The 57671-nt window shown below is 61.4% G+C and carries 53 protein-coding genes (2 of these 53 cut by a window edge); 30 read left to right on the plus strand and 23 right to left on the minus strand.

From position 1 onward, the window contains the following. The 10 genes from AAEZ10_RS16585 to AAEZ10_RS16630 all read left to right on the plus strand — a co-directional run. On the plus strand, positions 1-643 hold the 3' portion of the coding sequence (locus AAEZ10_RS16585; RefSeq protein WP_016772981.1) for a riboflavin synthase. 20 nt of this gene lie to the left of the window's left edge; the window shows 643 of its 663 coding nt (coding positions 21-663); its start codon lies off the left edge, out of view; the stop codon is at positions 641-643. 21 nt (positions 644-664) lie between these two features. Continuing rightward, the gene (gene ribBA / locus AAEZ10_RS16590; RefSeq protein ID WP_039761895.1) at positions 665-1756 is read left to right on the plus strand and encodes a bifunctional 3,4-dihydroxy-2-butanone-4-phosphate synthase/GTP cyclohydrolase II; all 1092 of its coding nucleotides are present in this window, start codon (positions 665-667) and stop codon (positions 1754-1756) included. A 90-nt stretch (positions 1757-1846) separates the two neighbouring features. Continuing rightward, positions 1847-2323 carry a 6,7-dimethyl-8-ribityllumazine synthase gene (ribH, locus tag AAEZ10_RS16595; protein WP_003228649.1) on the plus strand — a complete coding sequence of 159 codons (477 nt, stop codon included), beginning with the start codon at positions 1847-1849 and terminating at the stop codon, positions 2321-2323. Continuing rightward, positions 2320-2820: a transcription antitermination factor NusB gene (gene nusB / locus AAEZ10_RS16600; RefSeq protein ID WP_024014489.1), complete on the plus strand. Its 501-nt coding sequence runs from the start codon at positions 2320-2322 to the stop codon at positions 2818-2820. Before ribH ends, nusB begins: the two co-directional genes overlap by 4 nt. A 27-nt stretch (positions 2821-2847) precedes the next feature. Further along, positions 2848-3813, plus strand: coding sequence for a thiamine-phosphate kinase (gene thiL / locus AAEZ10_RS16605; protein WP_339100985.1), 966 nt, complete (start codon positions 2848-2850; stop codon positions 3811-3813). Further along, on the plus strand, positions 3810-4313 hold the full coding sequence (locus AAEZ10_RS16610) for a phosphatidylglycerophosphatase A family protein (protein ID WP_039761886.1): 504 nt from the start codon (positions 3810-3812) through the stop codon (positions 4311-4313). The genes thiL and AAEZ10_RS16610 overlap by 4 nt, the downstream gene beginning before the upstream one ends. A gap of 25 nt (positions 4314-4338) precedes the next feature. Continuing rightward, positions 4339-5076 (plus strand): substrate-binding periplasmic protein, encoded by a 738-nt coding sequence (locus AAEZ10_RS16615; protein WP_350570127.1) that lies wholly within the window; start codon positions 4339-4341, stop codon positions 5074-5076. A gap of 144 nt (positions 5077-5220) precedes the next feature. Continuing rightward, complete coding sequence (gene ribA, locus AAEZ10_RS16620) at positions 5221-5838, plus strand: GTP cyclohydrolase II (protein WP_024014485.1); 618 nt, start codon at positions 5221-5223, stop codon at positions 5836-5838. Then, positions 5835-6254, plus strand: a complete 420-nt coding sequence (locus AAEZ10_RS16625) for an MFS transporter (RefSeq protein WP_350570129.1) — start codon at positions 5835-5837, stop codon at positions 6252-6254. Before ribA ends, AAEZ10_RS16625 begins: the two co-directional genes overlap by 4 nt. Further along, complete coding sequence (locus tag AAEZ10_RS16630; protein WP_130929117.1) at positions 6254-7054, plus strand: cobalamin-binding protein; 801 nt, start codon at positions 6254-6256, stop codon at positions 7052-7054. Before AAEZ10_RS16625 ends, AAEZ10_RS16630 begins: the two co-directional genes overlap by 1 nt. A 138-nt stretch (positions 7055-7192) precedes the next feature. On the opposite strand, the gene AAEZ10_RS16635 is transcribed toward AAEZ10_RS16630, so the two are convergent. The 5 genes from AAEZ10_RS16635 to AAEZ10_RS16655 all read right to left on the minus strand — a co-directional run bounded on the left by AAEZ10_RS16635 (position 7193) and on the right by AAEZ10_RS16655 (position 13572). After that, entirely contained in the window at positions 7193-9076 is a 1884-nt protein-coding gene (locus AAEZ10_RS16635; RefSeq protein WP_350570131.1) for a TonB-dependent receptor domain-containing protein, read from the minus strand. A gap of 140 nt (positions 9077-9216) precedes the next feature. Further along, positions 9217-11115, minus strand: coding sequence for a 1-deoxy-D-xylulose-5-phosphate synthase (gene dxs, locus AAEZ10_RS16640; RefSeq protein ID WP_073475710.1), 1899 nt, complete (start codon positions 11113-11115; stop codon positions 9217-9219). Between the two features lie 91 nt (positions 11116-11206). Next, positions 11207-12094: a (2E,6E)-farnesyl diphosphate synthase gene (gene ispA, locus AAEZ10_RS16645; protein ID WP_350570133.1), complete on the minus strand. Its 888-nt coding sequence runs from the start codon at positions 12092-12094 to the stop codon at positions 11207-11209. Further along, a complete protein-coding gene (locus tag AAEZ10_RS16650) occupies positions 12091-12333 on the minus strand; it encodes an exodeoxyribonuclease VII small subunit (protein WP_016772991.1) in 243 nt (80 codons plus the stop codon). The genes ispA and AAEZ10_RS16650 overlap by 4 nt, the downstream gene beginning before the upstream one ends. A 105-nt stretch (positions 12334-12438) precedes the next feature. Continuing rightward, positions 12439-13572 (minus strand): Fic family protein, encoded by a 1134-nt coding sequence (locus AAEZ10_RS16655; RefSeq protein ID WP_350570136.1) that lies wholly within the window; start codon positions 13570-13572, stop codon positions 12439-12441. A 277-nt stretch (positions 13573-13849) separates the two neighbouring features. On the opposite strand from AAEZ10_RS16655, the gene AAEZ10_RS16660 reads away from it, so the two are divergent. From AAEZ10_RS16660 to AAEZ10_RS16685, 6 genes are read left to right on the plus strand one after another with little or no spacing between them, the layout of a single operon-like run. After that, a complete protein-coding gene (locus tag AAEZ10_RS16660; protein ID WP_350570138.1) occupies positions 13850-14641 on the plus strand; it encodes a YfaP family protein in 792 nt (263 codons plus the stop codon). A gap of 35 nt (positions 14642-14676) precedes the next feature. Continuing rightward, positions 14677-16389 carry a DUF2138 domain-containing protein gene (locus AAEZ10_RS16665; RefSeq protein WP_350570140.1) on the plus strand — a complete coding sequence of 571 codons (1713 nt, stop codon included), beginning with the start codon at positions 14677-14679 and terminating at the stop codon, positions 16387-16389. Beyond that, complete coding sequence (locus tag AAEZ10_RS16670; protein WP_350570142.1) at positions 16374-17024, plus strand: DUF1175 domain-containing protein; 651 nt, start codon at positions 16374-16376, stop codon at positions 17022-17024. Before AAEZ10_RS16665 ends, AAEZ10_RS16670 begins: the two co-directional genes overlap by 16 nt. Next, complete coding sequence (locus tag AAEZ10_RS16675) at positions 17021-21595, plus strand: alpha-2-macroglobulin family protein (RefSeq protein WP_350570144.1); 4575 nt, start codon at positions 17021-17023, stop codon at positions 21593-21595. The genes AAEZ10_RS16670 and AAEZ10_RS16675 overlap by 4 nt, the downstream gene beginning before the upstream one ends. 1 nt (position 21596) lies before the next feature. After that, on the plus strand, positions 21597-23216 hold the full coding sequence (locus tag AAEZ10_RS16680; RefSeq protein ID WP_350570146.1) for a DUF2300 domain-containing protein: 1620 nt from the start codon (positions 21597-21599) through the stop codon (positions 23214-23216). 3 nt (positions 23217-23219) lie between these two features. Further along, entirely contained in the window at positions 23220-24032 is an 813-nt protein-coding gene (locus AAEZ10_RS16685) for a YfaP family protein (RefSeq protein ID WP_110646086.1), read from the plus strand. A 6-nt stretch (positions 24033-24038) separates the two neighbouring features. Here AAEZ10_RS16685 and AAEZ10_RS16690 read toward each other — a convergent pair whose 3' ends face one another. The 10 genes from AAEZ10_RS16690 to exaC form a co-directional block, all read right to left on the minus strand. Continuing rightward, positions 24039-24473 carry a hypothetical protein gene (locus AAEZ10_RS16690; protein WP_225914394.1) on the minus strand — a complete coding sequence of 145 codons (435 nt, stop codon included), beginning with the start codon at positions 24471-24473 and terminating at the stop codon, positions 24039-24041. Positions 24474-24881: 408 nt separating this feature from the next. After that, the gene (locus AAEZ10_RS16695) at positions 24882-25628 is read right to left on the minus strand and encodes a S24 family peptidase (protein WP_038860948.1); all 747 of its coding nucleotides are present in this window, start codon (positions 25626-25628) and stop codon (positions 24882-24884) included. Between the two features lie 320 nt (positions 25629-25948). Continuing rightward, on the minus strand, positions 25949-26476 hold the full coding sequence (ppa, locus tag AAEZ10_RS16700; RefSeq protein ID WP_003205933.1) for an inorganic diphosphatase: 528 nt from the start codon (positions 26474-26476) through the stop codon (positions 25949-25951). Between the two features lie 112 nt (positions 26477-26588). Continuing rightward, entirely contained in the window at positions 26589-27401 is an 813-nt protein-coding gene (locus AAEZ10_RS16705; protein ID WP_122750925.1) for a M90 family metallopeptidase, read from the minus strand. Between the two features lie 4 nt (positions 27402-27405). After that, positions 27406-28056 (minus strand): DedA family protein, encoded by a 651-nt coding sequence (locus AAEZ10_RS16710; protein WP_016773001.1) that lies wholly within the window; start codon positions 28054-28056, stop codon positions 27406-27408. Between the two features lie 228 nt (positions 28057-28284). Next, positions 28285-28746 carry a GNAT family N-acetyltransferase gene (locus AAEZ10_RS16715; protein ID WP_016773002.1) on the minus strand — a complete coding sequence of 154 codons (462 nt, stop codon included), beginning with the start codon at positions 28744-28746 and terminating at the stop codon, positions 28285-28287. 115 nt (positions 28747-28861) lie between these two features. After that, entirely contained in the window at positions 28862-29686 is an 825-nt protein-coding gene (gene eutC / locus AAEZ10_RS16720) for an ethanolamine ammonia-lyase subunit EutC (RefSeq protein ID WP_350570150.1), read from the minus strand. Between the two features lie 5 nt (positions 29687-29691). Continuing rightward, the gene (locus AAEZ10_RS16725) at positions 29692-31086 is read right to left on the minus strand and encodes an ethanolamine ammonia-lyase subunit EutB (protein WP_024014467.1); all 1395 of its coding nucleotides are present in this window, start codon (positions 31084-31086) and stop codon (positions 29692-29694) included. A gap of 51 nt (positions 31087-31137) precedes the next feature. Next, positions 31138-32589, minus strand: coding sequence for an ethanolamine permease (eat, locus tag AAEZ10_RS16730; RefSeq protein WP_016773005.1), 1452 nt, complete (start codon positions 32587-32589; stop codon positions 31138-31140). 193 nt (positions 32590-32782) lie between these two features. Next, on the minus strand, positions 32783-34303 hold the full coding sequence (gene exaC / locus AAEZ10_RS16735) for an acetaldehyde dehydrogenase ExaC (RefSeq protein ID WP_110646090.1): 1521 nt from the start codon (positions 34301-34303) through the stop codon (positions 32783-32785). Between the two features lie 302 nt (positions 34304-34605). On the opposite strand from exaC, the gene AAEZ10_RS16740 reads away from it, so the two are divergent. The 4 genes from AAEZ10_RS16740 (at position 34606) to AAEZ10_RS16755 (ending at position 39056) form a co-directional block, all read left to right on the plus strand. After that, complete coding sequence (locus AAEZ10_RS16740; RefSeq protein WP_350570153.1) at positions 34606-36519, plus strand: sigma-54-dependent Fis family transcriptional regulator; 1914 nt, start codon at positions 34606-34608, stop codon at positions 36517-36519. 266 nt (positions 36520-36785) lie between these two features. After that, positions 36786-38135 carry a UDP-N-acetylmuramate:L-alanyl-gamma-D-glutamyl-meso-diaminopimelate ligase gene (mpl, locus tag AAEZ10_RS16745; protein ID WP_016773007.1) on the plus strand — a complete coding sequence of 450 codons (1350 nt, stop codon included), beginning with the start codon at positions 36786-36788 and terminating at the stop codon, positions 38133-38135. Continuing rightward, positions 38132-38779, plus strand: a complete 648-nt coding sequence (ubiX, locus tag AAEZ10_RS16750) for a flavin prenyltransferase UbiX (RefSeq protein WP_071173708.1) — start codon at positions 38132-38134, stop codon at positions 38777-38779. Before mpl ends, ubiX begins: the two co-directional genes overlap by 4 nt. After that, complete coding sequence (locus tag AAEZ10_RS16755; protein WP_024014461.1) at positions 38772-39056, plus strand: YceK/YidQ family lipoprotein; 285 nt, start codon at positions 38772-38774, stop codon at positions 39054-39056. Before ubiX ends, AAEZ10_RS16755 begins: the two co-directional genes overlap by 8 nt. A gap of 130 nt (positions 39057-39186) precedes the next feature. Here AAEZ10_RS16755 and AAEZ10_RS16760 read toward each other — a convergent pair whose 3' ends face one another. The 3 genes from AAEZ10_RS16760 to AAEZ10_RS16770 all read right to left on the minus strand — a co-directional run bounded on the left by AAEZ10_RS16760 (position 39187) and on the right by AAEZ10_RS16770 (position 42141). After that, on the minus strand, positions 39187-39828 hold the full coding sequence (locus AAEZ10_RS16760) for an oxidoreductase (RefSeq protein WP_016773010.1): 642 nt from the start codon (positions 39826-39828) through the stop codon (positions 39187-39189). 27 nt (positions 39829-39855) lie between these two features. Then, positions 39856-41583 carry a C13 family peptidase gene (locus AAEZ10_RS16765; RefSeq protein WP_110646093.1) on the minus strand — a complete coding sequence of 576 codons (1728 nt, stop codon included), beginning with the start codon at positions 41581-41583 and terminating at the stop codon, positions 39856-39858. A 102-nt stretch (positions 41584-41685) separates the two neighbouring features. Beyond that, complete coding sequence (locus tag AAEZ10_RS16770) at positions 41686-42141, minus strand: MaoC family dehydratase (RefSeq protein ID WP_016773011.1); 456 nt, start codon at positions 42139-42141, stop codon at positions 41686-41688. Positions 42142-42335: 194 nt separating this feature from the next. Between AAEZ10_RS16770 and AAEZ10_RS16775 the strand changes: the two genes are divergently transcribed. From AAEZ10_RS16775 to AAEZ10_RS16795, 5 genes are all read left to right on the plus strand, one after another. Then, entirely contained in the window at positions 42336-42698 is a 363-nt protein-coding gene (locus tag AAEZ10_RS16775; RefSeq protein ID WP_016773012.1) for a CidA/LrgA family protein, read from the plus strand. Then, on the plus strand, positions 42698-43414 hold the full coding sequence (locus AAEZ10_RS16780) for an LrgB family protein (RefSeq protein ID WP_016773013.1): 717 nt from the start codon (positions 42698-42700) through the stop codon (positions 43412-43414). Before AAEZ10_RS16775 ends, AAEZ10_RS16780 begins: the two co-directional genes overlap by 1 nt. A 10-nt stretch (positions 43415-43424) precedes the next feature. Further along, the gene (locus AAEZ10_RS16785; protein ID WP_016773014.1) at positions 43425-44015 is read left to right on the plus strand and encodes an LON peptidase substrate-binding domain-containing protein; all 591 of its coding nucleotides are present in this window, start codon (positions 43425-43427) and stop codon (positions 44013-44015) included. Positions 44016-44127: 112 nt separating this feature from the next. After that, complete coding sequence (locus AAEZ10_RS16790) at positions 44128-44343, plus strand: hypothetical protein (protein ID WP_016773015.1); 216 nt, start codon at positions 44128-44130, stop codon at positions 44341-44343. A 72-nt stretch (positions 44344-44415) separates the two neighbouring features. Continuing rightward, on the plus strand, positions 44416-44976 hold the full coding sequence (locus tag AAEZ10_RS16795) for a hypothetical protein (RefSeq protein WP_125925932.1): 561 nt from the start codon (positions 44416-44418) through the stop codon (positions 44974-44976). Positions 44977-45031: 55 nt separating this feature from the next. Here AAEZ10_RS16795 and AAEZ10_RS16800 read toward each other — a convergent pair whose 3' ends face one another. The 5 genes from AAEZ10_RS16800 to AAEZ10_RS16820 form a co-directional block, all read right to left on the minus strand. Further along, positions 45032-45367: a hypothetical protein gene (locus AAEZ10_RS16800; RefSeq protein ID WP_258378349.1), complete on the minus strand. Its 336-nt coding sequence runs from the start codon at positions 45365-45367 to the stop codon at positions 45032-45034. Positions 45368-45443: 76 nt separating this feature from the next. Further along, entirely contained in the window at positions 45444-48926 is a 3483-nt protein-coding gene (locus AAEZ10_RS16805) for a calcium-binding protein (protein WP_350570159.1), read from the minus strand. Positions 48927-48975: 49 nt separating this feature from the next. Beyond that, the gene (locus tag AAEZ10_RS16810; RefSeq protein ID WP_350570161.1) at positions 48976-50868 is read right to left on the minus strand and encodes a hypothetical protein; all 1893 of its coding nucleotides are present in this window, start codon (positions 50866-50868) and stop codon (positions 48976-48978) included. 402 nt (positions 50869-51270) lie between these two features. Then, positions 51271-52587 carry a bifunctional DedA family/phosphatase PAP2 family protein gene (locus AAEZ10_RS16815; RefSeq protein WP_016773020.1) on the minus strand — a complete coding sequence of 439 codons (1317 nt, stop codon included), beginning with the start codon at positions 52585-52587 and terminating at the stop codon, positions 51271-51273. A 154-nt stretch (positions 52588-52741) separates the two neighbouring features. Next, on the minus strand, positions 52742-53467 hold the full coding sequence (locus AAEZ10_RS16820; RefSeq protein WP_016773021.1) for a DNA-3-methyladenine glycosylase: 726 nt from the start codon (positions 53465-53467) through the stop codon (positions 52742-52744). 177 nt (positions 53468-53644) lie between these two features. Here AAEZ10_RS16820 and AAEZ10_RS16825 point away from each other — a divergent pair, with 177 nt between their 5' ends. From AAEZ10_RS16825 to mrdA, 5 genes are all read left to right on the plus strand, one after another. Next, positions 53645-54916, plus strand: a complete 1272-nt coding sequence (locus tag AAEZ10_RS16825) for a glutamate-5-semialdehyde dehydrogenase (protein WP_350570164.1) — start codon at positions 53645-53647, stop codon at positions 54914-54916. After that, positions 54885-55607, plus strand: a complete 723-nt coding sequence (nadD, locus tag AAEZ10_RS16830; RefSeq protein ID WP_071173700.1) for a nicotinate-nucleotide adenylyltransferase — start codon at positions 54885-54887, stop codon at positions 55605-55607. Before AAEZ10_RS16825 ends, nadD begins: the two co-directional genes overlap by 32 nt. A 72-nt stretch (positions 55608-55679) precedes the next feature. Next, entirely contained in the window at positions 55680-56174 is a 495-nt protein-coding gene (gene rsfS, locus AAEZ10_RS16835) for a ribosome silencing factor (RefSeq protein WP_016773024.1), read from the plus strand. A 9-nt stretch (positions 56175-56183) separates the two neighbouring features. After that, positions 56184-56651, plus strand: a complete 468-nt coding sequence (gene rlmH, locus AAEZ10_RS16840) for a 23S rRNA (pseudouridine(1915)-N(3))-methyltransferase RlmH (protein WP_011063671.1) — start codon at positions 56184-56186, stop codon at positions 56649-56651. Positions 56652-56661: 10 nt separating this feature from the next. Then, positions 56662-57671, plus strand: the 5' portion of a protein-coding gene (gene mrdA, locus AAEZ10_RS16845; protein WP_071173699.1) for a penicillin-binding protein 2. The gene runs 886 nt beyond the window's last position; the window shows 1010 of its 1896 coding nt (coding positions 1-1010); its start codon is at positions 56662-56664; its stop codon lies beyond the right edge, outside the window.

Below are 57671 nucleotides of genomic sequence, written 5' to 3' on the forward strand. Positions count from 1 at the left end.
ATCCATCGGCAGTATCCGCGCACTGACCCCAAAGGGCGGTGATGTGCGGGTGCACGTCGCAACCGGCAAGCTCGATCTGAGTGACGTCAAACTCGGCGACAGCATCGCGGTCAACGGCGTTTGCCTGACCGCCGTCGAGTTGCCCGGCGACGGCTTTGCCGCCGACGTCAGCCGCGAAACCCTCGATTGCACCGCCATGAATGACTTGAAAAGCGGCAGCCCGGTCAATCTGGAAAAAGCCCTGACCCCGACCACTCGCCTTGGCGGGCATCTGGTCAGCGGTCACGTCGATGGTGTCGGCGAAGTGGTCTCGCGCAGCGACAATGCCCGCGCCGTGGAATTTCGCATCCGCGCGCCGAAAGAACTGGCCAAGTACATCGCCCATAAAGGCTCGATCACCGTCGACGGCACCAGCCTGACCGTGAACGAAGTCGATGGCGCCGAATTCATGCTGACGATCATTCCGCACACCCTCAGCGAAACCATCATGGCTTCTTACAAGCCGGGCCGCCGGGTGAATCTGGAAGTCGACCTGCTGGCGCGTTATCTGGAGCGTCTGCTGCTGGGCGACAAGGCCGCCGAGAAGACCGCCGGCAGCACCATCACCGAAAGCTTTCTGGCCCAAAACGGCTACCTCAAATAATTCAAAAGAAGGGGGTGCCTTGTGGCGCTCAATAGCATCGAAGAACTGGTTGAAGACATCCGCCAAGGCAAGATGGTCATCCTCATGGATGACGAAGACCGCGAGAACGAAGGCGACCTGATCATGGCCGCCGAATGCTGCCAGGCCGAACACATCAACTTCATGGCCAAGCACGCCCGTGGCCTGATCTGCATGCCGATGAGCCGCGAGCGCTGCGAACTGTTGAAGCTGCCGCTGATGGCGCCACGCAACGGTTCCGGTTTCGGCACCAAGTTCACCGTTTCGATCGAAGCTGCCGAAGGCGTGACTACCGGCATCTCCGCCGCTGACCGTGCGCGCACCGTGCAAGCGGCTGCGGCCAAGGACGCCAAGGCTGAAGATATCGTCAGTCCGGGCCACATCTTCCCGCTGATGGCGCAGGCCGGCGGCACCCTCGCTCGCGCCGGCCACACCGAAGCCGCCTGCGACCTGGCGCGCATGGCCGGTTTCGAGCCGAGCGGGGTGATCTGCGAAGTGATGAACGACGACGGCACCATGTCCCGTCGCGCTGAACTCGAAGCATTTGCCGCCGAACACAACATCAAGATCGGCACCATCGCCGACCTGATTCACTACCGGATGATCCACGAACGTACCGTTCAGCGGATTGCCGAGCAGCCGCTGGACAGCGAACTGGGCCAATTCAACCTGGTGACCTATCGTGATTCAGTGGAAGGCGACGTGCACATGGCCCTGACGCTGGGCACTGTCTGCGCTGAGGAGCCGACGCTGGTTCGCGTGCACAACATGGATCCGCTGCGCGATCTGCTGATGGTCAAGCAACCGGGCCGCTGGAGCCTGCGCGCCGCCATGGCTGCGGTCGCCGAGGCCGGCAGCGGTGTGGTGCTGCTGCTCGGTCACCCGCTTGATGGTGACGTGCTGCTGGCGCATATCCGTGAAACCGGTGAGCAGGCAGCGCCGAAAAAACCGACCACCTACAGCATTGTCGGTGCCGGTTCGCAGATCCTGCGTGACCTCGGCGTGCGCAAGATGCGCTTGATGTCAGCACCAATGAAGTTCAATGCGATATCCGGTTTCGATCTGGAAGTTGTAGAATACGTGCCCTCCGAATAATGACCGGCTGTTTCCGGACTCCGATTCGCGGCAAATAATCACTGAGGGGCGCGTAGCAGACGCGTCCCGGCTCTTTAAGAGAACTGACGAATGACCCTGAAGACCATCGAAGGTACCTTCATCGCCCCCAAAGGCCGCTACGCTCTGGTAGTGGGCCGCTTCAACAGCTTCGTGGTTGAAAGCCTGGTCAGCGGTGCCGTTGATGCCCTGGTTCGCCACGGCGTGAGCGAAAGCGACATCACCATCATCCGCGCACCGGGCGCCTTCGAAATCCCGCTGGTTGCGCAGAAAGTCGCCCAGAAAGGCGAGTTCGCAGCGATCATCGCCCTTGGCGCGGTCATTCGTGGCGGTACTCCGCACTTCGAATACGTGGCTGGCGAGTGCACCAAAGGCCTGGCCCAGGTCTCCATGGAATTCGGCGTACCGGTTGCGTTCGGCGTGCTGACCGTCGATTCCATCGAGCAAGCCATCGAACGTTCCGGCACCAAGGCCGGTAACAAAGGTGCCGAAGCTGCCCTGTCCGCTCTGGAAATGGTCAGCCTGCTGGCGCAGTTGGAGGCCAAGTGATTAGCGACGAAAGCGATCGTTTCAACCCGCGCGATCCGAAACCTGCGGATGCCGGCAAGCCGTCGAAGAGCGCCAAGCGTCGCGAAGCCCGTCAGCTCGCGACCCAGGCGCTGTACCAGTGGCACATGGCCCGGCAATCGCTGAACGAGATCGAAGCGCAGTTTCGCGTTGATAACGATTTCACCGATGTCGACGGCGCCTACTTCCGTGAAATCCTTCACGGTGTTCCGCAGTTCAAGACCGAAATCGACACTGCCCTGACGCCTTGCCTGGATCTGGCGATCGAAGAGCTCGACCCAGTTGAACTGGCGGTTCTGCGCCTGTCGACCTGGGAACTGCTCAAGCGCGTCGACGTGCCTTACCGCGTTGTGATCAACGAAGGTATCGAACTGGCCAAAGTGTTCGGTTCGACCGACGGCCACAAGTTCGTCAACGGCGTGCTCGACAAGCTGGCCCCGCGCCTGCGTGAAGCTGAAGTGAAGGCGTTCAAGCGCTGATCGGCGCTTGAATACTTTTTCTCAGCCATGGGCGAGTTTGAGCTGATCCGCAATTTCTTCGCCGCCGCGCCTTGTGCGCAGGGCGGCGAAGGCGTTGCTCTGGGGATCGGCGACGACTGCGCCTTGCTGGCGGTTCCCGCAGGGGAACAGCTGGCGGTTTCTACCGATACGCTGGTGGCCGGTGTGCATTTCGCCGACCCCTGCGATCCGTTTCTGCTCGGTCAGCGCTCGCTGGCCGTCGCGGTCAGTGACCTGGCCGCCATGGGCGCCGCGCCCGTTGCCTTCACCCTTGCCCTGACCTTACCGACGGTAACCGCCGATTGGCTGCAAGCCTATGCCCGTGGTCTGAACCGCATGGCGCAAAGCTGCGGCGTCGCGCTGGTCGGCGGCGACACCACGCGCGGACCGTTGAGCCTGACGGTCACCGTGTTCGGCCGCGTACCCGCTGGCCAGGCCTTGACCCGCAGCGGTGCGCAGGCCGGTGATCTGCTCTGCGTCGGCGGCGAACTGGGCAATGCCGCCGGCGCCTTGCAGCTGGTATTGGCTCAACGTGATGCCGAAGCGCATATCGCCCAGCCGCTGCTCGATCATTACTGGTCACCGCAGCCGCAACTGGCGCTCGGTCAGGCCCTGCGCGGCAAGGCCACGGCGGCACTGGACATCTCCGACGGCCTGCTCGCCGATTGCGGGCATATCGCGCTGGCGTCGAAGGTGCGACTTGAGATTGAACGCGAGCGTGTACCGTTGTCGGATGCTTTAGTCGCGTTTCTCGGCCAGCGCGGTGCCGAGCGCGCGGCATTGAGCGGTGGTGATGACTACGTACTGGCCTTCACCTTGCCGTCCGCCGAATTGCCGGCACTGCTGGCCGACGGCTGGCCGATCCATGTGATCGGCCGTGTGCTGCCGGGCCAGGGCGTACTTCTGCTGGACCGCGACGGGCGCGACATCACTCCGCAGATTCGCGGCTACCAACATTTTCAGGAGACACCGTGACAGATCACCCGAAACAGGTCCCTGCCGAATTCGTGCCTCCCTCGGTCTGGCGCAATCCGTGGCATTTCCTCGCGTTCGGCTTCGGCTCCGGCACCTTGCCAAAAGCGCCGGGCACGTGGGGCTCGCTGGTGGCGCTGCCGTTCATTCCGCTGTGGCAGATGCTGCCCGACTGGGGCTACTGGCTGATGCTTGGCATCACCATGCTGTTCGGCTTCTGGCTGTGCGGCAAAGTCGCTGACGATTTGCGCGTGCACGACCACGAAGGCATCGTCTGGGACGAAATGGTCGGCATGTGGATCACCCTGTGGCTGGTGCCGGAAGGCTGGTACTGGTTGCTCGCGGGTTTTCTGGTGTTCCGCTTCTTCGATATTCTCAAGCCGTGGCCGATCCGCTGGATCGACAAGCACGTGCATGGCGGCGTCGGCATCATGCTCGACGACGTGCTGGCCGGTGTGTTCGCCTGGCTGGCGATGCAAGGGCTGGTCTGGGTATTCGCCTGATTCGACTCACGTGAGGAAACACGCAATGCTGCGACGCGGGTTGGCGCTGCTGCTTCTGGCTCTGCTGGGTACGTTCGCCCACGCGCAGGCCGCCGCGCCTTTGCCTGCGGTGATCCATCTGGCCAGCGAAGACTGGGAGGATTACACCGCCGCTGACGGCCATGGTCTGGCCTGGGACGTGTTGCGCAAAGTGTTCGAGCCGGCCGGGGTCAAGCTGGATATTCGCACGGTGCCGTACACCCGTTCGATCGGGCTGGTGCAGTTGAAGGAGGTCGACGCACTGGTCGGCTCCTACCGCGACGAAGCCGAGCACGTGCTGTACCCGCAATCGAAGTTCGATTCTGATCACATCTACGCGCTGGGCCTGGCGAGCAGCCCGCCGCCGACCCAGGCGACCCTGGGCAAATATCGTCTGGCCTGGGTGCGCGGCTATCGCTACGAGAACTACTTGCCGAACATCCAGCGTTTCAACCAGATCGAACGACGTACCGGCATTCTGCTGATGCTCAAGCAGGGCCGGGCGGATTACTACATCGATGCGCTGACCGAGATTGAAGCGGTCGTGCGCGATGCCGCGGATCCAGCGCAGTATCGCTATTCGCATCTGGCTGAGTTGCCGCTGTTTCTCGGTTTCGCCGATACCCCACAGGCTCGCGCGTTGATGGCGCTGTATGACCGGCGCATGGCGGAGCTGGTCAAGAGCGGAGAGTTGAAGCCGGTCTTCGAGAAGTGGCAGCAGCCGTATCCGTTTGATCCAAAATGATCACAATGTCCTGTGGGAGCGCATGGCAGCTGTCATCAAACTTTTTGATGGTTATGCCCGATAATTCAGCCTAAGCGTCCACAGGAACCTGCTGTTACAATGCCCGCCTGCGAATTCTCAGTCTTCTAGATCAGGAGCACATCGGTGCCTGTCGTCTTCGTCGCCGCTTCCAAGCTGCCAACGCCTTTTGCGCAATTCACCATGCACGGCTTTCTCGATGAGAGCACCGGGCGTGAGCACGTCGTGCTGAGCCTCGGTGAAATTGCCGATGGCGCCCCGGTACTCGGTCGCCTGCATTCCGAATGCCTGACCGGCGATGCCTTGTTCAGCCAGCGTTGCGACTGCGGCTCGCAACTGGAAGCCGCGTTGCAGGCGATTGCGCGCGAAGGCCGTGGCGTGTTGCTGTATCTGCGTCAGGAAGGGCGCGGCATCGGGCTGCTGAACAAGATCCGCGCCTACGAATTGCAGGACGGCGGCGCCGACACCGTGGAAGCCAACGAGCGTCTGGGCTTTGCTGCCGATCAGCGCGACTACGCCATGTGCCTGCCGATGCTCGAACACCTGGGTGTGAAATCCCTGCGCTTGATGACCAACAACCCGCGCAAGGTCAAAGCGCTGACCGACATGGGCATCGTCGTCGCCGAACGCGTGCCGCTGCACACCGGGCACAATCCGCACAACAAACTCTACCTGGCGACCAAGGCCAGCAAGCTCGACCACATGATGGGCAACGAGCATCAGGGCGAGGTCGACCGCGCGTGACCCGCGGCCAGGTGCGGCGGCGGTTGTCGGTGGCCTGGTGGCAATACCTGGCGCTGGCGCTGTTGCCGCTGTTCGTGCTCAACGCGCTGTTCGGTGAAGGGCAGGGCCTGTTGCCAGTGCTGGCAATGCCTTTGTTCATCGCCGGCGTCGCCTCGATGTTTGTCAGCCTGAAGTATTTCGCCCGCTACAAACACGTGTTGATCGCCACGCAAAAAGCCCTCGATACCGCCGAAGAACCCGCCGCCTGGATTGCCCTTGCGTCGCGTCGGCGTGCGGCGTTGCTGGTAGCGTCTTTGCCGGCGTGGATTGGCGCACTGGCGGTATTCGTCGGCCTCGAAGCCGTGCCGTTGATGTTGCTGGCGCTGTCCACCGCCGTGCTGTTCTACCTCTATCGTATTCCGCGTCAACTCGGCTGATGCATCGCCTGTGGCTGGCGGTTCTGCTGCTCGCCCTGAGCAGCCCGGCGCTGGCCGCACTGCGTGTGGTCAGCCTCGCCCCCTCACTGTCTGAAATCGTCGTTGAACTGGATTCTGCTGACCTGCTGGTCGGCGTGCTGGATGCGGGCGAGCGGCCGGCGGCGATAGCGGATGTTCCATCAGTGGGCCGCTACGGCCAGCTCGACATGGAGCGCTTGCTCAGCCTGAAACCGGATTTGCTGCTGCTCTGGCCCGGCAGTGTTGGCGCGGGGCAGCGTGATCAGCTCAAGCACCTGCACATTCCGACCTTCGTCGCCGAACCGCACACGTTGGCGCAACTGGCGACGCAAATTGAAGCGATCAGCAAACAGCTCGGGCGTCCAGAACGTGGGGCGAAACGAGCGGCCGAATTGCGAGAGCAACTGAATGATCTGCGCCAGCGTTATAGCCGTGACGAACCGCTGCGGGTTTTCTATCAAGTCTGGGACAAACCGCTATACACCGTGGGTGGCGGGCAGATCATCAGCGATGCGCTTGAGGTGTGCGGCGCGCGCAATGTCTTCGCCGAGCTGAATCTGCCGGCACCGCAGGTGAGTATCGAGGCGGTATTGCAGCGTGATCCGGAAGTGATTGTCGCCGGTGATCAGCCCCAGCTAGGGGCGTGGAAGGCCTGGCCGCAGGTGGCGGCGGTCAGGCAGGGGAGACTGCTATTGGTCACTGACAAAGGCCTTGAGCGACCGAGCGGGCAGATGATCAGCGCCACCGCCAAGCTTTGCCAATCGATCGCGCCCGACCGTTGAAACCGTGGTGCTTGTATTCGCGAGCAAGCTCGCTCCCACACTGGATTTGCGTTGAAAACAAACTGTGTGGCCGCACTCAGTCTACTGTGGGAGCGAGCCTGCTCGCGAAGAGGCCTGCCAACCAACACAAATCTCAGTTCAGAGTTCAGGGGTCCATGTCACCCCAAACATCCACGCCCGACCTTCCTCACGATAGCCATACTGCGTGCCTTCATAGCTGTAGTTCGCCCGGCTGTAGCCCTTGTCCAGCAGGTTATCCACCTTCAGATCCAGCTTGATCTCACGGTTCAGCGCCCAACTGCTGCGCAGCCCGAGCGTGCCGTAGCCACCCAGCGACTGGGTGTTGTTCAAGTCGTCGTAGCTGCCGCTGACCAATTGCCAACTGGCGCCGAGTCCCAAGCGATCTAACTGCCGATCCACATCCCAACTGGCCGTGCGCCGCGCCCGTCGCGCCAGCGTATGCCCGGTATCGCGATCTCGCGGATCAATGATCGCCACGCCGAGATTGCTCTGCCAGCCAAACAGCTCCTGCTTCAACGCTGCTTCAAAACCGTTGATGCGCGCTGACGCAACGTTCTGCGGGCGTGAGTTGCTGCCGAAGATGATCGCGTCTTCCAGGTCGGTACGGTAAATCGAGGCTTCCAGCCGCGCGCTGTCGCTCAACTGACTGCGCCATTGCAGTTCGTAGCTTTTCGAAGTTTCCGGTTTCAGGTCGGGATTGCTGAAATCCGGGTAGTACAGGTCGTTGAAGGTCGGCGCGCGGAAACCTTCGCTGTAGCTCAGCAGCACGTCGTTGTCCGGGTTCAGCGGCAGGGTGAAAGTGCCGCTCCACGTGTTCTGGTTGCCGAACTGCTGGTTGTCGTCGTGGCGCAGGCCGATCTCGGTGGAGAAACTGTCGGCCTGATAGCGATGCTGGATGAACGCTGCGCGATTCCAGCGGCTGTCCTCGTCAAACGCAGTGCTGCTGTTGACCCGGTCTTCGTACCAGTCGCCGCCCAGAACCAGGCTGTTGCGCGCGTCCAGCGTCAGGTCGTTCTGCCAGTTCACCGAGTCGCGATAAGTGTTGAACACCGTGCGCTCGTCGCTGAGCTTGTCGAAGGTCTTTTCGCGGTTTTCGCTGTGGCCGAATTCAATGCGGGTTTTCCAGGTTTCGTTGACCCGCGCATCGACATAACTGCTGAGGCTGCTGACATTGAAATCACTGTATGGCTGCTGTTGCACCGACTCGAACGTGTCCATGTCGAAGCGGCCGAACGGGTTGTCGAATTCGCTCCTGCCACGGTTATCCAGCAGATTGGCGCCGACTTCGACGTCATCGGTCAGCGCGTGGCTGAGGCTCAGGCTCAGGGATTTGTTGCGGTAGGCGTCATGGTCGCTGTCGCTTGGATACGACTCGTGCGTACGGTCGATCCCGGCCGTTTCGTCGAGGCTGGCGCCGAGATTGAAGCGGGTTTTTTCGTCGCCGCCGGACAAGCCGAGGCTGCGTTCCCAGGTCTGCTGACTGCCGAAGCCCAGATGCAGGCGTGGCTGCAAGTCTTGCTCGGTGCCGCGCCGGGTGAAGATCTGGATCACCCCGCCAATCGCGTCGCTGCCGTAGATCACCGAACGCGAACCGCGCAGCACTTCGACGCGCTCGATCTGCTCGATGTTCAGATGCTGCAGGTTGCTGTCGCCGGAAGTCGAGTTACCGATGCGCTGGCCATCGACCAGCACCAGGCTCTGCGCCGATTGCGTGCCGCGAATGTAGATCCCCGGCAGGCTGCCGCGCCCGCCGGTCTGCGCCACTTGCACACCAGGCACGCGCCGCAGCAGATCGGGCACGTCGCTGGGTTGCAGGCGATCAATGTCTTCGCGGGTGAACACGGTGTTGGCGGCGCTGCTGTCGTTGCGCGCCTCGACCTGACGATTGGCGCTGATCAACGTGTCCGGCAGCTTCAGCGCCTGATCGCGTTCGAATGTATCGGCAAGGGCGCTGGCGGTTGGCAGCAGGAGGAAGGGCAGGGCGAGGCGCGAGAGGTTCATGGACAGTCCAACGGGAGTTTCAGGTGTACACAAATCAAATGTGGGAGCGAGCCTGCTCGCGAAGGCGGTGTATCAGTCAGTTCGTCTGTGACTGACAGTCCGCTTTCGCGAGCAGGCTCGCTCCCACAAGGGTATTGCGTTTATTGGGCGAGCAATGCCAGCCGCTGGCGAATCGACGCTTCGATCCCGGCCTCATCCAGCCCGCACTCGGCAAGCATCTGCGCCGGTTTCGCATGCTCGACGTAAATGTCCGGCAAGCCCAGATGCAGCATCGACTTGAGGATGTTTTCGCGGGCGAGAAACTCGCTGACCGCGCCACCGGCGCCGCCCATGATTGCGTTCTCTTCGATAGTCACCAGCAACTCGTGGTTGCCGGCGATCTCGCGCACCAGCGCTTCATCCAGCGGTTTGACGAAACGCATGTCGACCACGGTGGCGTCGAGCTTCTCGGCGACTTTCAAGGCTTCGCTCAGTTGCACGCCGAACACCAGCATGGCGACCTTGCTGCCCTGACGACGGACAATGCCCTTGCCGATTTCGATCGCTTCGAGATCTTTTTCGATGACTGCATTCGGCCCGCTGCCACGCGGGTAACGCACTGCCGCCGGGCCGTTGTAGAGGTGGCCGGTGGTGAGCATCTTGCGCAGTTCGTTTTCATCGCTCGGGGTCATGATGACCATGCCCGGGATGCAGCGCAGGTACGACAGGTCGTAGCTGCCAGCGTGGGTCGGGCCGTCTTCGCCGACCAGACCGGCGCGGTCGATGGCGAACAGCACGTCGAGGTTCTGCACCGCGACGTCGTGTACCAATTGGTCGTAACCGCGTTGCAGGAACGTCGAGTAGATCGCCACTACCGGTTTCGCGCCTTCGCAGGCCATGCCGGCGGCGAACGTTACCGCGTGCTGCTCGGCAATCGCCACATCGAAATAACGCTCCGGGAAACGCTCGCTGAACGCCACCAGATCCGAGCCTTCCTTCATCGCCGGGGTGATCCCGACCAGACGAGCGTCAGCCGCCGCCATGTCACACAGCCACTCGCCAAACACCGCCGAATACTTCGGCCCGCTGACGGCTTTCGGCGCAGCGGCGGGGGCGTCCAGTGGTTCGAGTTTGGTGATGGCGTGGTAACCGATCGGGTCGACTTCCGCCGGGGCGAAGCCTTTGCCTTTCTTGGTGACGATGTGCAGGAACTGCGGGCCTTTGAGATCGCGCATGTTGCGCAGGGTGGCGATCAAAGTGGGCAGATCGTGACCGTCGATCGGGCCGATGTAATTCCAGCCCAGCTCTTCGAACAGGGTGCCAGGGACCAGCATGCCCTTGGCATATTCTTCGGTGCGACGGGCGATTTCCCACGCACCGGGCAGGCGCGAAAGGACTTTCTTGCTGCCCTCGCGCATGCTCGCGTAGGTGCGGCTGGACAGGATCTTCGCCAGATAATTCGACAACCCGCCGACGTTGCGCGAGATCGACATGTCGTTGTCGTTGAGGATCACCAGCATGTTGGCGTTGACTTCCGGCGCATGGTTCAGCGCCTCGAAAGCCATGCCGGCGGTCAGCGCACCGTCGCCGATCACGGCGATGGCCTTGCGATCGCTATCCTGCAGGCGGGCGGCAATGGCCATGCCCAGCGCAGCGCTGATCGAGGTGCTGGAGTGGCCGACGCCGAAGGTGTCGTACTCGCTCTCGGAGCGGCGCGGGAACGCGGCAATGCCGTCCTTCTGACGCAGGCTGGCCATGCGCTCGCGGCGACCGGTGAGGATCTTGTGCGGATACGCCTGATGCCCGACGTCCCACAGCAGACGGTCGTCCGGGGTGTCAAAGACATAATGCAGCGCGATGGTCAGCTCGATCACGCCCAGGCCGGCACCGAAATGCCCACCGGTCTGGCCGACCGTGTAGAGCAATTCCAGGCGCAACTCATCAGCCAGGGTTTCCAGCTCGGCTTCGCCTAACCGGCGCAGGCCGTCCGGCGTGTTCGCACGGTCGAGCAGGGGCGTGGTCGGGCGCTTGCGGGGAATCTCATGAAACGTCGTGGGCATCAGGCGAATCGTTATAGGTATAAAAGATGCGGCAGTTTACCTGATGCATCGCCCCCTGCCCACGCGTTGGTCTTTTTTGGCCGATACGCCGTCAGTTGCGCCGCTCGACGATATACCGGGCCAGCTCGCGCAACGGCTCGGCGGCCGCGTCAAACGGTCGCAGCGCCTGCAAGGCCTGATCGCGCAGTTCCAGAGCGTAGGCCTTGGCGGCGTCGAGGCCGAGCAGCGCCGGGTAGGTTGGCTTGTCGCGGGCGATATCGGCGCCCTGACGTTTGCCGAGGGTGGCGGTATCACTTTCCACGTCGAGGATATCGTCCTGCACCTGAAAGGCCAGACCGATGGCCTGTGCATACGTCTGCAACGCCTGAAGCTGATCAGGCTGGGCGCGGCCGCTGGCCAGGGCGCCGAGCCTGACGCTGACTTCAATCAGCGCGCCGGTCTTGTGCCGGTGCATCTGTTCCAGGGCTTGTTGATCGAGTTTGAGACCGACCGAACCCAGATCGATGGCCTGACCACCGACCATGCCCGCAGGGCCGGCTGCATGGGCCAGCGCAGTGACCATCTGCAGACGGATTTCGCTGCTGCAATCGCTCAGGCGCGGGTCGAGCAGGGCGCTGAAGGCCAGGCTCTGCAAGCCGTCACCGGCAAGGATCGCGCAGGCTTCGTCGAATTTCTTGTGGGTCGTCGGCTGGCCGCGACGCAGATCGTCATCGTCCATCGCCGGCAAATCGTCGTGCACCAGCGAGTAGGCGTGGATCAACTCGACCGCACACGCCGCGCCGCTGGCCTGTTCAGCCTGGCCACCGAGGGCTTCGCACGCCGCGTAAGCCAGCAACGGGCGCACGCGTTTGCCGCCGTTCATCACGCTGTAGCGCATCGCTTCGTAGAGCCGCGCCAGTTCCGGCAGCGGCGCGTTGAACAGCGTCTCCAGCGCCGCGTTGACCCGGGCCTGACTGCTCGCCGAATACGTCGCGATCATTCTGGCTCATCCGCGTCGAAGGGTTCCTCGGCGAGCTCGCCATCACGCTCCAGCAGCACCTGCACTTTCTGCTCGGCCTGGGCCAGCGCCGCCTGGCAGTCACGGGTCAGGCCGATGCCCTGCTCGAAAGCGGTCAGCGAGTCTTCCAGCGACAATTCACCGTTCTCCAGACGCTCGACCAGTGTTTGCAGGTCGGCGAGGGATTGTTCGAAATCCAGTGCAGCTTTTTTGCGGGCCATGGCGGCAATTTCCGGTAGACGTTAAACCGGCGCGACACTAGCAGATAGGGGGGGTATGGGCAAATGAGCGGGCCGTCGCTAGGCCCCTCCATAACGGTCGGCGAGTCAATCCGGATAGTTGATTTTGTAACGCGTACTGCGTCCGCCGCCCGGCAGGCGTTGCAGGCAGCCCTTGTCCAGCAACTCCGCCAGATGCCGCGTCGCGGTGGCTTTGGATACTTTCGCAACCGCTTGATATTGCCCTGCGCTGAGGCCCTGTTCGAAACCGCGCTCACCGCCATCGAGCAAGCAATTGAGCACTTTGATCTGCTCCGCTGAAAGGTTGGATTCGCGGTGCGCCTGCCAGAAGCGAGTCTTGCCCAACACCGAATCTATCCGGGTGATGGCTTGCTGCAGGCTGCGCAGCAGTGTCTGCAAAAACCAGGTCAGCCATTCGGTGATATCGAGCGTGGTCTTTTGGCTCGACTCCAGAATCCGGTAATAACCGGCGCGATCCTCGAGAATGCTTGCGGACATCGCGTAGAAGCGGATCGCCTGTGCTTCGCCTTGCGCCAGCGCCAGATCGGTGATTGTGCGGGTCAGACGACCGTTGCCGTCGTCGAAAGGGTGCAGAGTGACAAACCAGAAATGCGCGATGCCTGCGCGTAACAGCGGATCCAGCGAAACCTGATCGCGGCTGGCTTCGAACCAGCTCAAAAAACGCTCAATTTGCTGTTCCAGCCCTTGGCGCGGTGGCGCCTCAAAGTGAACCGTTGGCCGGTCGAGCCGTCCGGACACCACCTGCATCGGTTCGGCGCCGCGCAAGGTACCGACGAGTATTGGCCGCGCGCTGAACATCGCTTCCTCGGCGGGGAAAAGCCAGGTGTGCCATTCCAGCAATCGGGCCAGGGTCAGCGGCTCGTCGAAGCCATGGGTGGCATCGAGCATCAATTGCGCCAAGCCCTCGCTACGCTGGCTGACGCTATCGCGATCAACCCATTCCAGACCCAGGCGCCGGGCCAGAGAAGAACGCACGGAGCCGACATTCAGTTGCTCACCTTCGATGGCGGAGGAGGTGACGATGTTCTGAAGCAACGCATCGAGCTCGCTCTGTGCGCTCATCGAATCGCCCACTGAGCCGGCCATTCCCAAGAGTCGGCCCTGCATCTGCACGCACTCGCGCAGCAGCGGGGCGAGGCGCTCTGCTTGCCAGTTGAAGTCGGGCCAATCCGGTTGTTGCCAGATCCAATGTGCGGTCATTGATCACCTGTCGTAGAAGCGTGAGCCGAATAAAACGCTATTCGGCTCATTTGGTGAGCCGAATATGCCGGCTATTCGGCTCATCGTCTACCCGGATGGCGAGATTCCTACAGCAATCACACATGTATCCGATTGTTAAAAAACTGCCGAATCGCTACTCTTCGCCGCTTCTACGGCCCCGACAGTTGCGGGGCATTCAGACGAAACGCAGTTCACCGCTGTGAAGTACCGAGGATCGGGTGCAAGGTTTCGTTCAAGGCATGGCAGGAGGCGTCACATGCGTTCATTTCTTTTGCTGCTGATCGGCCTCGCCTGCGCGCCTGCGCTGTGGGCGGCGCCGACTGCGCAGTTGTCCGAGCCGGTGGGCGGCTGGCGTTATCACGGCCTGCTCGATCGTTCGGAAAATTCGCAGGTCGCCTACCCGACGCCGCCGATCGATCGCGGCATTCAGCGCAATCGCACGATGATCCAGGGCCAGCTCAAAGCCCTCGGCCACATGCGTCCGCCGCACAGCCTCGCCGTCAACGGCAATCCATTGAATTTGTACACCGATGATCAGGGACGTTTTGCCCGGCCCTACGCATTTGGCGCCGGTTCCAACAGCGTCGAAGTGATCAGCGCCGAGGGCCAGTCGCTCAAGCGCGTGCAATTTTATGAAGCAAATAATCTGCGCACGCCGGCGAAGATTCGTCTTGTCTTGGGATGGGACGACCCGAAAGCCGAGCTGGATCTGCATATTGTCACCCCCGACGGTCAGCATGCCTTTTGGGCACGGCCGGCGCTGAGCAATGGCGGCGGCCTCGACCCGGATGGTGTCGACGGCCCCGGCCCGGAAATGTTCACCATGACCGCGCCGCTGCACGGCACGTATCTGGTCTACGTCAACTATTGGGGCAACTACGGCGATGGTGGCTATAACTTCGAGGAAACCAGTAATCAGAACGAGGTGATCACCTCGCAGATCACTCTGGTGCTCAACGAAAACACCGTCGGGGAAAAACGCGAAACCTTCATCGTGCCCCTGCGGGCGATCGGTGATCTGCTGCTGGTCAAGACTTTCAACTATTAAGCATCCCGCCACGGATGAACTCGGATGTTGTGAACATGAGCGATAACACTGTGACTCCAGCTGCCGCGACACCGGCGGCCAAACCTTCGCGGCGCTGGCCGCTGGTCGTGCTCGGCCTGTGCCTGGTGGCCGGTGTGGCGGGCGGTTTTGGCTGGCTGCTGCTCAAGCCCAAAGCGCCGCCGGCGGCCCTTGCCAGTGACAAGCTCGGCCTCGGCCGTCCAGACGCCTTGCTCGAAACCCGTTCACTGAGCCAGTTGCCCAAGGACCTGCTGGCGGTGCCGTTCCTCAAGGCCACGCTCACCGAGGATTTCGTCTTCTATTACGAAACCCACGCCGACCGCCTCGGCCTGATCGGCAGCCTGCGGCGGATCATCTACGAGCATGACCTGAAGTTGCAGGACAGCCTGATCGAGCAGCTTTTTGATCAACCGGCCGATGTTGCGCTGTGGCGGGGCGCCGATGGTCGTTTGAAGGATTTCCTGCTGGTGATGGATCGCGGCGGGTTGGCCAAGCTGCTCGAGCCATTGGCGAAAGTGGCGCTGGATGACACCCAGCTCAGCGTGTTCGGCACTCTCAAAGTCGGCGGCGATGACGTGCCGCTGTATCAACTCAGCTATAACGCCAGTAAATCACTGCTGTTCGCGTCGCGCGGCGACAAACTGGTGGTGCTGTCCAATCCAGTCAAGTACTACGACCCCGAGAGCAACGTCTCGGAAGAGTCGGGCCGCGTTTCCGCGCAAGCGCTGGCGGCGTTGCTCAACGGTGAAAAACTCTTCCCCGAAGCGTTCGGCTTGCCAGCGAAAAACCCGGAAACCAAGCAGCGCCTGTCGGTCAATTCCAGCGTCCTCGCCATGGGCTATCAGCGCTTCATTCCGAATTTCGCCGGCCTGCGTTTCGACATGGACGACAAGGGCTGGCACAGCTATCTGGCCATGGATGAACTGGAAAACCAGCCGGACTTCGATTTCAAACCGGTCTGGCAGGCGATGCCGCTGGGGGCGAGCGCTTGCGTGACCCTGCCAGTGGCGGCCGAACCGCAGAAGCCGATATTGATCAAGCTCGGCGCCGAAGAAACGGTGGCGCAGGCGCTCACCGAACATGTCGCTGGCGCGGCGGGCCTGTGCTGGTACGCCGATTCGCGGCTGTACACGCCATTGCTGGTCGCCAGCCTCAAAGACGGGGACAGCAGCAAGCTTGATGGTGATCTGGGCAAGTTGTTCGGTTCGATGGTCGGCGCGTTCGAAGCCAACGTCGCCGAAAGCGTATTCCCGGTGATCGACAAGCAGGAGGGCCAGAGCCACGTCTGGCAGCGTCAGGTCAGTTCCAGTTTCGGTCCGTACGCGGCGAAGACCGCTGAAAACCCGGAGGCGATTTCCGGCAAGGCGTTCATGAAAGTCAGCCTCGCCCGTCATGGCTCGACGCTGCTGTTCTCCCTCGACGACAAACTCGTCGACAAAGCCCTCGGCACCCTCGACAAGCGCTTCCCGCCGATGGCCGACGTTTTGCCAAAAGATGTACTGATGCCGATCTACTTCGGCCCGGACGCGATGGCGCAACTGATGCAGCGCGAAACCCTCGACAGCCTGCCGCAGGACATGGAACCGGTGTTTTATAACGCTGCGCAAACCTACCTGATACCAAAACTGCGCACACTTGGCGGCTACGGCAAATATGCCCTGACCTTGCCCGAAGGCAGCGAGCCTGACGGCCACTGGCAATGGCTGCCGCTGGAATGGAAAGCGCTGTGAACGCACTGATCCGCAGCCTCGGCTTGCTTGCGTTGCTGCTGAGCGCAGGCGCCCGTGCAGTTGAAGCTCCAGCGCTCGACCCGGCGCAATCCCAAGTGTTTCGCGCCTGGTTTGTGCGTATTGCTCAAGAGCAATTGAGCCAGGGCCCGAGCCCGCGCTGGTATCAGCAGGACTGCGCCGGTCTGGTGCGCTTTGCCGCCAACGAAGCGCTGAAAGTCCATGACGACAAATGGCTGCGCAGCAATGGTCTGTCCAATCGCTATCTGCCGCCGGAACTGACGCTGAGCAACGAGCAACGCAAGCTCGCGCAACAGTGGCAACAGGGCGGCGGCAAGGTCGGGCCGTACGTCAACGCGATCAAACTGATTCAGTTCAACAGCCACCTGGTCGGCCGCGATGTGGCGCAGGCGCGGCCCGGTGACCTGATGTTTTTCGATCAGGGCGACGACCAGCACCTGATGATCTGGATGGGCCGCTACATCGCCTATCACACCGGCACCACCACCCCCACTGACAACGGCATGCGTTCGGCAAGCCTGCAGCAACTCATGACATGGAAGGACACCCGATGGATACCCGACGCAGCCAACCCCAACTTCATCGGCGTCTATCGACTGAACTTTCTCTCCCAATGACCGGTGCCCGCATGTTGCGTATCTGTTCGCGAATTTCCTTGCTGTTGGCGTTGTTGCTGCCGTTTTCCTGGGTCAATGCCGAAGACTCGGTGGAGCCGAGCAATTACACGCCGGTGGCCGGGGAGAGTTTCTTCCTGCTCGCCGACAGCAGTTTTGCCAGCGACGAGCCGGCGATGGTCCGCCTCGAAGCCCCGGGTCGTGACTACCGGCGCTTTCGCATGGAACCGTACGGCGGCGCCGACATTCGCGTGTATCGCATCGACAAGCCGCTGGATTTCCTCAAGCGCCAGAAGAACCTGCATCGCGTCGTCAGCGACGGCCAGTTCAAGGGCGAAGGTCTGTCCAACACCCTCGCCTATCTGTGGGACAACTGGTATCGCAAATCCCGGCGGGTGATGCAGCGTGCGTTCTCCTACGAGTCGCGCAAGCAGGTCACCGAAGAAGTGCCGGAGCTGAAAATGGGCGAGGCCATGGTCGCGCCGACGCCGTACGACGCGCAGCCGCAATTCGCGCTGATCCCGGGTTTGCCGGTGGTCAGCCAGTTCCGTTATCCGCTGTGGCAGGCCAAGCCTATCCAGCCGCCGGCCGGGGTCAATCTGGCCGGCTCGTCCAGCGACTTCGTCAGCGTCGCGCCGGGCAACGTCTACATCCCGCTGGGTAACCTGAAGCCGGGGCTGTATCTGGTTGAAGCGCTGATCGGCAAGTACCGCGCGACCACCATGGTTTTCGTCTCCAACACCGTCGCGGTAAGCAAGATTGCCGGTGATGAACTGCTGGTCTGGGCCGCGCGCAAACACGAAGGCAGTTCTGTGCCGAAGGTCAATGTGCTGTGGACCGATGGCCTCGGCGTGATGAGCAGCGGTGCTACCGATGCCGAAGGTCTGCTGCGCCTGAAACACGTCAGCCCGGAGCGCTCGTTCGTCATCGGCGAGGACGAAGAGGGCGGCGTGTTCGTCTCGGAAAACTTCTACTACGACAGCGAAATCTACGACACCAAACTTTACGCCTTCACCGACCGGCCGCTGTATCGTCCGGGCGATTGGGTGTCGTTGAAAATCGTCGGTCGCGAGTTCAAGAATGCCCGTGATTCGGTGCTGCCGGGCGCGGCGGATGTCAGTGTCAGCGTGCTTGATGCCACGGGGACCGAATTGCAGACCCTCGATCTGAAACTGGATTCCAAGGCCGGTACTCAGGGCCGTTTCCAGTTGCCGGATAACGCCGTGGCCGGTGGTTACGAGATCCGTTTCAACTACAAGGAGCAGGCCTACAGCAGTGCTTTCCGTGTGGCTGAATACATCAAGCCGCACTTCGAAATCTCGCTGAATCTGGCCAAGCAGGATTACCGTACCGGTGAGCCGGTGAAAGGCAGTCTGGTGTTGCTCTACCCGGACGGCAAACCGGTGGCCAACGCCAAATTGAGCCTGAGCCTGCGCGCCCAGCAACTGTCGATGGTCGACAACGAGCTGCAATACCTCGGGCAATTCCCGGTGGAACTGACCAGCACCGAACTGACCACCGACAGCAAGGGCAACGCGACCCTCGATCTGCCAGCCGCCGACAAGCCAAGCCGCTACATGCTCACCGTGTTTGCCAGCGACGGCGCGGCTTATCGGGTGAAGACCACCAAGGAAATCCTCATCGACCGTGGCGCGGCGAGTTTCCGCTTGAGCGCGCCGCAGCGTTTCAGCGCGGTCGGTGACAAGGTTGCCTTCAGCTACGCGAATGAGGGTGGCACCGAACAAAGCAAAGCCGTAACGCCGAGCAGCTACGCTTGGGTGCGCCTGGAAGATCAGAGCACCGGCGAAGGCAAACTCGCCGCAACGAATAAAGGCTTCAGCCTCGCCTTCGAACGTCCGGGCACCTACAACCTGACGCTGAAGGATCAACACGGTCGCGTCCTCGGCGCCACCGGCCATTCGGTCACCGGCGACGGTGTGAAAGCGGTGCCGGGTACCGTGGAAATCGTCCTCGACAAGCCCGAGTACAAGGCGGGCGAAGAAGCGCTGGCGCTGATCACCTTCCCTGAGCCGGTCAGCGATGCACTGCTGTCGCTGGAGCGCGACAAGGTCGAGGCCACTGCGCTGCTGGCCAAGGGCGCTGACTGGTTGAAGCTGGAAAAACTCAGCGACACCCAATACCGCGCGCGCATTGCGGTGAAAGACAACTTCGCGCCGAACCTGACCTTCTCCGTGCTCTACACCAAGGGCGGTCAGTACAGTTTCCAGAACGCCGGGATCAAAGTGGTCGCGCCGCAAATCGACGTGGCGATCAGCACCGACAAAGCGGTGTACCTGCCGGGCGATACGGTCACGGTCGACCTCACCACGCAGTTCGCCGGCAAAGCGGTTCCGGCGCATCTGACGGTCAGCGTGGTCGACGAAATGGTCTACGCGCTGCAACCGGAAGTCGCGCCGAGCATCGACCAGTTCTTCTATCACCCACGGCGCAACAACGTGCGCACCAGTGCCAGCCTGTCATTCATCAGCTACGACGTGGCATTGCCGGGCAGCCCCGGCGCACCGGGCAAGGCCAATCGCAGCGAGCGCGGCGTGAAAGTGCTTGAGCGTCCGCGCCGTGAAGACGTCGACACCGCTGCATGGCAGCCGGAGTTGTTGACCGGCGCCGACGGCAAAACCCGCTTCACCTTCAAGATGCCGGACTCGCTGACCCGCTGGCGCATCACCGCGCGGGCGATTGCCGATGACGGTCAGGTCGGGCAGAAGAAGCAGTTTGTCCGTTCGGAAAAACCGCTATACCTGAAGTGGAGCGGGCCGAGCAGATTCCGCAAGGGCGATCAGCCGCAACTGGGCGTGTTCGCTTTCAGTCAGGCAGAGAAACCGGTCAAGGCGGAACTGGTGACTCACTATGCCGGTACCGAACAACGTCTGCCGGTGACCCTGAACAGCGGCATCAATTACCTGCCACTGCCGGCGTTCGCTTTGGCCTCTGGCGAGTGGACGGCGGAGTTGGTGCAGGACGGCAAAGTCGCCGATGCCCTGGCTGTGCGCTTGAGTGCCACCGGTGAAGGCTGGCAAGTCACGCAAACGCAAAGTCTCGATGTGGTCAGCGGCGACACACCCTTGAGTTTGCCGGCGGATGCCACGGATATCCGCCTGCGTCTGGATGACAGTCCGCAAGCGCTGTTCCGTTCCGCCCTCGATGATCTGCTGAGCTACCCGTACGGCGGCGTCGAGCAGACGGCCAGTCGCTTGCTGCCGCTAAGCATCGCTTATCCATCGCTGGCGTCGAACCCGCAGATTCGCGATCGCTTGCGCCTGATCATGCAAAACAGTCGTCTGCGCCTGGTGCAAATGGCCGGGCCGTCGGCGAGCTTCACCTGGTGGGGCTACGACGGCGAGCCGGATGCATTTCTCACCGCCTATGCCTATTACGCCGACTGGAATGCCAGCCGCGTACTCGACCTGACCCTGCCGCCGGAGCACTGGCAGCGGGTGCTGGAGGTTTATGCCAAGCAGGCGCCGAATACGCCATTGCTGCAACGGGCGCTGATTCTGTCGTTCGCCAAACAGATGCAGCTGCCAGTGAACACGCTGCTCAGCGGTTTGATCGACGATCTGGCCAAGGCCGGTGAAGGCGCTGCCGAAACCTTGCTCGACGACGGCCAGGACAGTCTGGTGATGAACGACCCGGATTCGGCGCTCTGTCTGGCGGCGGCGCGGGTACTCACTGCATCGTTGGCCTCACAGGCGAAAGTTGCTTTGCCTGAGGCATTCAATCGGCAACTGGGCGCAGCGCAACAACGTCTTGCGGTCAGCTCGCAGCCCTTCGTTGAAGCGCTGAACCTGTCGCTGCAACCGTTTGATCAGGCCCGTGCGACGGCGTTGCTGCAACGCCTGTTGCCGCAGCAATCGACGCTGGAACGTGCACTGGCGCTGACCTGGCTGCAACGCAGCATCGCTCAGGCTTCGCCGACCATCGCGCTGATGCCGGGTGAAGGCTGGAAGAAAAACCACGGCGCCAGCGGCGAGATGTACTGGACATGGCAAGGCGCGACGCCTTTGCCGAACGTACTGAGCGTGTCCGGCGCGCAAGAGCGGCCGCTGCGTGCAGCGCTGAGCTTCCAGACGCAACAGCCGCAGGTCGATCCGATGGCCGTGACTATCACCCGGCGCCTGTCGCGTCTGGTGCCGGGCGACGAAGCGTTCACCTTCAAACTCGAGCCGGTCGGCACTAAACCGTTGTCCAGCGACAGCCTGTACCTGGACGAGGTGATCCTCACCAGCAAGGCAGCGAAACCGCTGCGCTACGGCATGCTTGAAGTGCCGCTGCCACCGGGCGCGGATGTCGAGCGCACGACGTGGGGCATCAAGTTGCAGGGCAAGGACGGCACCGAACCGACCGCGCTGGAGAAGGCGCGTTTCGAACCGGGACAACTGGCATACGCGGTGCCGATCGACGCGCTGAGTGGCGAGTTGCGCCTGCGTCATCTGGTGCGCTTCTCGCAGAAGGGGCAGTTCAACCTGCCACCGGTACGCTTCAAGCAGGTGTATGCACCGCAGCATCAGGCCCAGGAGGCGAAAGCCGCCCTCGGTCAGGTCACGGTCAACTGACATGCGCCGGCCGCTGTTGTGGCTGCTGATGAGTGTGATGCCTGCGCTGGCGACAGCGCAGGATGAGCCGTTGCGCGTGGCCTATCAGGGTGAGTTGTTGTCGTTGAGTCAGACGCAACTGATCAAGCGCGAACCGTTGCCAGCGTCGCTGGATGCGCCGCTGGGCAGTCTGTGGAAGTTGTTCGTCTACGCGTGGCTGGTGGATACCGGTGCACGGGAACCGGCGTATGAATGTCGCGGGCAGTCCAGAGAAGAAGTTTATTGCTGCTCGGCGGGCGGCAAGATCGAGCGGGATCAGGCACTGGTGAAGTCCTGCGGTCTGTATTTCGAACCGGCGCGGTTGGGCATTGCAGCGACGGATTGGCGAGCGTATTGGCAGGCGCGGCAAGCGCCGTCGTGGTTGCTGGATTTGCCAGCCGTGCAACCGGCAACAAGGGTTTCGGTTGCCGAGTTATTGAGCGTTCTGGCGTTGCTGCCAGCGCAGGAACAGATGCGCCGCGTGCTGCTCGATGTCGTGCTGAACGCGGCGGACGGCAATGTTGTCGGCGAGTTGGGCGGACGCCTGCGGGTGAAGACCTGGAGCTGGCTCGGCGACCAGGATGCACTATCGCGGCAAGGTGGATTCGCCGGTTGGAGCGCCGACGGCGCACCGGTCTGGGCGGGTGGACGCGGTACCAGTCAAATGGTTCTGCGCCATTACGCTCAGGCGCTGGCCAGCGTGTTGCCGACGGCGTGGCCAGCGGACACGGGGCGTTGTGTGCAAGTCGGGCTGTTCTCGAAATACCCGGTGTCGAAAGTTCTGGCCGGAGATCGTGTTGCCACGTCGGGGCCATTGCGCGGCGACTACCGCGTCGAATTCGCCAACGGCAACGCGCTGGACATCCACAGCGATGGCGAATTGTTTCTGCTCAACGACAAACTCGTCGCAAGGCTTGATCGCGAAGAATATGTCGCCCGCGTTCTTGAGCGCGAAGCCAAACCGCAACCCGCCGAAGCCGCCAAGGCGCTGGCCGTAGCGATCCGCACTTATCTGCTGCAAAACGCCACGCGCAACGGCGACTGCCTGAGCATCGACGACAGCAGCAATCGCCAGCGCGTCGCCCCGCGTCCAGCCTCGGCCGAGTCACGCAACATCGCGGCGTGGACGGCGGACCTGGTACTGGCTGGCAGCACCGTCACCTATCACTCCGACCAGCCCGGCCCGGACAAACTCGCCTGGCAGCAAGCCGTCGAGCAAGCGAACGCCGGCCAACGTTTCGACGCGATTCTGCTGCACGCCTATCCACGCGCCAGCCTCAGCCGTTGGGACAACCCGGTCGCCTCCTGCGAAGCATTGCCCGCCGCGCAAGACTGGCTGCAAAAGCAGCGACGCGGCTGGCGTCCGAGGCTTGAAAGCGAAACCGGCTACAACGAAGTCAGCACTTTCGCCGTATGCAAACTCGCCTTCGGCCGACCCTTCGTCGACCGCGAACGCCAGCGCATTTACGTGCGCGGCGTACTGACCCTGCAGGATCGCCTCGACCTGACTCATGAATATCTGCACCTGGCCTTCGAAGCACACCCCAACGGCCAGGATGAAACCTACATCGAAGGGCTCGCCCGTCACCTTTTGCTGGAATAGACCATGACACTCCGTTATCCACAGGTCTTGCTGCTGCTCTGTGCCCTCAACGTACTGCCGCAAGCGTTCGCCGCCGATGGCGTCAAACTCGACACCCCGGTGGGCGGCTGGCGCAGCGGCGCTCCGCAAGGCGAGGGCGAGAGCTTTCGCCAGACCGTCAACTACCCGGCCTCGTCGGTCAACACACCGCTTGGCCAGGCCAATACCGCCAGAATCAGCGGCCAGATCAAAGCCGTGCCGAAGAACAACGAACCCGGCCGCCTGATCGTCAACGGCGTCAGCATGCCGCTGAAAATCGACCCCGCCGGCGGCTTCGATCGCCCGTTCTCCTTCCCCAACGGCAGCAACAGCGTCGAAGTGCGCAGCGCCGACGGCCAGCAACGCCACCGCACGCAATTCCTCAACGCCCGCGGCGGCGCCACCCCGGCCAAACTGCGCGTGCTGCTGGCCTGGGACAGCGACGGCACCGACCTCGACCTGCACCTGATCACCCCCGATGGCGCCCACATCTGGTACGGCAACCGCAGCGCCGCCAACGGCGCCGCCCTCGACGTCGACGTCACCACCGGCTACGGCCCGGAAATCGCCGCCATGCCCGCGCCGATCAAAGGGCAATATCTGGTGTATGTGAATTATTACGGCGGCGGATATCGCGGGGATGATGAAGGTGGGGATGAAGCGGTGCAGGCGCTGACCACGGCGCAGGTGACGGTGATTACTGAAGAAGGCACACCGAGCGAGAAGATGGAGACGTTTGTAGTGCCGATGCGGACGGCGGGGGAGCTGACGTTGGTGAAGTCGTTCAGTTATCCGTGAATCCGGCTAATCAGGAAAAACGCCGCAAAGCGCGTTGCCCTGATAACCATGCACAATCGGCCCCAGCATCATGAACGGCCCGCAGGCGTAGAACGGCGACGGCACCGTTTGTTTTGAATAGAGCAAAACAATTTCATTGCCGGACTCGTCACTGCCAAAGGACTGCTCGGAATACGACGTACACACGGGCAATTTCAGCGGAACAGGAATGATCAACGCCCAAACCGTGATGCCACACCATTCACGGGTAGGCGCTGATTGCGCGGTTCGGGTAATCGCTGGCGTGAGCGAACGAGCACTTAGAGCTTTGTACTCGTCAGTTCTGAGTGTGGTTTTCTCAGGCAAAGCCACGATGGCACCGACGCAGCCTGAGAGATAAAAACTCATCGCAGCGATCAGGATGACCGGTCCAAGCAGTGTGAAACGAGGGGCGAATCGCACGTTTTAACTTCCTTGTGAAGCGTTTCGGAACAGTGGTGCCCAGCTTGTTCGATTCCTTCCAAGCGAGAGGCGTAGCCTTTTTGCAGGCATTAAAAAGCCGGCTTGTGGCCGGCTTCTCGGGGACTGGCTTGGTTTATTTTTGGTAAACCGCGCCAGCCTTCAAAACGTACATCCGGATCTGCGTCCGGCTGTGGGACTTGGTCAGACGTTGGTCTGCCGCGTCGGGCGTCATCCGAGCCGCTGGGCGGGTCGATGCGCGAATGTGGGGCGCAGGATACTGAGTTTTGCTTTGGATTCCCAGCCTCAAGTGCGGTTTAGAGCGACTGAAGCAGTACAAATCCTGGATTTGTACCGGTTATCAGGGCCCTCTTCGCGAGCAGGCTCGCTCCCACAGATTCGAGTGAACTGTCATAGAAACGGCACCACCGGCCGGCGCTTGCCCAGTGTCGACCACCAGAACACCCAGCCAAGAATGTGAATCCGCTGCTCTTCGATCTGCGCCGGCCGGAAGACCTCGTCGGGGTATTCGGCGCTGTTGTGGCTGCGCATGCGCAAGCCGTTGCCGGGCATGCGGTGCAGGTATTTGATGCGCAGCATGCCGTCGTGCTCTACGGCGTAGATTTCGCCGTCGACGACCTGGGTCAGACCGCGGTCGATGGCGACGATGGAGCCGTCTTCGATGCGATCGGCCATGCTGTTGCCTATCATGTGCGCGCAGATGGCGTTGGCGTGCTGGATGTCGAGTTGATCGAGGTGGGCGCGGGGCAGGCGCAGGGATTGGTCGGGGTCGAGGATGACGTGGGTTTTGCCGTCGCCGTTGGCGATCGGGGTTTCCTTGAAAAATGCCAGGTCGATGTCGCTGGGATTGATGACGGTGTAGACGCCGTAGATGGACTGGGCATCGAACGTGTCGCCGTTGCTGGCGGGTGGGTGCAGGCGCGCGACCTCCTTGACGCCTTCCCCGGTTTTCAGCCATTCACTATTGACCGACAACAGGCGTGAGACTTCTTCCATGCGATACGCCGGGACGCCCCGGGTGTACCAGTTATGAACGTTTTGGGCTTCCGTGCCCCAGAACCTTGCGAAATCCGTGGTGCTGATGTTCGCTGCTTCCAGGAGTGCCTTGAATCGTGGACCGCTAGTGTTCTTTCTCATAAACACGGAGTCTACGGCCGGACTAGAGCGGTTTGAATAAACCGGGCGTTCAAAAAAAGCCTGTATTTTGCGACGGGATGTAAGACGTACTTGTGGGAAATTAAACAGATTAAAACTGCATGTAGGAATTTAAACGCGTTGTTTAATCGGGCTTTTTCAAGAGCCCCTCACCCCAACCCTCTCCCGGAGGGAGAGGGGGCCGACCAAGGTGTATTTCGAGTTACATCGACCTGAACAACCGAGTCGATTATGCAGACGCCAATAACAAAAAACCCCGGAAATCCGGGGTTTTTTTCGAGCGTCACGCAAAGCGCAATGGCTTAGCCCTTGTAGGCGGCAACCGACTTGGTGATCGCTTCGCGGGCGGCGTCTGCGCCGGCCCAGCCTTCGATCTTGACCCACTTGCCCTTCTCGAGATCCTTGTAGTTCGCGAAGAAGTGCTCGATCTGCTGGATCAGCAGGGGTGGCAGATCGGTGTATTCCTTCACGTCGACGTACAGCTGCGACAGCTTGTCGTGGGGCACTGCGATGACTTTGGCATCGCCGCCGCCGTCGTCGGTCATGTTCAGGATGCCGACCGGACGGGCGCGGATTACCGAGCCTGGAGCAACCGGGTAAGGAGTCACGACCAGCACGTCGAGGGGATCACCGTCGTCAGCCAGGGTGTTCGGGATGTAACCGTAGTTGGCCGGGTAGAACATTGGGGTGGCCATGAAACGGTCAACGAACAGGCAATCGCTGTCTTTGTCGATTTCGTATTTGATCGGCGCGTGGTTGGCCGGGATCTCGATCGCGACGTAGATGTCGTTCGGCAGGTCTTTGCCAGCCGGAATCTTGCTGTAGCTCATTGGGCGTTGCCCCCGTAGTTGACCAAAAACACTTGGCCGGATTGACCAAAAAGTGGCGGCGATTATAGGCACATTCCTACGCCGACGCCACGTACCAGAAGTCGTGCAGAGCTTAGTCGTGCGCCTGATAGACCGGGTCTGTGGCCTGAAGTTGCCGCAGTCTGCCCAACGGATCCTGCCGGTAGAAAAGCTGCAGTTGCAAGTAGACCTGTGGATAAGCCTCATGCAGCAGATCCGGGGCGCTGAAGAAGTATTCACTGGTGACGGCGAAGAACTCCGCCGGGTTCTCGGCGGCGTAGGGATCGATGGCGGTTTCGGCGTCGGGATCGTGGTCGAGCTGGCGGTTGAGGTCGTCGTAGGCGGCCTGCATCACTTCGGCCCAGTCGCGCACGCGCATGTCGGTGTGCAGTGGCGGCAGGCCGTTGGCGTCGCCGTTGAGCATATCGAGCTTGTGCGCCAGTTCGTGGATCACCAGGTTGTAGCCTTCCCAGCCACCGCTGGCCTGTACGCCGGGCCAGGCGAGAATCACCGGCCCCTGTTGCCAGGCTTCGCCGCTGTGTTCGCCATCCCACTCATGCTCGACGCCGCTGGCATCGCGATGACGTTGCGGGCTGAGGAAGTCATCCGGGTACAGCACGATTTCGTGGAAACCCTGGTACCAATTCAGATCACCGAGATGCAGCAACGGCAACTGTGCTTGCGCGGCGAGCAGCAGGCGCTGTTCCTGATGCAGTTCGACGCCGGGCAGGGCGGTCAGGTGTTTGTCGTCGAGAAACAGCACACAGGCTTCGCGCAGCCACTGGTCTTCGGCTGCGCTGATGCCGTCGAGGAAGGAGAGCTGATGGCGCACCCGTTGCCACAGGTCGTCGGCAATCGGGTGCCTGGCCAGGAGGCGCCGGCGTCGCCAGGCGCTCAGTGACCACATCGGTTCAGTGCGATTGCACTTTGGTGCCGCCGAACCGGCTGCGCACCACGCCGATGATCATCGGCACCAGCGACAGCAGGATGATTGCCACCACCAGCAGCGAGAGGTTTTTCTTGATGAACGGCACGTTGCCGAAGAAGTAACCCAGAGTGACCAGACCGCCGACCCAGAGGATGGTGCCGAGCACGCTGAAGCCGAAGAAACGCGGGTACGGCATCCGCGCCACGCCCGCGACGAACGGCGCGAAGGTGCGGATGATCGGCAGGAAACGCGCCATGGTCACGGTCTTGCCGCCGTGCTTGTCGTAGAAGTCGTGGGTTTTTTGCAGGTAGTCGCGACGGAAGATTTTCGAGTTCGGGTTGCTGAACAGCTTCTCCCCGGCCGTGCGTCCGATCACGTAGTTGGTACTGTCGCCCATGATCGCCGCCAGCATCAGCAGGCCACCGAGCAGCACCGGATCCATGCCGCCGCCGGCCGCCACTGCGCCAGCGATGAACAGCAGCGAGTCACCCGGCAGGAACGGCATTACCACCAGACCGGTTTCACAGAAGATCACCAGAAACAGGATGGCATAGATCCATGGCCCATAGTTGTTCACCAGCAAATCGAGGTACACATCGAGATGCAGGATAAGGTCGAGCGGGTTGAAATCCATGGGGGCACCTGTATGACGGCCCGACTCGGCAGGCCTGTGCGGATGACTTCGTGTAAGCCTACAGCGGGGTGTAGTTTTTCTTACAAGCCGGAAAGATCGGGATTATACGGTCTGACCGCTGAAAAGCGCGCCGGTTTTGTAGCGGGGAGTGTCGCGAAGTGAGCAATTGTCAGGGAAGGGGCGGCCGTGGCGAGGGAGCGAACTCCCTCATCACCGAAGCCGTTGGAGTCAGAGCTCGTCGCTGATTGGCAGTACGTAGTTCTTGAACTCGGTGTCTTCCTTGAAGCCGATCGATTCGTAGGTTTTCTGCGCCACTTCGTTGTTCGCGCTGGTCGAGACGCGCATGCGCACGGCCTGGGTTTCCTTGGCCATTTTCTTTGCGGTGCGGATCAGGTTGTCGGCGACCAGTTGCCGGCGCGCATCTTCGGCAACGTAGATATCGTTGAGAATCCACACGCGTTTGAGCGACAGCGATGAAAAGCTCGGATAGAGCTGGCAGAAGCCCATGAGTTTCTTGTCGTCATCGTCGGCCAGGGCCAGATAGATCACCGACTCTTTGCGGCGCAGGCGCTTCTCGAGGAACGCGCGGGAGGAATCCGGGTAAGGCAGGGAGCCGTAGAACTCGCGATATTTGACGAACAAAGGAGTCAGCAAATCCAGATGTTCGAGGGTCGCTTGAATAATCCGCATGATAGGTCTCGTCTTCAAGTGGCTGTCTTCAACTGCTCTGACGGCGATGGGAAACCCGGGCGGCCGTGCGTCGATCCTGCCTGAAAGCAGCGCAGAAAGGCAATGCGGAAACGGTTCAGGCTGGCGGTGGATCGAGCAGGAAGTTGCCTTTCATATCGACAGCGTCGTCCGCCTCCAATGTGTGCAGCTGAGCTTCATCCTTTAGGTTGACCCCCGACAGCTGCCGCCGACAGGCCTCGCGCATCAGATACAGCAAGCGATGCGCCGCCATGCCGTAGCTCAAACCTTCAAGCCGGACATTGGAAATGCAATTGCGATATGCGTCGGTGAGGCCGACCTTTGGCGCGTAGGTGAAATACAGCCCGAGGCTGTCCGGCGAACTCAGGCCCGGGCGCTCGCCGATCAGCATTACCACCATTTTCGCCCCTAGCAACTGGCCGATTTCGTCACCGATGGCGACGCGACCCTGCTCGACCAGCACCACCGGTGCCACGGACCAGCCGTCGCCGCTCATCTGCTCTTCCAGGCGCGTCAGGAACGGCAGGGTGTGGCGATGCACCGCCAGTGCCGACAGGCCATCAGCGACGACCATCACCAGATCGACGCCGCCCGGATGTTGGCTGGCGTAGTCGCGCAAGGTCTGCGCCGATTCATCGCTGAGCTTGCGCCCCAGGTCCGGGCGTTGCAGGTAGGTGTGTCGGTCCGGCGCGGCGCTTTGCAGCGCCAGGGTTTCCCGCCCGCGCTCGCTCAGTTGTGCGCGGATTTCGCTGTGATCGAAGGCCAGGTGCACGGCATCGCGGGCCTGGGCGTGGGCAAACTGAAAATCCAGCTGTGCCCGCGTCGGCAGACTGGTGCCGGTGCGGCCCAGGGCAATGCGTGCCGGGGTCAGGCGGCGCAGTTCCAGCCAGGGGTTTTGCGGATCGATCGGTGGTTTTTCCATAAGACTTATCCCAAGTGCGCCAAGGCCTGGCGGAAGGCCGGCGGCAGGTTGTTGCCGAAGCGAACCTTGCCGTCCGCCTGAGTGAAGATGCCCATGTTGGCCAGCCATTGTTCGAACTCCGGCGCCGGTTTCAGGCCCAGGGTCTGGCGGGCGTACAAGGCGTCGTGAAACGAAGTGGTCTGGTAATTGAGCATGATGTCGTCGGAGCCGGGGATGCCCATGATGAAGTTGATCCCGGCGACGCCGAGCAACGTCAGCAGGGTGTCCATATCGTCCTGATCGGCTTCGGCGTGGTTGGTGTAGCAGATGTCGCAGCCCATCGGCACACCGAGCAGCTTGCCGCAGAAGTGGTCTTCGAGGCCGGCGCGGATGATCTGCTTGCCGTTGTAGAGGTACTCCGGGCCGATAAATCCTACGACGGTGTTCACCAGGAACGGCTTGAAATGTCGCGCCACGGCGTAGGCCCTTGTCTCGCAAGTCTGTTGATCTATGCCGTGGTGGGCGTTGGCCGACAGCGCGCTGCCCTGACCGGTTTCGAAATACATCAGGTTCTGCCCGAGGGTGCCGCGCTTGAGGCTGAGCCCGGCGTCATAACCTTCCTGCAACACGTTGAGGTTGATGCCGAAACTGGCATTGGCTGCCTCAGTGCCGGCAATCGACTGGAACACCAGATCCAGCGGCACGCCACGGTTGATCGCCTCGATCGAAGTGGTGACGTGGGTCAGCACGCAGGCCTGGGTCGGGATGTCGTAGCGCTGGATGATCGCGTCGAGCATTTCCAGCATCGCGCAGATCGAAGCGATGCTGTCGGTGGCCGGGTTGACCCCGATCATCGCATCGCCGTTGCCGTAGAGCAGGCCGTCGAGAATGCTCGCGGCAATGCCGGACGGCTCGTCAGTCGGGTGGTTGGGTTGCAGGCGGGTCGACAGGCGCCCGCGTAAACCGAGGGTGCCGCGAAATTGGGTGACCACGCGGATTTTCTGCGCGACCAGCACCAGATCCTGCACGCGCATGATTTTCGACACGGCGGCGACCATTTCCGGGGTCAGGCCGGGGGCGAGGGCGCGCAGGCTGGTTTCGTCCGCCGCATCACTGAGCAGCCAGTCGCGAAAGCCGCCAACGGTGAGGTGGCTGACCACGGCGAAGGCTTGCTTGTCGTGGGTGTCGATGATCAGCCGGGTGACTTCATCGGCTTCGTAGGGAATCAGCGCTTCTTGCAGGAAGTGGGTGAGCGGGATGTCCGCCAGGGCCATTTGCGCGGCCACCCGTTCGCCGTCGTTGAGCGCGGCGATCTCGGCGAGAAAATCCCCCGAGCGGGCGGGGCTGGCCTTGGCCATGACGTCTTTGAGGCTGTCGAAGCGGTAAGTCTGCGCCCCGACCGTGTGAGCAAAACTGGCCATTCAGCGTTCTCCGTGACGGCGCAGATGCGTCTGCGCCGTGGTTTTCGACAATCAGTGCAAGGCTTGTTCAGCTTTTTGAATCGCCGCGAATTCTTCTTCCGGCGTGCCCGCTACCAAGTGATGCCGACTGTAGAAAGCAAAGTAAGCAATTAACACTCCATAGATGATCGCTGCGCCGATCACCACCCGTGGATCGACGAGGAAGCCCGCTACCACGGCGATGCAGGCCAATACCAGCGCCACACCCGAGGTGAAAATGCCACCCGGCGTGCGGTACGGCCGGTCCATTTTGGGGCGACGGATGCGCAGGGTGATGTGCGCGGCCATCATCAGCACATAGGAAATGGTAGCGCCGAACACCGCGACCAGAATCAGCAGGTCGCCCTGGCCGGTCAGCGACAGACCAAAGCCGATGATGCCGGGAATCACCAGGGCCAGCACCGGCGCCTTGCTTTTGTTGGTCTGCGACAGTTTGCGCGGCAGGTAACCGGCCCGCGACAGCGCGAAGATCTGCCGCGAGTAGGCGTAGATGATCGAGAAGAAACTGGCGATCAGCCCCGCCAGGCCGACGAGATTGACGAAGCTGCCCATCCACGTCGAGCCGCCGTAGGCTTTGCTCAGTGCTTCGACCAGTGGATTACCCGACGTCAGCAGCGAATTCGCACCGGCGCCGCCGGGACCGACGATCAGAATCAGCAGGGCAAACATCAGCAGCACCAGCATTGCCCCGATCAGGCCACGCGGCAGATCGCGCTTGGGGTTTTTGGTTTCTTCGGCGGCCAATGGCACGCCTTCAACGGCAAGGAAAAACCAGATCGCATAGGGAATTGCCGCCCATACGCCGACATAGCCGAACGGCAGAAACGCACTGGCGCCGACCGCAGTGGTCACCGGGATGTCGAGCAGGTTGGCGACGTCGAAGTGCGGCACCATCGCCACCAGAAACACCCCCAGCGCCAGCGCGGCGACGGCGGTGATGATGAACATCAGCTTGAGCGCTTCGCCGACCCCGAAAATATGGATGGCAATGAAGATGATGTAGAACGCCAGATAAATCATCCAGCCGCCAATGCCGAACAGCGACTCGCAGTAGGCGCCGATGAACACCGCGATGGCAGCGGGGGCGATGGCGTATTCGATGAGGATCGCGGTGCCGGTGAGAAACCCGCCCCACGGTCCGAAAGCACTGCGGGCGAAACCGTAGCCGCCGCCAGCGGTGGGAATCATCGACGACAATTCGGCCAGGGAAAAACACATGCACAGGTACATGGTCGCCATCAGCAGCGTGGCGAGAAACATGCCGCCCCAGCCACCCTGGGCGAGGCCGAAGTTCCAGCCGGCGTAGTCGCCGGAAATCACATAGGCGACGCCGAGGCCGACCAGCAGGACCCAGCCGGCGGCGCCTTTTTTCAGTTCGCGTTGTTGGAAATAATCGGTGCCGACTTTTTCGAAGTCGACGGAGGAGCCGGTCGCCGGAGCGCCGGCCGGGGATTCGCTTGGCATAGGGTTCACCATTTTTATTGTTTTATTGGCCCGGCTACAGCCAGGCCATTGGGTTGAATGGCACAACGCTTTCGCGAGCAGGCTCGCTCCCACAGGGGATTGGGTACGACCATGAATCACCTGTGGGAGCGAGCCTGCTCGCGAAGACACTCCAGAGGGCGAAGCAGGAAACACCTGCCTCACCCCGTCTGGATCAGAAGAATCCCAACGGATTGATGTCGTAGCTCACCAGCAGGTTCTTGGTCTGCTGATAATGGTCGAGCATCATTTTGTGGGTTTCACGCCCGACGCCGGACTTCTTGTAACCGCCGAATGCGGCATGCGCCGGATAGAGGTGGTAGCAGTTGGTCCACACGCGACCGGCCTTGATCGCCCGGCCCATGCGGTAGGCGCGGTTGATGTCGCGGGTCCACAGGCCGGCGCCGAGGCCGAACTCGGTGTCGTTGGCAATCGCCAGGGCTTCGGCTTCATCCTTGAAGGTGGTGATGCTCACCACCGGGCCGAAGATTTCTTCCTGGAACACGCGCATCTTGTTGGTGCCCTTGAGCAGGGTCGGCTGGATGTAATATCCGGTGGCCAGGCTGCCCTCGAGTTTTTCCACCTTGCCGCCGGTCAGCAGCTCCGCGCCTTCGCCCTTGGCGATTTCCAGGTACGAGAGGATCTTGTCGAATTGCTGCTCCGACGCCTGGGCGCCAACCATGGTCTCGGTGTCCAGCGGGTCGCCACGTTTGATCTGGCTGACTTTCTTCATCACGGCCTGCATGAATTCGTCATAGATCGATTCCTGCACCAGTGCGCGGGAAGGGCAGGTGCACACTTCGCCCTGGTTGAAGAACGCCAGTACCAGGCCTTCGGCGGCTTTCTCGATGAAGCTCGGCTCGGCCTGCATGATGTCTTCGAAGAAGATGTTCGGCGACTTGCCGCCCAGTTCCACGGTGGATGGGATGATGTTTTCCGCCGCGCATTTCATGATGTGCGAGCCGACCGGGGTCGAGCCGGTGAAGGCAATCTTGGCGATGCGCTTGCTGGTCGCCAGCGCTTCGCCTGCCTCTTTACCGAAGCCCTGCACGACGTTGAGCACACCCGGCGGCAGCAGGTCGCCGATCAGCTCCATCAGCACGCAGATGCCCAGCGGGGTTTGCTCGGCAGGCTTGAGCACCACGCAGTTACCGGCGGCCAGCGCTGGCGCAAGTTTCCACGCGGCCATCAGCAGCGGGAAGTTCCACGGAATGATCTGGCCGACCACGCCCAGCGGTTCATGAATGTGGTAGGCCACGGTGTTACCGTCGATTTCCGCAGCGCTGCCTTCCTGAGCGCGCAGGCAACCGGCGAAATAACGGAAATGGTCAGCGGCCAGGGGGATGTCGGCGTTGAGGGTTTCACGGATAGCTTTGCCGTTGTCCCAGGTTTCGGTGATCGCCAGCAGTTCGAGGTTTTCTTCGATGCGGTCGGCAATTTTCAGCAGGATCAGCGAGCGCGCCTGCACCGAAGTGGCGCCCCACGCATCGGCGGCGGCGTGGGCAGCGTCCAGCGCCTTGTCGATGTCTTCGGCGGTGGAGCGAGGGAATTCGGCAATTGGCTGGCCATTGACTGGCGAGGTATTGGTGAAGTACTGACCTTTGACCGGCGCGACGAACTCGCCGCCGATGTAGTTGCCGTACTTGCTCTTGAACGAGACTTTGGCGCCGTCAGTACCGGGGTGGGCGTAACGCATGATGATGTTCTCCTTGGCTTTGTACTTATTAGAGAAACGCGCAAGTGCGCTTGCTATAAGCGTAGAGCAAGGCTCGGGCCACTGCCGTGCAGGTCAGGCAAATCAAGGGCTTGGCCGGTTTGTCTCGGACGAGTGGAGTGGTGCTGTGACGGTATCGGTACAGCACGGGTGACAGTTTGTACCGCTTGCGGCACAGCCCGTGACCGGGCGGTCTTGCCAGCATTGCATTGCCGGAGCCGCTGGAGGATGCTGGGCGTCACCTCATGCTTTGGGCCATCGCGCCCCGGGGAGAACAATAAGAAATGCACGACAACCATTTGAGTCGCCATGCCCGCCAGGTTCTCACCGTCACCCAGGGCAAACCGCACCTGCACGGCCCCGGCGCCGATCCATCGATCGCCCGTTCGTGGCTGCGTTGCCTTGAGGACTACCACCTCGATCCTTCTGTGACCATGGCGCCGACCGTGCTCGAGCATGGCCGAGTGCTGGAAAGTCGCGAACGTCTGCAACAAGTGCTGCAAATCGCCGGCACCGAGATGAGCAGCCTGCATCAGCAACTCTCCGGTGCCGGCCACGCGGTGCTGCTGACCGATGCGCGTGGGGTGATCCTCAATTGCGTCACCGCGCCGGCCGAACGGAAGATTTTCGAGCGCGCCGGTCTCTGGCTCGGCGCTGACTGGAGCGAAGCCTGCGAAGGCACCAACGGCATCGGTACCTGCCTGGTGGAGCGTCAGACGCTGACCATTCACCAGGACGAACACTTTCGCGGCCGCCACACCGGGCTGACCTGCTCGGCGAGCCCGGTGTTCGATCCCCATGGTGAATTGCTGGCGGTACTCGATGTGTCTTCGGCGCGGCCGGACGTCTCGCGGCAGAGCCAGTTCCACACCATGGCGCTGGTCAATCTGTCGGCGAAGATGATCGAGAGCTGTTACTTCCTGCGCTGTTTCGACAATCAGTGGTTGCTGCGTTTCCATCTGCAGGCCGAGTCCGTCGGCCTGTTCAGCGAAGGGCTGCTGGCGTTTGACGGCGAAGGGCGGATCAGCGCAGTCAACCAGAGCGCGCTGAACCTGCTCGGGCATATTCGCGGTGGTTTGCTCGGTAAACCGGTGGAAGCGTTTTTCGATTGTTCGCTGGATGACCTCCTCGGGCGGGCGAGCGCCAACGCCAGTGCCAGTTGGCCACTGCGCACCCGTGATGGCCGGCATCTGTTTGCCGTGTTGCGCGGCGAATCGCGCAAGCCGACAGCCATTGTTCCAGCGCCAATCGCTACTCCAGCGCCACGCCTGTCCGGCATCTGCCTCGGCGATGAAGCGTTGCAGGCGGAATTTCGCAAAGCCCTGCGCGTGTTCGAGCGCGACGTGCCGCTGTTGATCAACGGCGAAACCGGCTCGGGCAAAGAGGCGTTCGCCAAGGCTGTGCACCAGGCCAGCCAGCGCTGCGGTAACGCCTTCGTCGCACTCAATTGCGCTGCCATTCCGGAAAGCCTGATCGAGAGCGAACTGTTCGGCTATCGCGGCGGCAGCTTCACCGGCGCGCGCAAGGACGGCATGCGCGGCAAGCTGCAACAGGCCGATGGCGGCACCTTGTTCCTCGACGAAATCGGCGATATGCCACTGGCGTTGCAGACGCGCTTGCTGCGTGTGCTGGAAGATCGGCAAGTGGTGCCGATTGGCGGCGAGCCGCAAGCGGTGGACGTGCGCATCATCAGTGCGACGCACCGCAATTTGCTCGAGCGGGTCGAGGACGGCAGTTTCCGTGAAGACCTGTATTACCGCTTGAACGGGCTGGAAGTGGCGTTGCCGGCGTTGCGCGAGCGCAGTGATAAATCGCAGTTGCTGGACTTTCTCCTGGCCGAGGAGGCAGGGGGTGAAACGATCCTGATCGACGAAGCGGCGCGGCAGGCGTTGCTCGCATTCAACTGGCCGGGCAATGTGCGGCAGTTGCGCAATGTCCTGCGTACGCTGGCGGCGTTGTGTGATGGCGGGCGGGTCGGCGTTGAGGATTTGCCGGTGATGATTCGGCAGGCGCGGCCGGCGGTGGTGGCGGCGCAGATCGCCGCCCAGCCACTGGACGACGCCGAGCGTCTTGCATTGCTCAATGCGCTGGAGCAGACGCGCTGGCACATGACCCATACAGCGCAGCAACTGGGCGTAAGCCGCAACACCCTTTATAGAAAACTGCGTAAACACGGAATTGAGCGGCGTGTCAGCTGAAAGCCCTCACCCTAACCCTCTCCCAGAGGGAGAGGGGACTGACCGAGGTGTTTTGGCGATTTACGCCGACCTGAAATATCGAGCCGAACTAAAAATTTGAAAGCGACCGAGATCGGCTCCCTCTCCCTCGGGAGAGGGCTGGGGTGAGGGGCTGCGGTCTGAAGCCGTGCGCAGATGTAGCCGCCAACCCGTCTCCATCCTTCAGCTAAAGAGTGCCATTTCCCCCTCCCTACGCTAACCTGCGGCCATGTTTTACGAGGTCGACTATGCACATTCATATTCTGGGTATCTGCGGGACTTTCATGGGCTCGATGGCGGTGTTGGCCAAAGAGCTGGGCCATCACGTCACCGGCTCCGACGCCAACGTCTATCCGCCGATGAGCACACAGCTCGAGGCCCAGGGCATTCAGCTGACGCAGGGTTATGACCCGGCGCAACTCGATCCGGCGCCGGATCTGGTGGTGATCGGTAATGCCATGTCCCGTGGCAACCCGGCGGTGGAATATGTGCTGAACAAAGGCCTGCCGTACGTCTCCGGCCCGCAATGGCTGGCTGACCATGTGCTGCAAGGTCGCTGGGTGCTGGCCGTTGCCGGTACCCACGGCAAGACCACCACCAGCAGCATGCTTGCCTGGGTGCTGGAACACGCCGGGATGAGCCCGGGTTTCCTCATCGGCGGCGTGCCGCAGAATTTCTCGGTGTCGGCACGCCTGGGCGGTACGCCGTTTTTTGTGATCGAGGCTGACGAATACGACAGCGCGTTCTTCGACAAGCGCTCGAAGTTCGTCCACTACCGTCCGCGCACCGCGATCCTGAATAACCTTGAATTCGATCACGCCGACATCTTCCCTGATCTGCCGGCCATCGAACGTCAGTTCCACCACTTGGTGCGCACCATCCCGAGCGAAGGTCTGGTCATCCACCCGACCACCGAGCCAGCGTTGCAGCGCGTGATCGAGATGGGTTGCTGGACCCCGGTGCAAACCACCGGCGCCGGCGGTCAGTGGCAGGTCAAGCTGCTCAGCGAGGACGGCTCGGCGTTCGAAGTGATGTTCGAAGGCGTGTCCCAAGGCACCGTCGAGTGGGAATTGACCGGTCAACACAACGTCGCCAACGCCCTGGCTGCTCTGGCCGCCGCGCGTCATGTTGGCGTGGTGCCGTCGATGGGCATCGCCGGGTTGAGCGCGTTCAAGAACGTCAAACGACGCATGGAGAAAGTCGCCGAGGTGCGCGGCATCACCATTTACGACGACTTTGCCCATCACCCGACCGCCATCGCTACCACCCTCGACGGCCTGCGCAAACGCATCGGCGACGCGCCGCTGATTGCGATCATCGAGCCGCGCTCCAATTCGATGAAGCTCGGCGCCCACCGTGACGGTCTGCCGGACAGCGTGGTCGATGCCGATCAAGTGATCTGGTATGCCCCGGCCAACCTCGGCTGGGACCTTGGCGCGACCGCTGCCCTGTGCACCGTGCCGTCAATCGTCAGCGATTCGCTGGAAGGCATCATCGAACGCGTGAAGAGCCAGGCGCAGCCCGGCACGCACGTGGTGATCATGAGCAACGGCGGCTTCGGCGGCCTGCACGGCAAGCTCGCCGAGGCACTGCAATGAACAGTTTTTCCCAGGCCGGTGGCCCGGAACGCATCACCCTGGCGATGACCGGTGCTTCGGGCGCGCAGTACGGTTTGCGCCTGCTCGATTGCCTGGTGCGCGAGGATCGCGAAGTGCACTTCCTGATCTCCAAGGCTGCGCAACTGGTAATGGCCACCGAGACCGACGTGTCCCTGCCGAACAAACCGCAGATGATGCAGGCCTTTCTGACCGAATACACCGGCGCCGCTGCCGGGCAGATTCGCGTGTATGGCAAGGAAGACTGGATGTCGCCGGTAGCCTCCGGCTCCGGCGCGCCGGCAGCCATGGTCGTGGTGCCGTGTTCGACCGGCACGCTGTCGGCGATTGCCACCGGCGCCTGCAACAACCTGATCGAGCGCGCGGCGGACGTCACCCTGAAAGAGCGCCGTCAGTTGATTCTGGTGCCGCGCGAGGCGCCGTACTCGAGCATTCATCTGGAGCACATGCTCAAGCTGTCGAATCTGGGCGTGACGATTCTGCCGGCCTCGCCGGGCTTCTATCACCAGCCGCAGACCATCGATGACCTGATCGACTTCGTTGTGGCGCGGATCCTCAATCTGCTCGGCATCCCGCAGGACATGCTGCCGCGTTGGGGCGAGCATCACCTGAGCAGCGATGAATAAGCTGCTGGTGCTTGTGCTGGCGCTGCAATTGGCTGGATGCGCTACCGTGCGCACGCTGGATGCAGCCAAACCCGGCGCACCGGTGGTGTACGCCGGGACGCGCCTGGATTTGTATGCGTTGAACGGCGGCTGCTGTGCGATGGACCGGTTCGGTGCCGAAGCGCCGAGCTATCCGGGAGTGGACCTGCCGGCCAGCGCGTTGCTCGACACGCTGTTGTTGCCGTTGTCGTTGCTCACCGTGATTGGCGTAGGTTTTCAAGCGACTGGTGGATTGTAGCGACTGATCGTTCCCACGCTCTGCGTGGTAACGCATCCTGTGACGCTCCGCGTCACGCTTTTTAGGACGCAGAGCGTCCATGGCTGCATTCCCACGCAGAGCGTGGGAACGATCATCATGGGCGGATGGATTATTTGCCGAGCTTCCTCAGCTCATCCGATTCGATCACCCGCACCCCATCCTGTTCTTCCAGCGCCAGGCGCCACATCGCTCGCGCCAACTGGCACGCTTCGATGCCGTGGTATTTGCCCGGAATCAGCTTCGACAACGGCCCGGCGAGTTGCTCGACCAGCCGTGGCTCGGTGCGTTCGCCAAGCAGCAGCGAAGGTCGGCAGATGGTCAGCTGCGGCCAGTTCTGCGCGCGCAGGGCCTGTTCCATTTCACCCTTGACCCGGTTGTAGAACACCGAGGAATTCGGATCGGCGCCAATCGCACTGATCACGATCAGGTGCCGTGCGCCCATCTCCCGGGCGCGCTTGGCGAACGCCACGACCATGTCCAGATCCACTGCGCGAAAGGCTTCTTCGGAGCCGGCCTGTTTGATCGTGGTACCGAGGCAGCAGTAGGCGATATCGACCCGGCCACTGAGCTGCGGCAGAAACGCCTGCGGGTCACCGACCGGGTTTTCCAGATGCGGATGCTCGGCCAGCGGCCGGCGTGAAGGGGCGAGGACACGGGTAATCGTTGGCTCGTTGAGCAAACGGTCGAGCAGATGTTCACCGGTCAGTCCGGTGGCTCCGGCAAGCAATACGTGCTGAGGCGTCAAGTACATAGTGTCTCTCCCTTGATACTGTTCAGCTTAGTTGCCTTTTTTCGCCGCGTCGTTCAATGCGCTGCTTTGCAAAGCTTTGCGTGCTTGCTGTTTTCGTAGCAGTTGCCAGTGCGACAGTACGGTTTTCGGCGCCCAGATCTGCGGCTCCGAGGCTTCGAAGCCGTCGGCCAGCTCACGTTCGGCAACGGTGGCCTTGGCCAGTTTGAATGCCTGCTCAAGGTCGTCGGTCTGGTTCAGTGCCTGGGCAAACAGCGCATCGCCGAAATAAGTGAAGTTGGCTTCTTCCGAGCAACCGAACGACACCCGATCGGCGCGCGAGGCGGTCATGATCAGCGTGCGTTCGTCTTTCAGCGCCGGGATGAAACCGCCGGAATAGCATGAGGAAATCACGATGACCTTGTCGCGATGCTTCAGCGGCGCGAGCACGGCGGCGAGTTCATCGGCCGGCAGATCGGCCAGTTCCATGCGCGGCTGATCGAGCACCAGTTCGTGCTCGGCGGTGCCGTGGCTGGTCAGATAAATGAACAGCAGATCTTCCGGCCCGCTGCGTTCGGCAAGGGCTTGCGCGGCGCGGCGCAGGTTTTCCCGGGTGGCCATCGGCCGGTCGCCGAGATGATCGCGATGATTGACCAGACGAATCTGGCCGAAGGCGCCGAAGCGCGTGTTGAGCATGTTGGCGACGTAGTCGGATTCACGCAGGAACACGCTTTGCTTGCCGTCGCCGCCAAGGGTCAGGGTGTACAACTCGACTGCCGGAGTCGAAGCGGGAATCGCCGCCAGTGCGTCGTCCAGCAACCGACCCTGGGCGAGCAAACCGAGTTCGAGGGTGTCGGGGAGCAATTTGCCGTCGGCGTCGCGCACGCGTTGGCCGTTGATCCAGGTGCCGCTGAGCACGCTGCCATCGGTCAGCACCAAAGTACCGCGTCCTGAATAGCTGTCGTTGTCGAAGCCGCCGATGTAGAAGCTGCCATCGGCCAGGTTCAAACGGCCCTGGCCGGTGAAGCGCCAGTCATTGAACACACCGATGTAATGGCTGCCGTCAGCGCCGATCAGTTCGCCCTTGCCGGTCAGCGCGCCTTCCTTGAACTGGCCAAGCCAGACGTCGCCGTCGGCGTTCTCGTAGCGGCCCTTGCCGTGCAGTTGATTGTTCTTGAAACCGCCGACGTAGATATCGCCGTCGGCGCTGTTGTAAGTGCCGTTGCCTTCCAGTTGGCCGTTGACGAAATGCCCGCTGAACGAATTGCCGCTGGCATCGCCGCGCTGGCCTTCGCCGTTGGGTTTGCCGTGGGCGAACTGGCCTTGATAGGAGCTGCCGTCGTCCATTTCCAGACGGCCGAGGCCGGAATACTGGTCAGCCTTGAACTCGCCGCGATAGGTCATGCCGTTTTCTTTCAGCGTGCCTTCGCCATCGCGCCGGCCCTGCTTGAAACCACCGGTGTAACTGCTGGCATTGGTGCTCAGGCTGCCCTGACCATCGAACAGCCCTTGCTGGAACTGGCCGCGATAGACCTCGCCGTTGCTGCCATGCCATTCGCCTTGCCCGTGCCACTGACCCTTGTCGAACTCCCCGGCGTACCAGCTGCCGTTGGGGTAGTCGACGCGGCCCTGACCTTGCAGCAAGCCGTCGACCAAGTCACCGCGATAGCGTCCGCCATCGGGCAGGCGCGCATCCGGCGGCAACAGCGATTCGCCGTCGCCGCAAGCGGTGAGCATCAGGGTCAGGGCAAGGGGTGCAAGTCGAGCGATTGAGCGCATAGCGGGATCCGGGCAATTAGGCGACCGAGTATGCCGCAGCTATGCGTCGCATATATACAGACGTGACGCGAAACAGCGTGCGCTGCTTCGCATCCGGGATGATCAGACGAAGCAGAGTGACAGCGGCTCGGCAATGTAGGCCGGTTTGTCCGAGCCTTCTATCTCCAGTGTCGCGGTAGCCTTGAGCAACCACTGGCCGGGTTTTTTCTCGGTGACTTCGACCATGTCGACCTTCAGTCGGACTTTCGAGTTGACCTTGACCGGCTGGATGAAACGCACGCTGTCCAGGCCATAGTTGACGACCATCTTCACGCCTTCGGGCAGCACGAGGATGTCTTCCATCAGTTTTGGCATCAGCGACAGCGACAGGAAACCATGGGCAATCGTGCTGCCAAACGGCGTTTGCGCAGCCTTGACCGGATCGACGTGAATGAACTGAAAATCACCGGTGGCTTCGGCGAACAGGTTGATGCGCTCCTGATCGATGGTGAGCCATTCGGAACGTCCAAGTTCCTTGCCGACATAATCTTTGAGCTCTGCAACGGGAACATAGGGCATTGAGACTCTCCTTGGGTTCATCGGTTTTATAGTTTTTCAGGGGGCGGATTTGACCGGCCTGCGAACCACTGTAGATCATCATGGCGATTTGCTCAGGTCAACCGACCATGCTTTTGGCGAATGCCGGTCCATAGCGCCGGCATGCTTATAATGCCGAGCCCCTGCTGGCTGAAAATGTAAGACGGAGATGTCGGATGTTGTTACGTGGCCTGACCCTGCTGGTGCTGTTCCAATTGCTTGGCACCGCGCTCAATCATTTGCTGTTGCCGATATTGCCGGGGCCGATCATCGGGCTGCTGCTGTTGCTGGTGTTCCTGATCATTCGCGGTGAAGTCGGCGAGCCGTTGAATCAGGCAGCGGGCAGTCTGCTGCGTTATCTACCGTTGCTGCTGGTGCCGCCGGCAGTGGGCGTGATGGTGTATGCCACGGCGATTGCTGCGGATTTCTGGGCGATTGTCGGCGCGCTGGTGGTCTCGCTGATTCTGTCGATGGCCTTTGCCGGCGTGCTCATGCAGCGGCTGGTCAAACGTCACGCGCCGCCGGCGGAGGAGTCCTGATGCTGTTTGACTGGCAAGGCGCGTGGGCGTCGGTGATTCATCATCCGCTGTTCGGCATTGGCATCACCCTCGGCGCCTATCAACTGGTGCTGGCGGCGTTCGAGAAAACCCGCTGGATCTTTCTGCAACCGGTGCTGGTCTCCATGTTGTTGGTGATCGGTGTGCTGGTCGGCTGCGGCCTGACTTACGCGGAGTACCGCAAGAGCACCGAGATCCTCAGCATCCTGCTGGGGCCGGCCACGGTGGCGCTGGCGGTGCCGCTGTATTTGAATCTGCGGCGCATCCGCCAATTGTTCTGGCCGATTTTTACTACGCTGGTGATAGGCGGGGTGGTCGCAACGGGCATGGGCGTGGCGCTGGGCTGGTGGTTCGGTGCCGATCACATGATCCTGATGACCATGGCGCCGAAATCGGTGACCTCGCCGATCGCCATGCTGGTCGCCGAGCAGATCGGCGGCGTGGCGGCGCTGGCCGCGGTGTTCGTGCTGATCACCGGGGTGATTGGCGCGATCTTCGGCCCGGCGCTGCTGACCCGCCTCGGCGTGCACAGCCCCGAAGCGCGCGGCATGGCGCTGGGCATGACCGCGCATGCGGTCGGCACGGCGGTGGCGATGCAGGAAAACGATGAGTGCGGCGCGTTCGCCGCGCTGGCAATGAGTCTGATGGGCGTGGCCACGGCGGTGTTCCTGCCGTTGGCGGTGTCGATGGTGGTGTAAGGATATGTCTATGAGTCTGCCGCTTTTCCCGCTGAACACGGTGCTGTTCCCCGGCTGCAACCTCGACTTGCAGATCTTCGAGGCGCGCTATCTCGACATGATCGGCCGCTGCATGAAGCAGGGCGTCGGTTTCGGTGTGGTGTGCATCCTTGAGGGCAGCGAAGTCGGTGTGGCACCAGAAGGTTTCGCAATGGTCGGCTGCGAGGCGCGGATCACCGATTTCGAGCAACAGGACAACGGCCTGCTCGGCATTCGCGTGCAAGGCGGACGGCGCTTCACTGTGCTGCGCACCGAAGTGCAGCGCGATCAACTGATTCTGGCCGACGTCGAGTGGCTGGACGATGAGCCCGAGCAACCGTTGCAGGACGAGGACGCCGACCTGGTCGCGCTGCTCAAGGCGCTGGCCGAACACCCGATGGTCGAGGCGTTGAACATGGGCACCGAAGCCGCCGGGCAACAGGCGCTGGCCAATCAGCTTGCCTATCTGTTGCCTTTTGCCGAAGAGGACAAGATCGATCTGCTGCAACTCGACGACCCACAGCAACGGCTGGATGCGATCCAGGCATTACTCGATGAACTGCAGGGCGAACTGTTCGCCTAGTTTCACTTTGAATCAACTCAAGCTGCCTGCCAGTATTGTTTCGCTTTTGTCTTTGTCTTAATTTCAAGTTGCTCGCAGGATGCGAACAACTTGAAAACAACAAGGATAAATCATGACTTTATATGAAGATGAACGGGCATTCTGGGACGATATTGCTGGCAAGTATATCTTGAAGCATGCCGGTACTGATCATAACGTTGGCCATGTCATTGAGGCGGCAGCGATTTATGCGGATCGCATGGTAATGGCCCGGCGGAAACGAAAAACCGAAAACATTCCGGATGGCGATGTTCTGCGGATGTCGGCAACAGCCACAGTCGCTATCTGATCCTTTTCCTTTTTCAACTTTTCTGTCGCTGTCTTGAACATGGCAGCAGAGTGTTTACCAATGGGTAGTTCTATGTCTTTGGCAAAAGTAAACAATGAAAGCTTCAGTGCCAATCTTTATCTGGACGGTCTTCCGGTAGTTCTTAATCAGCAACGCCTGCAACAGACCCTGCGCCACAAGCGCATAACTCAAGGCGAAAAACTCGATGCTGAAGTGGGGTTGGCCGACTCGCGGACATCCGCCCTTATCACCTTGGCTGACAATGAGGACGATGCTCCATTGCTGTTGAGGTTTGTTCCTGAAGGTAACTGTTACGCAATTCAAGTGATACATCCGGGCGTGTTTGACGGTGCGCGATTATTCATCGAAGACAAGACACATAATTTGCTGGTCAGCACCAGCGCTCCGGCACAACTTTATTCAATCAGTACCTACGGCGTGGCCAAGGCTTCTTTAAGCAATATCGCATCCGGCCCGGCTTATATCGAATTGAACAGCGAGCCGAAAGATAAACCGCTGTATCGTCAGGTAAGCGATGGCATGAGCAAATTCCTCGACGCGAACCCCAACGGGACAGGGCATAACGCCTTCAATCCAAAACCCGCAAGGTTTGTGATCAGCGTGCTCAAATAGCGCAACGCCGCAATTGAAGGACAAACGCCATTCGTTATCGAATGGCGTCTGGATTTCACGGCCGATGATGTTCAGCAACGGGCCAGGCTATATCGTTGGAACATGTTTTCCTGCCCTTGGGCAGCCTCACTATGGGGCCATTGGAGGCAGCTACGCGATCGATCAACTGATCGTATGAATTGTTGTGATTGCCCCCCGTCCGTTCACTGGGCAATCTGGCGCGCCAGGCTTTGATCAGATCGTGGTACGCCACCATCACTGTCTGCCCTGCGGCCGATCCGTCGTCGTTGGCGATGTCTGCGAACTTGCGCCCCTTGTATTCTTTCAGACCGTCTGCATCGGGGCGTAAAGTCCCGTCGATGTCTTGCAGGTAAGGCTCCAGCGGCGACATGGCAGACCGCTGAGTGCAAGTGCCGGAATGGAGGTCAGGTCCATCCCGGCACGTTGTTGAAACCGGCAGCGCGCGGTCAGTTGATGTGGACGGGGATGAACAGGTCTTCGCGTTTGACGCGTGTCTGCCGATCAGTCAGCAGGCTCCAGTGGCGGTTTACCGAGTTGTAAACCAGCGTGCCCACTGTGTCGGGCTGGTAGCCGATGTGAGTCACGTAGACCCGCGCTGCCAACTCGTTGCGCTGCCGGTGTTGCTCGATATCGGCCAACAGCGCATCGACGCTGGCGTAGCCTTGGGCATTGATCACGTACAGCTGCAAGATCTCGAACAGCAGCGAGACTTGATAAAGATTGCCGGCGGTGGTCGCCACGCTGACCGATTCCACCGGTGTGTCATCGCCGATATCCGGCAATTGGACAGTCACGCTGGCGATGCGCAAGCGGTTGTCCTGCAATTGGATTTCGTCGCGAGTGACGGTTTCGTCCATTGTCCTGGTGTACAGATTCCAGCTTGAGGCGTTGGCCGTTTTTGCCGCAGCCCCAGGTGTGGCCAGGCGCACGATGCAGTTGCTGGCCAGGTAGATGTCGTACGTCGCGCTATGACCCTCAAGCAGATAAATGCCGGTATGCGCCCGGGATTCGATGACGATTTTGCTGGGGCGATCGGTCAGCAGCGGCTTCTCACTGATGGTGGGCCGGGTGAACGGGTATTTGCCGTTGCGCCGTTTCAGCCAGCTTCGAGTGCTGACCTGTCGTGCGCCAGGGTTCTTGGCGTCCGCTTCGTAGTCCAGGTGCGGCAGTTGCAGGCGATAGGACACTCCGTCCCGCATGACCACAACGATGTCTTGCGCCAGTTGCGGCGTGGTGACTTTGAGGCTGTTGCGCCCGCTGTACCCGGTGGCGGCAGCGATCGGTTGGATCACGCCCTTGAATGCCAGCACTTTTGCCGGCAACCGCAGCGACAGGCAGAAGTCTTTGTAGGTCAGGTGAGTATTGCCCGAAACGCCTTTGCGCACCTGAACGGCATAGCTGAGCTCGACGTCGATGATTTCGTCGTCGCCGTAGTCCAGAAAAACGCTGCGCGGCCTGGTGGCGCTGCGTGCGATGACGAATTCGACCTCGCGCTGCGTACGGGTGACAAAATGCCGGCCCAGGCTCTGATCGTCGATCGTCACCGTACCGCCATTGACGATCGCCGAGGCAGGTGCGGGCTGACCAATGACGGTCACGGCGACATCGATGTCCTGACTCGGCGCTGGACCTGGTTCCTGAGGGAGCTGAGCCAGCAGTTCGTAGCCATCCTGGGTGCGGAACAGCCATCGATCGTTATGCAGCCGACGCTGGCCGTCGACCATTCGATAGACGTTTTCCAGGGTCAGCACGTGGTCTGGGTCGTCGCCGTCCTTGCCGCGCAAGGAATTGATCACCAGCGAGGTGCCGATGATCTGCCAGCGCTGAATCACCGCGTGCGGCCAGCCCAACTCGATCACGCTCGAATGCGCGCTGTCCTCGGTAATTGTCGTGCGTGCGTTGGTGTGAGCGATGTAATAGCGATCGACGCCGCTACCGCCGTCCACGTGACATTCGAGGCCGTAGATGGCAATCGTGTCGTTGCCGGCACCGGCGCTGACGCGATCATGGCCATGGGCGGAGATCTGGTTGGCCTCGGTATTGCCGATGACGTGGCTGCTGCCTTTGCGCAGCGTCGAAACGTTCTCGAACGATGTCAGGTGCGCGACTTCAATGCCTGGGCTTTCCGGGTCCAGACCACGCAGCGTGACCTTGCCGCTCGGCAGGTCAATCCGATGGCCGATGTGTCGTGTATCAGTGGCCGGCCGCTGGCCTTCAAACGCAAACGTATCGCTACCGTCGCCGCCATCCAGCACATTGATGTGCGGCGGTTTGGTCAGCCGATCCAGTTCCTCGTCAGCGACCTGCTGATAGAACGCATCGTTTTTGTCGCCACCGCTGAGCGCCTTGTGTCCCTGGCGGTAGGTAAACAGGTTGGGCTGCGCCTTGACGCCAGCGACACGGTCATTGCCATCGCCCAGGCGCCAGAACACGCCTTTGCCTTCGCCTGCACTGCCGCTGACAACGCCCTTGAGGTTGTCGGGTAATCCATGGCTTGCATCGATGATATCGTCGCCGCCAACGATCACCGCCTGGCTGTCGAGTCTGAACGGCAGCTGCCCGACGCTTTCGTCCCACTGGTAACGCCATAGTTCGACAGGGCGCAATTCGGCGCGAAACGCGCCATTGACCACTTGGGCGATCGAGTCGCTGTAAGCGCCGGCAAGCATGTCTTTGGCCGACAGTTCGAGCTGTTTTTCGTAGTCACTGGAAAGCCTGGACAGCTTGAAGCGATCCATCACTTCGGTGTCCAGTTCCTTGCCGGTAAAAGCGAACCATCCCGAGCGCAGACGCTCGAGTGTTGTCAGTTCGATGTAATCATCGATCTGGTCGACGACCCTGGCGGCTTGATAGATCAATGAACCGGAGATGAGCAGTGCGGCAGCCGCGAGGCCGAGCGGGCCGGCAACACTGCCGAAACCGGCCAGCGCGGCGACGCCCAGCACCAGGCTGATGCCAGCGCCCGCTACACTCAGGGCAGCGCTGAAATAATGGTCCTGAGCTTCTTTGCCCGATGACGCGGCGGCGGCGTTGAACGATTTGATCGCGTCGACAATGTCGAACGGCAAGGTGATCGCGCTGGCGAACATTCCCGCGCCACGGCTCATGTATTTGCCGATCGAGGTCAGCGCAAAACCCCTCAGTACATTGCTGCCCTGGGTCAGCATCGCCTGGCCTGTTCTGGCCAGACCCCGCTCGATGATCAGCGAGCCGAGTTCTGCGGCGATGGATCCGCCGTAGTAGAGCATTTCCAGCGCCTCGCCTTTTTTGATCGCATCGGTCAGGGCCATGTAGCCGCTGTAGATGCCGAAGGCTTGCATGCCGACTCCTGCGCCGCTCATCAAATAGCTTCTGGTCTTGTTGATCCAGCCGGGCGCGTGTTCAAACGTGTCCGCCCGGTGGATTTCCAGCTTTTGCGCAGCCTTGCCCAATTTGTTGAGACGATCCATGGCGCTGCCCGAAACCAGCGGCGTATCACTGACGAACAATGGGCCGGCATCGACCGAGCGCTTGCAGGCAATCTCATAGAACAGCAGTGCCGCCATGTCATTGTCGGGAAAGTCCACGGCTTGCAAGCGGGACTGCACCTTTGCGGACTCGAAATGGAGTCCGTCCAGAAAAGCCTGATCCACGCGCTTCATGTTGGCATTCGCCGGACTGACAGGTTGACCGTCTACGGTCGCCCCCAGCGCTTGCAACTCGACCCGACTGATCACGACCTCGCCGATACGCAGTGGGCCCAGGTGTTTGTCGATTGCCTTCAGAGTCTGGCGAAGGGATGGGGGGCTGTCAGGCACCTCGCCTGGCACGTCCGCTCGATCGGGCATGGGTGTGGACGGCGTATGGGCATTGGCCGAGGCGTCTATGGGGGTAACTTGAAGCGCGCGCACGTGGGCGACATGAGCCGCGGGGACGATGAGTTTCGACACGTATTAATCCTTTAATGGTGTGCATGAGGAGCCGGTTTCCCTGGCGGCTTTACTTGAGCATTTGAAGTTCGGGCCAGGCGATGTCATGGGCAAACTCGTCCTTGTTGCCTGAGAGCCTGAGTATCGGCAGGCCCGCCGCCTCCACCTGGTCGATCAACTGGTCGTATTCGAACCGGTTGGAGTGCCCGGCATGGGTGGCCGCTTCGATGCGATCAGCGTTTGCGCCAGCCTGCTCTTTGATGTCTTCGACCCTGGCGCCCTTGGTCAGGTCTGTGTTCAGTAACCAGACACGCTCGGCTGAAACTCCGCTGCGCGTGACCGAGATCAGCCCTTCGAAATCGTCGGAGGGGAACCAGGTCGGCGGGGTGTCGCGCGCAGCGGAATTGAACATCATGTTTTCTTCGTGGGGGACGACCTCCAGATCGCGCGTGTCGAGCGCGTAGAGAAACATTTCCGTCTGCCGCGTGCGCGTGGACCGGTAGCCGCGCTCGTGATCCCATGCCACAGGGCTGTCAGGATCCGACCAGTCTGACGAGGAGTCACTCGGTGTATCACTGGCGTCGCTTGCGCCGCTTTCCGAACCGCTGTCGCCCGTGTCGCGTCCCGGGTATTTATGGGTCTGGCTGTTGAAACGCAGGTATTCGGGATCGGGGGCGCGGGCATATCCCTGTCCTGCCTGGAGACTGAACGTCGCGCTGATCGGCTTGTGTGTGGTCGCGCCGGGTTCGTGTTGATAGCGCGGCAGCATGGTGCCGTCGTTCGCCAGCTCGAACGGCGTGCGCTCGTCACCGCGAAACAGCGCCGGAATGTCCGTGCGGTACAGGCAGTTGTTCTTGTTGCGCAGATAACCGAGCTGTTTCAACAGCGCTTCGCGCACCTCGGGGGTCAGGCTGTTTTCTGCGTCGTACCAATCGTGGCGGGCATTGCGCTTGAGGTTGAGCTGCTCGAGCGCATCGGCGGCAAACTGGTCGAAGCGTTGCGGGTTGCTGACGTCCTCCAGCAAGCGCTTGTGCGCCAGTGCCCACGCCGGGAGCGTCAGATGGCTGGCCATTTCCTGCTGCAAACGCGACAGTTGCCTGGGCAGGAGATTGAACGATTGCATAAAGGCTTCGCGCTCGGCAAAGCCCATCTGCGGGTGCAGCCAGCGCAACGAATCGCGCAGCAGATCGGTCCGCGGATTTTCCGTGGTTGTGGGGTGTGCCCACTGTGGCGGCGTGCCGGTAGTCTGGGCTTCGACACGAAAGCGCGCGATGTCCTCGCCCTGTAGCCCATATAGCTGCCATATCTCATGATCGGTCCACTGTTTGAGGTGGGGCGGCGACGCTGCGAATCCACCCGCTGGGGGATCAACCGGTATGTAATTGCCATATGAATCCCGGAAGGCGAACAGCATGTCGTCTTTGCGTGAGCCAAATAGCGGATTCATTTCGTAATAGCCCTGAGCATCCGGCGAACGCCAGGACGGGCTGTAACGACTTTGATTGATGGGTGTTGTCACGGGGGCGAGGCGCGGTCGCTTTGGCGCGGGTTGTTCGGTCAGGCGCCAGGTGGGGCTGTCTGCGTTTTTGTACAGGCGCGGTCCGGAGGGAACGCGCTCGGTGAGTAACTTGCTGCGTAATGCGCCGGTTTCATCCTCACCCACATGCGTGGTTTGCAGAGCTCCCTGATATTCGACGTCTGCGAACTTTCTGCCAACGATCCAGCGAAATCCATCATTGTCGGCAGGCTGCATTCCACGCACAAAGGTCTCCGATAACCAGTAATCGTTTATTGAAGTGGAATGTTCCGAGCGATAGGCGCTGTGTGCCGGTAACTGAAAGATTTCAACCGCTGGCAACCGCGGATTCGCATCGGCAAGGGCGCTGTCGAAGTTGGTACTGTGCAGCGCAAGATCGGGGATGCCGGCTCTTGGCGATATTTCAATGCTGCTGACATCAAACATGGGCCGATGGGGCGTTGGCACGTTTGCATCAGTTTGATGCGTCGTTGTGACTGACGTCTTGCGGGGTATTTTTGGACTCATGAAAGACTCGATAAAAAATGGATTGTTGTATGACTCGGCAGAACTTCAATGCGTGGTTTGAATAAATATGGATAGCCAGCAAATGTCCGAGTCGGGCCCATCAATCTAACGGTTTTTCAAAAGCGCGAAACACTGAGCAGGCATGTTTCAACTTGAATATGTAACGCTAGTTTTGCGTCGATCGAGAATGCGGAAATTTCGGTTTTATAACCAGGAAAGTTAACCGGGAGGGAGGAAGTTTGCGTAGGTTGCAAGCGCCGCTCTTGTCGGAATGTTCCGAAAGAGCGGCGTATAAGAAATGTCGCTTGTAAATTGCCTGTTTTAGTAGGCGTAACGCAACAATGTATGTGGCAAGTGGCGCATAACGAAGAATCCGAACAGCGCGACCATGGACGGCAGGATCAGCCACCAGATCTTGAAAGGCATGGCGTTGAGCGGCGCCTGCCGCTGGTTTGACCACAGCATCGCGGCGCAGACGCAGCTGGCAAGCATTGCACCGGCCAATATGTCGGTTGGCCAGTGCGCGCCGAGATAGACCCGCGACAAAGCAATGGAGAATGCCGGGATGCAGGCAATCAGCAGCCACGTCAGGCGCATGCGTGGCGGCTGCCCGCGTCCGGCCAGGACACCCAGCGTCAGGAACAGGGCGAATGCGCCAGAAGCATGGCCGCTGGGCATGCTGTAGGTGGTCAATGGATCGCTGAGCACTTCCGGGCGTACCCTGGCGAAAAAATACTTGGTGCCGGTGTTGGCCATGGCGGTGATCAGCATGGTGGCGCCCGCGAACACTGCCTGGCGCCATTGCTTGCACAGCAACAGCAATATGACGAGCAGGGCGCTGAACAGCAGCATGTTGCGGAATTCGCCGATCAGGGTCAGCGTCACGGCGATTTCGTCCAGCGCTGGCTGGCGATGTTCCTGCACCAGAGTCATCACACCGTTGTCGAGCGCGGTGAGGTATGGATAGCCGATGAACAGCCCGATCAGGATCAACAGGCTCATGCCGCCGATCCAGATTGTCGCGCGACGATGGCGGCGCACGCTGCTGTTGACGCTCAGGCCGACCATCACCGCAATGCTGGCCGCGACAATCCCGGCTTCGAGCCAGAAACCTTCAGGCAATGGCAGGCGGAACGCTGCGCCCGTGGCCCAGCCCGGCAACAGATAAGCCAGGCTCCAGCCCGCAGCGGCCAGCAGGCTGACGGCGAAGAAACGCGGGAAGGGCATGTCACACATCCCGGCGACCATCGGCAGCATCGGCCGCAGCGGGCCGATGAAACGCCCGACCAGCAGGCTGGCGATGCCATAGCGCTGGAAGTACGACTCGGCGCCGGCCATCCATTCCGGGTGATGGCGTAGCCCGGGGAGGCGGCGGATGTTCTGGTGGAAATGGCGGCCGAGGAAGTAGGAAATCAGGTCGCCAAGAATGCCGCCAAGAAAGCCCAGCAGCAGCGTTTCGCTCAATGACAGCGCGCCGCTGCCGGCCAGCACCGCCACGGCAAACAGCAGCACCGTGCCCGGCACGATCAGCCCGGCGATCGCCAGACATTCCACGCACGCCACGATGAACACCGCTGCGGCCAGCCACTGCGGATTGGCGCCGAGCCATCCGGTGATGCTATCGAGCCATGGGCCCATACAGAAAAACTCCATTGATTCTTTAAGTAATTGTTACGCGTTTCACTGCTGGCCCGTGGGAGCGAGCCTGCTCGCGAATACGCTGTGTCAGACGATAGAAACGTTGGCTGGCACGACCCCTTCGCGAGCAGGCTCGCTCCCACAGGGGAGGTCATCATTCATTGACGGATTCGGCGTCGGTTACGGGAAGCAAAATATAATCCCGGCCTTCGACCTGACCCCGTCGCAGCGGGTTCCGCGTGCACCATTGCGCATACGCAGCGTCAACGAAGCGATACATCAGGTGTTCATCACGGCCCAGCGGGATGCCCAGCCGGGTGGTTTGAATAATCTGCGAGGGTGCCGGCCCCGTATCTTCGACCAGCAACAATTCATGATCGAAACGCTTGGCGTCCCACATCGGTACTTTCAAACCGAGTGCCTTGCACAGCAGCGTCTGCCCGGCGCACAACTTCTGCGTCGGCCGCGGTCGGCCCTGGGCATCGGGATTGTTCAGCAGCATCTGCGCCAGGCTCGCCGGGCCGCTGACCTCGTCGACCCACGGATAGGCGGATTTGATCAGCACGGCATTGCCCGGACCTTGCGCACTGAAGTTCAGCGAATCACCGCCGCGGGCGTAGTACATATAGATGTGGCCGCCATCCAGAAACAAAGCCTTACGCTTTTCTGTGTAACCGAGCGAGGCATGACTGCCTTTTTCCGCGAAGTAATAGGCTTCAGTCTCGATGATTCGCGCACTCAGCCACAGATCACCGACGCGATGGCGGATGACTTTGCCAAGCAGCGCCTGCGCCAGAACCTGGGCGTCGCGGTCGAAAAAACTGTCCGGCAGGCCCACGGGCAGGCGCGCGGACTCGGGGCAAAGGGGCACGTTGGTCATGATGGGCAAGGTTTATCCAGGCTCAAGAGGTCGTGATGATAACAACGCTGAGCTTAATTACGTCTGAACGCCGGCCAAACGCAGCTCATTTCGACCATCCGCCCGTCACCGCTGTTAGTCCCGGGACGCGGCAGCTATAATCTGCCGCTTTCCTCTTTGCCAAGACCCCAGCAGACCATGACTGAGTCCGTTCTTGACTACATGACCCGATTGGGTCGCGCCGCCCGCGCTGCCTCCAAGGTCATCGGTCGCGCCAGCACCGCGCAGAAAAACCGCGCTTTGCAGGCTGCCGCCAATGCTCTGGATGCTGCACGCGCCGAGCTGGCCGCAGCCAATGAGCTGGATCTGGCTGCCGGTCGCGCCAGCGGTCTGGAGCCGGCGCTGCTGGAACGTCTGGAACTGACCCCGGCACGCATCGACGGCATGATCGTCGGCTTGCGCCAGGTCGCTGCACTGGCGGATCCGGTCGGCGCGATCCGCGACATGAGCTTCCGTCCGTCGGGCATTCAGGTCGGCAAGATGCGCGTGCCGCTGGGCGTGATCGGGATCATCTACGAATCCCGTCCGAACGTGACCATCGATGCCGCCAGCCTGTGCCTGAAGTCCGGCAACGCGACCATCCTGCGCGGTGGCTCCGAGGCGATTCATTCCAATCGCGCGATTGCCGCGTGCATCCAGCGCGGTCTGGCCGAAGCCGAATTGCCCGCCGCCGTGGTGCAAGTGGTCGAAACCACTGACCGTGCCGCCGTCGGCGCGCTGATCAGCATGCCTGAATACGTTGACGTCATCGTGCCCCGTGGCGGTCGTGGCCTGATCGAACGCATCAGCCGCGATGCCCGCGTGCCGGTGATCAAGCATCTGGACGGCATCTGCCACGTTTACGTCAGCGAACACGCCGATCTGGCCAAAGCCCAGCGCATCGCTTTCAACGCCAAGACTTACCGTTATGGTATCTGCGGCGCGATGGAGACCCTGCTGATCGATCAGGCTGTTGCCAGGGATTTCCTGCCGTCGATGGCCGCGCAGTTCCGCGAAAAAGGCGTTGAACTGCGCGGTTGCGAGCGCACCCGGGCGATCATCGAAGCGGTCGCGGCCAGCGAAGACGACTGGCACACCGAGTACCTGGCGCCGATTCTGTCGATCCGCGTGGTCGACGGTCTGGAGCAGGCGATCGAACACATCAACCATTACGGCTCCCATCACACCGACTCGATCGTCAGCGAAAACCTCGCTGACACTCGCCGGTTCGTGGCGGAAGTCGACTCGGCCTCGGTGATGATCAACACGCCGACCTGCTTTGCCGATGGATTTGAATACGGATTGGGTGCCGAGATCGGCATTTCTACTGATAAGCTGCACGCCCGCGGCCCGGTCGGGCTCGAGGGGCTGACCTGCGAGAAGTACATCGTGGTCGGCGATGGCCAGTTGCGCGGCCAGGCGACGGTCTGACTTGACCGACCTCGACCTGACAGCGCCGCACACCGGCAGCGAGTCGCGCCCGCAACGCATTGGCGTGCTGGGCGGTACGTTCGACCCGGTGCATATCGGCCATTTGCGTGGCGCACTGGAAGTTGTCGAAGCGCTGGCGCTGGACGAGTTGCGTCTGATGCCGAACGCGCGCCCGCCACATCGCGGGACGCCGCAGGTGTCGGCGCAGGATCGGCTGGCGATGGTCGAGTGCGCGGTGGCCGGATTGCCGCCGCTGGTGGTGGACGCCCGCGAATTGCAGCGGGACAAACCGTCCTGGACCATCGATACCCTGGAGTCGCTGCGCGCAGAGATGCCCGTCGAGACCCAGGTTTTTCTGCTTTTGGGCTGGGACGCATTTTGCGGCCTGCCCACTTGGCACCGCTGGGAAGAGTTGCTCCAGCATTGCCACATCCTGGTGCTACAGCGCCCGGACGCCGACAGCGAACCGCCGGATGCCTTGCGCAACCTGCTGGCAGCGCGTTCGGTGAGCGACCCGCTGGCCCTGAAAGGGCCGAGCGGACAGATTGCATTCGTCTGGCAGACACCGCTCGCGGTTTCCGCCACCCAGATCCGTCAACTGCTGGCCAGCGGTAAGTCGGTACGTTTCCTGGTGCCCGACGCGGTCCTGGCCTACATCGATGCGCACGGTCTGTACCGTGCGTCGAACTGAACAAGGCGCGCTTCACCGATACGGATCACCGTATCCCCAAGCCGCCGAATACATGAGCAAAACGAGTTACATATGACTGATAAAGATCTACCGAAAGTAAAGCGCAAAGGCACGTTCAAGAGCGCACCACTGCCGGAAGCCGTCAACACCAACGAGCCGCTCAAGGGCGACGAACTGGTCAAGATTGCCGTCGCTGCGCTGGAAGACGTCAAGGCCCAGGACATCCAGATCATCGATGTGCGCGACAAGCAGAGCATCACTGACTACATGATCATCGCCACCGGTACCTCCAATCGCCAGATCAACGCGATGCTGGACAAGGTCCGCGAGGAAGTGAAAAAGCAGGGCGCCAAGCCTCTGGGCGAAGAAGGCAAGGGCGATAGCGACTGGGTTCTGCTCGACCTCGATCTGGTGATCGTGCACATGATGACTGCCTCGGCGCGTCAGTTCTACGACCTGGAGCGCCTGTGGGCCGGTGCCGAGCAAAGCCGTGCGGCCGATGCCAAGCACCACAGCCCGGAAAACACCCACGAGCATTTCACCAAGCTCAACAAAGACCAGTTCTAAGGGATTGCTGTGCGACTGCGCCTGATCGCCGTCGGTTCACGCATGCCGAAGTGGGTGGAAGAAGGCTGGCATGAATATGCCAAGCGTCTTCCGTCCGAGCTGGCGCTGGAACTGGTGGAAATTCCGCTCAATACCCGTGGCAAGAATGCCGACGTGGCCCGTTTCATCCGCCAGGAAGGCGAAGCCATGCTGGCCAAGGTCGGGCACAACGAGCGGATCGTCACGCTGGAGGTTCACGGCAAGCCGTGGAGCACCGAGCAACTGGCGGTCGAACTCGATCGCTGGCGCCTGGATTCGCGCACGGTCAACTTCATGGTCGGCGGCCCGGAAGGGCTGGCACCGGAAGTCTGTGCCCGCGCTGACCAGCGCTGGTCATTGTCGCCGCTGACCTTGCCGCACCCGCTGGTGCGGATCCTGATCGGCGAACAGTTGTACCGTGCCTGGACCGTGTTGTCCGGCCACCCTTACCACAAGTAAGCCTGCCCTCATGTCTCAGCCGATCCGCATCAAGGACCACGAAAAGGACGCCCGTCTGGTGCGCAGCCGTGTCGTGTTCGGTGCGATCGTGATTGTGGCGCTGATCTGTGTGTTGATCGCGCGTCTGTATTACCTGCAGGTGATCCAGTACGAGTACCACTCGACCCTGTCGGAAAACAACCGCGTCCATGTGCAGCCGATTCCGCCGACGCGCGGGCTGATTTTCGACCGCAACGGCGTAGTCGTGGCCGACAACCGGCCGAGCTTCAGCCTGAGCATGACCCGCGAGCGCTCCGGCGACTGGCAGCAGGTGCTCGACGTCATCGTCGAGGTCCTGGAGCTGACGCCCGAGGACCGGGTGATCTTCGAGAAACGCATGCGGCAGGGGCGTCGGCCGTTCGAGCCGGTGCCGATCCTGTTCGAGCTGACCGAAGAGCAGATCGCCCGCATCGCGGTGAATCAGTTCCGCCTGCCCGGGGTGGAAGTGGTCGCGCAACTGGTCCGGCATTACCCGCAGGGCGCGCACTTTGCGCACTCGGTGGGCTACATGGGGCGGATCAACGAGAAAGAGCTGAAATCGCTGGATCCGGTCAACTACAGCGGCACCCACCACATCGGCAAGACCGGCATCGAGCGTTTCTACGAGCCGGAACTGCACGGTCAGGTCGGTTACGAGGAAGTCGAGACCAACGCCCGTGGCCGCGTGTTGCGGGTGCTCAAGCGCACCGATCCGATTCCCGGCAAGGACATCGTTCTGAGCCTCGACATCAAGTTGCAGGAAGCCGCCGAAGCCGCACTGGGTGGGCGACGTGGCGCGGTGGTGGCGCTCGATCCGAAGACCGGCGAAGTGTTGGCGATGGTCAGTCAGCCGAGTTTCGACCCGAACCTGTTCGTCACCGGCATCAGCTTCAAGGCCTACGCCGAGTTGCGTGATTCCATCGACCGGCCGCTGTTCAACCGCGTGCTTCGTGGTCTGTACCCGCCGGGCTCGACGATCAAACCGGCGGTAGCGATTGCCGG

Origin of the sequence: Pseudomonas sp. H26/SER47-MNA-CIBAN-0231 (assembly GCF_040310465.1) — a bacterium.
GTDB lineage: Bacteria > Pseudomonadota > Gammaproteobacteria > Pseudomonadales > Pseudomonadaceae > Aquipseudomonas > Aquipseudomonas atacamensis.

Bases quoted from the DNA above. Each gene is read 5' to 3' on its own strand.
- ribH (WP_003228649.1), top strand. From the start codon at position 1,847: ATGACCCTGAAGACCATCGAAGGTACCTTCATCGCCCCCAAAGGCCGC.
- thiL (WP_339100985.1), top strand. From the start codon at position 2,848: ATGGGCGAGTTTGAGCTGATCCGCAATTTCTTCGCCGCCGCGCCTTGT.
- AAEZ10_RS16615 (WP_350570127.1), top strand. From the start codon at position 4,339: ATGCTGCGACGCGGGTTGGCGCTGCTGCTTCTGGCTCTGCTGGGTACG.
- AAEZ10_RS16630 (WP_130929117.1), top strand. From the start codon at position 6,254: ATGCATCGCCTGTGGCTGGCGGTTCTGCTGCTCGCCCTGAGCAGCCCG.
- AAEZ10_RS16635 (WP_350570131.1), bottom strand. From the start codon at position 9,076: ATGAACCTCTCGCGCCTCGCCCTGCCCTTCCTCCTGCTGCCAACCGCC.
- dxs (WP_073475710.1), bottom strand. From the start codon at position 11,115: ATGCCCACGACGTTTCATGAGATTCCCCGCAAGCGCCCGACCACGCCC.
- ispA (WP_350570133.1), bottom strand. From the start codon at position 12,094: ATGATCGCGACGTATTCGGCGAGCAGTCAGGCCCGGGTCAACGCGGCG.
- AAEZ10_RS16650 (WP_016772991.1), bottom strand. From the start codon at position 12,333: ATGGCCCGCAAAAAAGCTGCACTGGATTTCGAACAATCCCTCGCCGAC.
- AAEZ10_RS16655 (WP_350570136.1), bottom strand. From the start codon at position 13,572: ATGACCGCACATTGGATCTGGCAACAACCGGATTGGCCCGACTTCAAC.
- AAEZ10_RS16660 (WP_350570138.1), top strand. From the start codon at position 13,850: ATGCGTTCATTTCTTTTGCTGCTGATCGGCCTCGCCTGCGCGCCTGCG.
- AAEZ10_RS16665 (WP_350570140.1), top strand. From the start codon at position 14,677: ATGAGCGATAACACTGTGACTCCAGCTGCCGCGACACCGGCGGCCAAA.
- AAEZ10_RS16670 (WP_350570142.1), top strand. From the start codon at position 16,374: ATGGAAAGCGCTGTGAACGCACTGATCCGCAGCCTCGGCTTGCTTGCG.
- AAEZ10_RS16675 (WP_350570144.1), top strand. From the start codon at position 17,021: ATGACCGGTGCCCGCATGTTGCGTATCTGTTCGCGAATTTCCTTGCTG.
- AAEZ10_RS16680 (WP_350570146.1), top strand. From the start codon at position 21,597: ATGCGCCGGCCGCTGTTGTGGCTGCTGATGAGTGTGATGCCTGCGCTG.
- AAEZ10_RS16685 (WP_110646086.1), top strand. From the start codon at position 23,220: ATGACACTCCGTTATCCACAGGTCTTGCTGCTGCTCTGTGCCCTCAAC.
- AAEZ10_RS16695 (WP_038860948.1), bottom strand. From the start codon at position 25,628: ATGAGAAAGAACACTAGCGGTCCACGATTCAAGGCACTCCTGGAAGCA.
- ppa (WP_003205933.1), bottom strand. From the start codon at position 26,476: ATGAGCTACAGCAAGATTCCGGCTGGCAAAGACCTGCCGAACGACATC.
- AAEZ10_RS16705 (WP_122750925.1), bottom strand. From the start codon at position 27,401: ATGTGGTCACTGAGCGCCTGGCGACGCCGGCGCCTCCTGGCCAGGCAC.
- AAEZ10_RS16710 (WP_016773001.1), bottom strand. From the start codon at position 28,056: ATGGATTTCAACCCGCTCGACCTTATCCTGCATCTCGATGTGTACCTC.
- AAEZ10_RS16715 (WP_016773002.1), bottom strand. From the start codon at position 28,746: ATGCGGATTATTCAAGCGACCCTCGAACATCTGGATTTGCTGACTCCT.
- eutC (WP_350570150.1), bottom strand. From the start codon at position 29,686: ATGGAAAAACCACCGATCGATCCGCAAAACCCCTGGCTGGAACTGCGC.
- AAEZ10_RS16725 (WP_024014467.1), bottom strand. From the start codon at position 31,086: ATGGCCAGTTTTGCTCACACGGTCGGGGCGCAGACTTACCGCTTCGAC.
- eat (WP_016773005.1), bottom strand. From the start codon at position 32,589: ATGCCAAGCGAATCCCCGGCCGGCGCTCCGGCGACCGGCTCCTCCGTC.
- exaC (WP_110646090.1), bottom strand. From the start codon at position 34,303: ATGCGTTACGCCCACCCCGGTACTGACGGCGCCAAAGTCTCGTTCAAG.
- AAEZ10_RS16740 (WP_350570153.1), top strand. From the start codon at position 34,606: ATGCACGACAACCATTTGAGTCGCCATGCCCGCCAGGTTCTCACCGTC.
- mpl (WP_016773007.1), top strand. From the start codon at position 36,786: ATGCACATTCATATTCTGGGTATCTGCGGGACTTTCATGGGCTCGATG.
- ubiX (WP_071173708.1), top strand. From the start codon at position 38,132: ATGAACAGTTTTTCCCAGGCCGGTGGCCCGGAACGCATCACCCTGGCG.
- AAEZ10_RS16755 (WP_024014461.1), top strand. From the start codon at position 38,772: ATGAATAAGCTGCTGGTGCTTGTGCTGGCGCTGCAATTGGCTGGATGC.
- AAEZ10_RS16760 (WP_016773010.1), bottom strand. From the start codon at position 39,828: ATGTACTTGACGCCTCAGCACGTATTGCTTGCCGGAGCCACCGGACTG.
- AAEZ10_RS16765 (WP_110646093.1), bottom strand. From the start codon at position 41,583: ATGCGCTCAATCGCTCGACTTGCACCCCTTGCCCTGACCCTGATGCTC.
- AAEZ10_RS16770 (WP_016773011.1), bottom strand. From the start codon at position 42,141: ATGCCCTATGTTCCCGTTGCAGAGCTCAAAGATTATGTCGGCAAGGAA.
- AAEZ10_RS16775 (WP_016773012.1), top strand. From the start codon at position 42,336: ATGTTGTTACGTGGCCTGACCCTGCTGGTGCTGTTCCAATTGCTTGGC.
- AAEZ10_RS16780 (WP_016773013.1), top strand. From the start codon at position 42,698: ATGCTGTTTGACTGGCAAGGCGCGTGGGCGTCGGTGATTCATCATCCG.
- AAEZ10_RS16785 (WP_016773014.1), top strand. From the start codon at position 43,425: ATGAGTCTGCCGCTTTTCCCGCTGAACACGGTGCTGTTCCCCGGCTGC.
- AAEZ10_RS16790 (WP_016773015.1), top strand. From the start codon at position 44,128: ATGACTTTATATGAAGATGAACGGGCATTCTGGGACGATATTGCTGGC.
- AAEZ10_RS16795 (WP_125925932.1), top strand. From the start codon at position 44,416: ATGTCTTTGGCAAAAGTAAACAATGAAAGCTTCAGTGCCAATCTTTAT.
- AAEZ10_RS16800 (WP_258378349.1), bottom strand. From the start codon at position 45,367: ATGTCGCCGCTGGAGCCTTACCTGCAAGACATCGACGGGACTTTACGC.
- AAEZ10_RS16810 (WP_350570161.1), bottom strand. From the start codon at position 50,868: ATGTTTGATGTCAGCAGCATTGAAATATCGCCAAGAGCCGGCATCCCC.
- AAEZ10_RS16815 (WP_016773020.1), bottom strand. From the start codon at position 52,587: ATGGGCCCATGGCTCGATAGCATCACCGGATGGCTCGGCGCCAATCCG.
- AAEZ10_RS16820 (WP_016773021.1), bottom strand. From the start codon at position 53,467: ATGACCAACGTGCCCCTTTGCCCCGAGTCCGCGCGCCTGCCCGTGGGC.
- AAEZ10_RS16825 (WP_350570164.1), top strand. From the start codon at position 53,645: ATGACTGAGTCCGTTCTTGACTACATGACCCGATTGGGTCGCGCCGCC.
- nadD (WP_071173700.1), top strand. From the start codon at position 54,885: ATGGCCAGTTGCGCGGCCAGGCGACGGTCTGACTTGACCGACCTCGAC.
- rsfS (WP_016773024.1), top strand. From the start codon at position 55,680: ATGACTGATAAAGATCTACCGAAAGTAAAGCGCAAAGGCACGTTCAAG.